The sequence below is a fragment of the Pseudomonas caspiana genome (genome assembly GCF_002158995.1).
Taxonomy (GTDB): Bacteria; Pseudomonadota; Gammaproteobacteria; order Pseudomonadales; family Pseudomonadaceae; genus Aquipseudomonas; species Aquipseudomonas caspiana.
Genome location: NZ_LOHF01000032.1, coordinates 1 through 50,209, shown reverse-complemented (window position 1 = coordinate 50,209; position 50,209 = coordinate 1). Strand labels below are relative to the sequence as shown.

Here is a 50,209-nt window from a genome sequence, read left to right as displayed (position 1 = left end):
ACAGAAAGCATTGCATCAGATACTTGTATTTTCTGATGAGCGATAGGGTGTGTCAGAAACACAAGACGATCTTCAATGGAGCAAATACCATGCAGCATCCGCATCCGGCGATTTCCAGCGCGGGTAAAGATGACTATCCGCAGTTGATCCAGGTCTGGGAGAGCGCTGTCCGCGCGAGCCATGATTTTTTGCCAGAAGCTTACATCGTGCAGCTCAGAGAACTGCTGCTGACCCGTTATCTGGATACTGTGAAACTGTTCTGCACCCGGGATTCGCACCTGAACATCACGGGCTTTGCTGGCATCAGCATCGGCAAGCTGGAGATGCTTTTCATTGATGCCGATCATCGCGGCCAAGGGCTGGGCAAACAGCTACTCGCTTACAGCATCAAACACTTCAGGATTCGCGAACTGGACGTCAACGAACAAAACCCGCAAGCACTGGGTTTCTACCTGAAGCAGGGTTTTGAAGTGATCAGCCGCTCGGAAGTGGACGGGCTTGGACAGCCGTATCCGATGTTGCGGATGAGGCTGGAGCAGCGGTTTTGATAATTGCGCCCTAACGTGCTGGAGTTGCCGAAGGCGGCGATTGCGGTGTGTCAGGCGGAATGCAATCGCAGCCTTCGGCAGCTCCTACAAGAGTGCATTCAGCATTTTGGTTGATAGAGGCGGCTTTAGCCGCGAGCACAACGACCGATTACAAGCCATTTGCAATGTTGCCGCGATTAACCGGGCGCGCACGGGTACAATGTCGGCCTTTCTCTCAAGTAACGGCTTTTTTGTCATGTCAGAACCCATCCGCCTCTCCAAACGCCTGATCGAACTGACCGGCTGCTCCCGGCGGGAGGCTGAGCTGTATATCGAAGGCGGCTGGGTCACCGTGGACGGTAAAGTCATTGATGAGCCGCAATACAAGGTCGACGCCGAAACCGTCGTCCTTGATCGCGAAGCCAAGGCCGACGCGCCGGAGCCTGTAACCATCATCTTCCACAAACCAGCCGCTCTCAGCGAAGCCGATGCGCTCGCGTTGATTACGCCTGCGACCCTCTCGGAAGAACACAGCTTTGGCAAACGACCACTCAAGGGTCATTTTCTGCGCCTTGAACCCATCTCGACACTGCAGGCCAATGCCAGCGGCCTGATGGTGTTCAGTCAGGACTGGAAAATCCTGCGCAAGCTCACCGATGACCGCAGCAAAATCGAGCAAGAGTACGTGGTGGAAATCTCCGGCGAGATGGTCGCCCACGGCCTTAACCGTCTCAATCACGGCATGACCTACAAAGGCACCGAACTGCCAAAGGTCAAAGCCAGCTGGCAGAGCGAGAACCGCCTGCGTTTCGCGATGAAAAACCCTCAGCCCGGTGTTATCGCCCAAATGTGTGAAGCCGTGGGGCTGAAGATCGTGTCAGTCCGCCGCATCCGCATCGGCGGCGTATCCATGGGCAAGCTGCCAGAAGGCCAATGGCGCTACATGACTTCCAAAGAGAAGTTCTAATTCAGTTCAATGCTGCATGACCCGATCATGCAGCGTGACCCCAGCCTTATCAGGATTTACGCATCATGATGAACAACGACGTATTGCGCAGCGTGCGCTACATGCTTGATATCAGCGACGGCAAAATTGTCGACATTACAAAGCTCGGCGGACTGGAGATTACCAAGGCCGAGGTCATTACCTTCACCAAGAAGGAAGATGAAGAAGGCTATCTGAACTGCAGCGATGAAATCATGGCGCACTTCCTGGATGGTCTGGTGATCTTCAAGCGCGGCAAGGACGACAGCCGTCCGCCGCAACCTGTCGAGCTGCCCGTCACCAACAACACCGTATTGAAGAAGCTGCGCGTTGCCTTCGAGCTTAAAGAAGAAGACATGCATGCCATCCTGAAGTCGGTGGAATTCCCGGTATCCAAACCTGAATTGAGCGCACTGTTCCGCAAATTCGGCCACAGCAACTACCGCACCTGTGGCGACCAGTTATTGCGCAACTTCCTCAAGGGCCTGACCCTGCGGGTTCGTCCTTGACCCCAGTGACTCTGAATCAATACGCACCCAGTAGAAGCGAACTTGTTCGCGAGGCAGTGTTTTGCGATACCGCGCCTCGCGAACAAGTTCGCTCCTACCGGATGCCTGATTACGCAAATCCATGACTGACTCCTACAACGTCTCCCCCATCGGCTTCGTCCGCTCCTGTTTCAAGGAGAAGTTCGCCATCCCGCGTCAACCACAACTGGCTCCTGCGGCCCGTGGCGTGCTGGAACTGGTCGCGCCGTTCGATCAGGGCGATGCTGTGCAGGGCCTCGAGCAGGTCAGCCATGTCTGGCTGCTGTTCCTCTTTCATCTGGCTCTGGAAGACAAGCCACGCCTGAAAGTGCGGCCACCACGACTAGGCGGCAACCAGTCGATGGGTGTATTCGCGACCCGCGCCACACACCGTCCTAATGGCATTGGCCAATCTGTGGTCAGACTGGACAAGGTCGAAGCCGGGCGTCTGTATTTGTCTGGCATCGACCTGCTGGACGGCACACCAGTGCTGGACATCAAACCTTACGTGCCTTATGCCGACAGCGTGCCGAGCGCCACCAACGCTATTGCGAGCGCCGCACCCGAGCTCATCCCGGTGAACTGGGATGAGTCAGCCTTGAAGCAAGCGCACCAACACGGCTTGCGTCTGGATGAGCCGCTGATTGAGTTGATCGAGCAATGCCTGGCACAGGACCCGCGCCCGGCCTATCAGACACCGCCCCCGGAACGCCGCTACGGAGCGCAGTTCTGGGACCTGGACGTGCGCTGGCACTACCCGGAGCCCGGCGTCATCAAGGTACTCGAAGTCGTGCTGGCGAACGCCTGATCAGGCCACTTATCTGCGCCCACAAAAAAACCGCCCGGTCCGTGACCCCCAGGCGGTTTGTTTGTCACATCAGCGGAATGTGCGAACACACCCCACTCCGTAATTTCAGCGCTTACTTCTCGACGAATGCACGCTCGATCAGATAATCGCCTGGCTCACGCATACGCGGAGAAACCGTCAGACCGAAGCTGTTGAGCACTTCGCTGGTTTCGTCGAGCATGCTCGGGCTACCGCACAACATGGCGCGGTCGTCCTGAGGATTGATCGGTGGCAGACCGATGTCGCTGAACAACTTGCCGCTACGCATCAGGTCAGTCAGACGACCTTCGTTCTCGAATGGCTCGCGAGTAACGGTTGGGTAGTAAATCAGCTTGTCGCGCAGCGCTTCGCCGAAGAATTCGTTCTGTGGAAGGTGCTCGGTGATGAATTCGCGATAAGCGACTTCGTTCACGTAACGCACGCCGTGACACAGGATGACTTTCTCGAAACGCTCGTAGGTTTCAGGATCCTGAATGACGCTCATGAACGGCGCCAGCCCGGTACCTGTGCTGAGCAGGTAAAGATGCTTGCCCGGCTTGAGGTCATCGAGTACCAGCGTGCCCGTAGGCTTTTTGCTGATGATGATCTCATCGCCTTCTTTCAGGTGCTGTAACTGAGAAGTCAGTGGACCATCAGGCACTTTAATGCTGAAAAATTCGAGATGCTCTTCCCAGTTCGGGCTGGCGATCGAATAGGCACGCATGAGCGGGCGCCCGTTTGGCTGCTGCAGACCGATCATGACGAACTGACCGTTCTCGAAACGCAGACCTGGATCGCGGGTGCACTTGAAACTGAAGAGTGTGTCGTTCCAGTGATGGACGCTTAGAACACGCTCGTGGTTCATGTTGCTCATTTACGTGAAAACTCCTGAGATTCGCTTGCGCCGGGTAGGAACGCTATTGCGCAGTATTCTAGTGGGAAGCACAATATCTGTTAAATGAATTATTAAGATATGGGTAATCGGTTATATAGATATGCGATTTACTTTACGTCAACTTCAGGTTTTTGTAGCCGTCGCCCAGCAGGAAAGCGTTTCCCGCGCTGCGATCCTCCTGTCGCTATCGCAATCGGCGGCCAGTACCTCCATCACTGAACTGGAGCGCCAGTCCAGCTGCCAACTGTTCGACCGGGCGGGTAAACGCCTGAGCCTGAATGCCACCGGGCGACAGTTGCTGCCCAAGGCGGTCGCCCTGCTGGACCAGGCCAAAGAGATCGAAGACCTGCTTAATGGCAAGTCCGGCTTCGGCTCGCTGGCGGTAGGCGCGACACTGACCATTGGCAACTATCTGGCGACCCTGCTGATCGGCAGCTTCATGCAGCGCCACCCGGAAAGCCAGGTGAAACTGCATGTGCAGAACACCGCGCATATCGTGCAGCAGGTCGCCCATTACGAAATTGACCTGGGTCTGATCGAAGGCGATTGCACACATCCCGACATTGAGGTGCAGCGCTGGGTCGAGGACGAGCTTGTGGTGTTCTGTTCGCCTCAGCATCCACTGGCCAAGCGCGGGCATGCCAGCCTGGAAGAGTTGACGCAGGAAGCATGGATCCTGCGCGAACAAGGTTCAGGAACCCGCCTGACTTTCGATCAGGCGATGCGTCACCATCGCAATGCGCTAAACGTGCGTCTGGAGCTGGAACACACAGAAGCCATCAAGCGTGCTGTGGAGTCGGGCCTGGGGATTGGCTGTATTTCGCGGCTCGCCCTAAGGGATGCGATTCGACGCGGTAGCCTGGTGGCAGTGGAAACGCCGGAGCTGGACCTGTCTCGAGAGTTCTACTTCATCTGGCACAAGCAGAAGTACCAGACCTCTGCCATGCGCGAGTTTCTCGACCTCTGCCGCTCATTGACGGAAGGCGTGCAACGTAGCGATGAAATTGTGCTGCCAAGCATGTACCCGGTGACTTAACCAAACAAAATCAATAACCAGACCGCAGCGATCATGGTCAGCGAGACCATCTGGGCAGCGCTGCCCATGTCCTTGGCATTCTTCGACAGTGGGTGCAGATCCAGCGAGATGCGGTCGATGGCCGCTTCCACCGCTGAATTAAGCAGCTCAACGATCAATGCCAGCAGGCACACAGCGATCAACAGCGCCCGCTCGCCCTTGCTCACGTCGACTATAAAAGCCAACGGCACGAGGATCACGTTGAGGAGCACTAATTGCCTGAATGCGGCCTCACCCTTGAAAGCCGCAGACAGGCCATCGAACGAATAACCGGCGGCATTCAGGATACGTTTCAGGCCCGTTTGGCCTTTGAAAGGAGACATAGATAAGCTGCTGTGCAAAAAGATGATGGAAGCTAATTCAGGACAGATCAAAAAAATGTGAACGCCTGCAGCGCCCTGGATTATCCGTTCGGAGAAATGGATTCCAGCTGTTGTAAAAGCAACGCGGCCTGGGTCCGGGTGCGAACTCCAAGCTTGCGGAAAATCGCCGTGACATGGGCCTTGATCGTTGCTTCAGAAACGGTCAGCTCATAGGCAATCTGTTTGTTCAGCAACCCTTCACAGACCATGGTCAGTACGCGGAACTGCTGAGGCGTCAGACTGGCCAGACCAGCGCTAGCAGCCTTGGCTTCATCAGAAACGCTGACGATTTCGTTGACCTGCGGCGGCCACCAGACATCTCCCTCAAGAACCGTACGCACGGCCTTTTGAATAGTCTCCAGCGGACTGGACTTGGGAATGAAACCACTGGCTCCAAACTCCCGGGATTTGACGACAATCGCCGCTTCTTCCTGCGCCGACACCATCACCACCGGAATCTGTGGATATTGCCCGCGCAACAGCACCAGACCGGAAAAACCATAGGCACCCGGCATGTTCAAATCCAGCAACACCAGATCCCAGTCAGCTTTCTCACCCAGCCGGGTTTCCAGCTGAGCGATGCTATCGGCTTCCACCAACCTCACATCCGGGCCAAGGCCAAGGCTCAACGCCTGATGCAACGCGCTGCGAAACAGCGGATGGTCATCGGCAATCAGGATTTCGTAAGTCATGGGGTGTTCCTGTACTCATAAGTGAGTGCCGATCCATTCAGCACCCAGCAAGGCATCGGCAGATGCCAGCAAACGCTTGTTGCTACTACACACAGCGCGAACCCGACGTTTCAAAAAACACGTGTCCGGCTCTTTATGCGGCGCCAGCATGCCCAGCGAAACCGGGGTGGTCAAGCATTAACCCGACCGCAAATAGCGGTTATTGTGCGCTTATCTGCGGGTAACTCGCAGCGCGAGATTATCCCTTCAAAGAAAAGCCTTTAGATGAGTGTGCGACACATCGTCCGAATCAATGGCTTTTTGATACTTCGCCCCGAGATAGTGAGCGGTAAATACATCCAGATAGGCATCCAGCACACCACTGGCCTGCGTATCTCCAGCCAGCTCGAGGCACAGCGCAGCCACTTCGGCCGTACAGAAATGATCGTCACGCTTGGAGCGCCGCAAGCGGTAGCGAGACATTTGTTCCGGCTCAAGGCTGAGCACCGGAAAACGTTCCAGGTAAGGACTCTTGCGAAACATCTTTCGCGCTTCGGTCCAGGTTGCGTCCAGCAAAATGAACAACGGGCGCTTGCCCTCCTCCTGGACGACTCGATTGACCACCCGTTCCGGAGCAACAAACTCGCCGGGAAAGACAATGTAAGGCTGCCATTGCGGATCATCCAGCAGCGCCAGCAATTGCTCGTCAACGTCTATACGTGACCAGCCAAAGGCATGGGTATCGTCGATCACATCCGCAATCAACCAGCCGGTGTTCGTTGGCTTCAGCGGCTCGGTGTCATACATCAGCAGGCACATGGCGGAGTTTGCAGCCACATAGGGCTTCCACCCGCACAGACAGTAATCGGGAATGACCCGGCACTGATTGCAACGAGGGGCGCGTGACCCGCGGGCAATAAACGGCTTGGTACTCTGCGCCAGTCGGCGGTCGCGCAGACGAGAAACAGCGTGGCTCATGAAGGCATGCGTCGGTGAAAGGAGAGCGTGAACACTGCGATAACTCGGAGGGCTGAAAAGTCCGCGCAGTTTATCAGAGCTGCGCCCCTCCCCGCCCGCACTGTCGATGGACGAATCGCTTTCACTGCCCGTCATCCTTATACTTCTCCCCCATTCACGCGCATCCAGCTCTGCTGCCTGCTGAACATACGTCCAAGTCACCGGTCCAACGGGCCAGTCACTGAATCAGGAGAAATTAATGCTGCGCCTTACCGTCCCCACCCTCACGCTGCTGCTCGCCGCCCCATTCTTCGCCCAAGCGGCGTCGAAGCAGGATTTCGAACTGAGCAAAATGCTCGAAAAAGTTGCGAAGGAAAGCAGCGTCGGCACGCCACGGGCCATCAATGAGGACATTCTTGATCAGGGCTATACGGTTGAAGGCAACCAGTTGATCAATCATTTGAGTGTTCGTGAAGGCCAGGCCCAGCAAATGCGCGCCAACCCCGATGCGGTCCGCAATCAATTAGGTAACAGTGTTTGCCACAACAACGGCTATCGCCAGTTGATGACCAAAGGTGCGGTACTGAAGTATCAATTCACCGAATACAAGACCAACCGCCCGGTGACCAGCCAGGTCTTCAAGGCCAGCGACTGCTCGGTCAAGAAGTAAGGACATAGCAAGATTTGTCATGTGGGCGCTGCCGCAGGCTGCGAAAGTGTTATTTCTTACACGCAGATATTCGCAGCCTTCGGCAGCTCCTACAGATTTTTAGTCACTGCCCGCCAGTCCTCTGTGTGCCCTCTCTTCCATCCGCCCACGTCCCTCAGTTTGCCCAGCTGAAATTTGATGCCATAAACAAACGTTGCCAGTTCCAGGCAGGCTAGGCACATTATCGAATTGGAATAAGCGTCACGCTTCAGACTACGGTGCGGGCTGGAGCGATGATTTCGCGCACGGAGAAGCCCTTAATGCCTTATGTACCCAATGACCTGTTAAGCAGCCACTTTGAAAAAAACGGCAATGACCTCACCAGCAAGATCGAGGAACAGATCAATCTGGTAGCCCCCAACAGCCCGAACCTTCCGCTCTATCGCGACATGATACTGACCGTGCTGCGCATGGCTCAGGATGACCGCAATCGCTGGAACGCAAAAATCACTCTGCAAGCCTTGCGCGAACTGGACAACGCCTTTCGAGTGCTTGAGCAATTCCGCGGACGTCGCAAGGTGACGGTATTTGGCTCGGCGCGCACGCCGGTTGAGCATCCACTGTATGCGCTGGCCAAAGAGCTTGGCGGACTGCTGGCCAAAGCAGATCTGATGGTCATTACCGGTGCCGGTGGCGGCATTATGGCTGCGGCCCACGAAGGCGCCGGGCTTGATCACAGCCTGGGCTTCAATATCACCCTGCCATTCGAGCAGCACGCCAACGCCACGGTCGAAGGGACCGGAAATTTACTGCCCTTCCACTTCTTCTTTACCCGCAAGCTGTTCTTCGTCAAGGAAGCCGATGCACTGGTGCTTTGCCCTGGTGGTTTCGGCACGCTGGATGAAGCGCTTGAAGTGCTGACGCTGATTCAGACGGGCAAAAGTCCACTAGTGCCTATCGTTCTACTGGATGTGCCGGGCGGAAGCTTTTGGCAGAGCGCACTGGATTTCATCAAAAACCAGTTGGAAGACAATCGCTACATCTTGCCCAACGACATGAAGCTAATGCGTCTGGTCTACAGCGCGGAAGAAGCCGTTGAGGAGATCCATCAGTTTTACAACAATTTCCATTCAAGCCGTTGGCTGAAGAATAAATTCATTATTCGCATGCATCACCCGCTTACCGAGCAGGCCATTGCACATATGCAGGAAGCCTTCGCCGATCTGCGTCTGGCTGAAGATTTCCAGCAACACGCCTATCAGGGTGAAGAGCACGAAGCGGATTTCAGCCATCTGACGCGCCTGGTGTTTACCTTCAGCGGACGCAACCAAGGGCGCTTACGGGAATTGGTAGATTATATAAACCTGCAAGAAAACTGGGTTCAGCCAACAGCAGAGTTGAAGACCCGGCAATCAGAGTCTTCAAAAGAGACCTGAGAATCAGTCATCCTCACCACGGCCGCTTAACAAGCGGCCGATCATATCCATTGGATAACCTCGGTAACTCAGAAACCGCCCTTGCTTGGCGCGCTCCCGCGCATCCACTGGCAACTGCCCGGCAAACTTGCGCTGCCAGGTTTCGTGCATTTTTTCCTGCCAATTGAAGCCGCACTCCCGAATCGCCTGCTCGACTTCCGCCCGTTGCAGCCCTCTCTGGTTCAGCTCCTCACGAATACGCGCAGGACCGTAGCCCGAACGTGCACGGTAAGAGACAAAACTTTCGAGATAGCGGGCTTCGGACAGCAGCCCTTCTTCCACGAGACGGTCGAGGGCAGGTTCGATGAGTTCAGGAGTTGCGCCGCGCTGACGCAGCTTGCGCGTCAGCTCGACACGACCGTGCTCGCGTCGTGCGAGCAGGTCCATTGCGGTGCGCCTTACGGCGACGGGTGTATCAAGTACCGCTGACATGTCTATCAGATATCAACGTCAGCTTCGGCCATGTCATCAGCTGGCGCTGGTGCACGAGAGGCTTCAGACTTGGTATCTACACCTGGGGTCAGCAGCTTCTCGCGAATCATCTTCTCGAGCGTGGCGCCGACTTCCGGGTTATCCGCCAGGAACTTGGCCGAGTTGGCTTTACCCTGACCGATCTTGCTGCCTTGATAGCTATACCAGGCACCGGATTTCTCTACGAAACCATGCAGCACGGCCAGATCAATGATCTCGCCATTGAGGTAGATACCCTTACCGTAAAGAATCTGGAACTCAGCCTGACGGAACGGCGGAGCCACCTTGTTCTTGACGACCTTGACACGGGTTTCGCTACCGACGACTTCGTCGCCCTCTTTCACTGCACCTGTACGACGAATATCCAGACGTACCGAAGCGTAGAACTTCAGTGCGTTACCACCGGTGGTGGTTTCCGGGCTACCGAACATCACACCGATCTTCATACGGATCTGGTTGATGAAGATAACGAGGCAGTTGGCGTTCTTGATGTTGCCGGTGATCTTGCGCAGCGCCTGAGACATCAGACGAGCCTGCAGACCCACGTGCATGTCACCCATTTCGCCTTCGATCTCGGCCTTTGGCACCAGAGCGGCAACGGAGTCGACGACGATCACGTCGATGGCGTTGGAGCGCACCAGCATGTCGGTGATTTCCAGTGCCTGCTCGCCGGTGTCTGGCTGCGAAACCAGCAGGTCGTCAACATTGACGCCCAGCTTGCCTGCGTATTCAGGATCGAGAGCGTGCTCGGCATCGACAAACGCACAAGTTGCACCCATTTTCTGGGCCTGGGCGATAACCGAAAGCGTCAGCGTCGTTTTACCGGAAGATTCCGGACCGTAGATTTCTACGATACGGCCTTTCGGCAAACCGCCAATACCCAGCGCGATGTCCAGGCCGAGCGAACCGGTGGAAATAGAAGGAATCGCCTGGCGGTCATGGTCACCCATGCGCATTACGGCACCTTTACCGAATTGACGCTCGATCTGACCCAAGGCCGCAGCCAAGGCTTTCTTCTTGTTGTCGTCCATTGAAGTCCTCACGTAATCAAATTCAATTAGGGGCCTGACGGCCACAACACCTGTATAAGTAGACAGTATTATTCCACAGGGTTGAGCGCGCGCCTACCCCTGAGTTGGTATTTCTGCATCAGCAAGCAGGATCAGCCCCTCTAGCGCGGCTTTCACCGTTTGTCGGCGCACCTCGTCACGGTCTCCGGCGAACTGCTCGCGCCGGGAAATCAACTTTTCACCTACCCCCCAACACAGCCAGACAGTGCCAACCGGTTTATCGGCCGACCCGCCATCCGGCCCGGCGACACCACTGACCGCCACGGCAAACCGTGCTCCGCTATGACGCTGGGAACCCGACACCATGGCGCGCACCACCTCTTCACTGACCGCCCCGACACGAGCAAAAAACTCAGCCGGGACTTGCAACTGAAGGGTTTTCTGGTGATTGGAGTACGTGACATAGCCGGCCTCAAACCAGGCAGAGCTACCGGGTATGCGGGTGATCGCCTCGGCAATTCCGCCGCCTGTGCAGGATTCGGCGGTAGTCACCTGAGCGTTGATTGATTGCAGTTGCTTGCCAAGGGTCGCGGCAAGCCGGGTGATTTCATCCAAAATGCTTTTCCTTGTAGAAAGGCAGTTAACAAGAAGCCAGACAAACCGTCACCGTACACGACCGCATTGATGCTGCAAGCAGGAGCGGTCGGATTGCGACCGCTCCTTTGATTAATCATTTGGCTGTGGATTTCGGGCAGTGCGGTTTTTTGATGGTTTCGACGGTCGTCTCCCTGGGGCGACGACGAGCCTCTTCGACGGGAATGAACCGCCCGGTTTCCGAATCCCTTCCACGTTTGTTAGCCATATAAAATTCCTTTTTTATAAATGCCTGCTCAGGATTGAGAGGCGACGCAGCAAAGTCTATACGCCGATTTCAAATCTGTGGGCGCATGGAAACGCGCCGTGACGAATAAGCCGTCTCGCAGCGGACCTGCGTCACGAAGCCTCGCGTGTTAATCTTGTGCCCATCGCAAAACGTACGGATTTACCGACCTGTTAGCCCCAAGGGGGTGGCAGGCACGCCTCCGAATTTGCCCCATCTTTCTCACGAACTTGCCTAACTACCTGATGAATAAAGCAATTTCCGATCTCTCTTCACACACTCCGATGATGCAACAGTACTGGCGGCTGAAGAATCAGCATCCTGACCAGTTGATGTTCTATCGCATGGGCGACTTCTACGAAATCTTTTACGAAGACGCGAAGAAAGCCGCCAAATTGCTGGACATCACCCTGACAGCTCGGGGCCAGTCCGCCGGTCAAAGCATTCCCATGTGCGGCATTCCGTATCACGCCGCTGAGGGCTATCTGGCCAAGCTGGTGAAGCTCGGTGAATCCGTTGTCATCTGCGAACAGGTCGGCGATCCGGCGACCAGCAAAGGCCCGGTAGACCGCCAGGTGGTGCGCATCATCACCCCCGGCACCGTCAGCGATGAAGCCTTGCTCGACGAGCGTCGCGACAATCTGATCGCAGCCGTTCTGGGTGACGAACGCCTGTTTGGCCTCGCGGTGATGGACATCACCAGTGGTAATTTCAGCGTGCTGGAAATCAAGGGCTGGGAAAACCTGCTGGCCGAACTTGAGCGCATCAATCCCGTGGAGCTGCTAATCCCGGATGACTGGCCACAGGGCCTTCCTGCGGAAAAACGCCGTGGCGCACGCCGCCGTGCACCGTGGGATTTCGAGCGTGACTCGGCCCTGAAAAGCCTTTGCCAGCAATTCTCCACGCAAGACCTGAAAGGTTTTGGCTGCGAGAACCTGACTCTGGCGATAGGCGCTGCCGGGTGCCTGCTGGGCTATGCCAAGGAAACCCAGCGCACTGCCCTGCCGCACCTGCGCAGCCTGCGACACGAACGTCTTGATGACACAGTCATCCTCGATGGCGCGACGCGACGCAATCTTGAACTGGACACCAATCTTGCCGGTGGCCGCGACAACACCCTGCAATCGGTCGTTGACCGCTGCCAGACCGCCATGGGCACGCGCCTGCTGACTCGCTGGCTGAATCGCCCCCTGCGCGACCTGTCGATTCTCAAGGCCCGCCAATCATCGATAACGTGCCTACTGGAACGTTATCGCTTCGAGAATCTGCAACCGCAACTGAAAGAAATCGGCGACATCGAACGAATTCTTGCCCGCATCGGCCTGCGCAACGCCCGACCACGGGATCTGGCCCGCTTGCGCGACGCATTGAGCGCATTGCCGGAACTGCAAGTGGCAATGACCGAGCTTGAAACGCCACATCTGCAACAGCTGGCGCAGACCACCGGTGTGTATCCCGAACTGGCCGACTTGCTGCAACGAGCTGTTATTGACAACCCGCCAGCGGTGATCCGCGATGGCGGCGTTTTGAAGACCGGTTACGACGCCGAGCTGGACGAACTGCAATCGCTGAGTGAAAACGCCGGGCAGTTCCTGATTGATCTTGAGGCCCGTGAAAAAGCGCGTACCGGATTGGCGCATCTGAAAGTCGGCTACAACCGTATTCACGGTTATTTCATCGAGCTGCCAAGCAAGCAGGCCGAGCAGGCTCCTGCGGATTACATCCGTCGCCAGACGCTGAAAGGCGCCGAGCGCTTTATCACTCCCGAACTGAAGGAATTCGAAGACAAGGCGCTGTCAGCAAAAAGCCGTGCGCTGGCTCGGGAAAAAATGTTGTACGAAGCGTTGCTTGAAGACCTGATTGGTCATCTCGCACCTTTGCAGGACACCGCTTCGGCACTGGCCGAGCTAGACGTATTGAGCAACCTGGCCGAACGCGCCCTGAATCTTGATCTGAATTGCCCCAAGTTCGTCGATGAACCTTGCATGCGTATCGATCAAGGCCGTCACCCGGTGGTGGAACAGGTCCTGACCTCGCCCTTCGTGGCCAACGATCTTGATCTGGATGACAAGACTCGCATGCTGGTCATTACCGGCCCGAACATGGGCGGTAAATCCACCTACATGCGCCAGACCGCGTTGATCGTGTTACTGGCTCATATCGGCAGTTTCGTGCCGGCGGCAAGTTGTGAGTTATCGCTGGTTGACCGGATTTTCACCCGTATCGGTTCCAGCGATGACCTGGCCGGGGGACGTTCGACCTTTATGGTGGAGATGAGCGAAACAGCCAATATCCTGCACAACGCCACCGATCGCAGTCTGGTGTTGATGGATGAGGTCGGACGCGGCACCAGCACTTTCGACGGTCTGTCACTGGCCTGGGCTGCGGCAGAATGTCTCGCCCAACTGCGCGCCTATACGCTGTTCGCTACGCACTATTTCGAGCTGACAGTGCTGCCCGAAAGCGAACCTCTGGTCGCCAACGTGCACCTCAATGCAACGGAGCACAACGAGCGAATCGTGTTCCTGCATCGGGTGCTGCCTGGCCCGGCCAGTCAGAGCTATGGCCTGGCCGTGGCCCAGTTGGCGGGGGTTCCAGCCAACGTCATCGCCCGGGCGAAAGAGCATCTACACCGGCTGGAGACCACCAGCCTGCCCCACGAACAGCCTCGTCCCAAGGCAGGTAAACCGGCTGCGCCCATGCAAAGCGACATGTTCGCCAGCCTGCCGCATCCGGTGCTTGAAGAGCTTTCCAGAGCAAAACTCGACGATGTCACGCCTCGTCAGGCATTAGAGTTGTTATATGCACTGCAAACTCGCATCTAACGAGAACCGTAACAAGCTGTTAGAATCCCGCGCGGTTTGAGACGCTGACAGCTTTTAGCCTGGCTGAGCAGCTGAACCGAGCCGCGTGAGACGTAGCGAACCCAGGGTCGAACGCCGTGCCGCGCAGTCGATCTGCATTCAGCGCCGTTTACCTAATGCATGTGTTTCACACGGCGCGGGGGAATCCCGAACCTGGCAACCCTAAACCGAAGGGCTCTGCTGTCGCCGCCTGAGGAGAGAATTAGAAATGACCTTCGTCGTCACCGACAACTGCATCAAGTGCAAATACACCGACTGTGTAGAAGTCTGTCCGGTGGACTGCTTCTACGAAGGCCCGAACTTCCTGGTGATTCACCCGGATGAGTGCATCGACTGTGCGCTTTGCGAGCCTGAGTGCCCCGCCCAGGCCATTTTCTCGGAAGATGAGATTCCTGCCGGAATGGAAAACTTCATCGAGCTCAACGCCGAGCTCGCGGATGTCTGGCCGAATATCACCGAGAAAAAAGACGCGCTGCCCGACGCAGCCGAGTGGGATGGTAAAACCGGTAAGATCGCAGACTTGGAACGCTAAGAATTCCCGGCTGTTGAAGAAAGCCCCTTCAGGGGGCTTTTTTTGTGCGCGGCATTTGGCGTGGACCGCACTTTTCTTCAGACGAAAAAAAGGGGCGGTATGACCCGCCCACATTTTTCCCTAATCCTTTTAATCCCTTTCATCATCCTGATGAATCGCGTCCTGCGATGTCCTTGACTGTCTTCCTTGACGGCCTGCGCCCATCCGTGGGCACAGTTCTGATAGTAGTGAGTTCTCGGATAAGGGCAAGTAAGCAAAACCTTTCAAGATTTTCCACGCCATAAAAAACAAATAATAAAAGCCTTTAAATTCATAAAGTTAGATCGTTACTACAACTCTTATGGTCAATGTTGTGCAATGTATTTCTCGAAATCTTACACACAGCGTAAGTAATGACTTACGTTGAAAGAATCCGAATAACTCACGTAAATGCCATGAGAATTTAATCGCGCTCCATTTATCCTCACCCATAAAAAACACCCCTGAGCGGAGTGTTTTTTATGAGCGAAGATAAACTCAGTGTTTATCTTTATGTCTATTCACATCATTGAAACAATGACTCGCTAGACAAGCCATTTTTCTCAAGGATTTCCCGCAGACGCTTGAGACCCTCGACCTGAATCTGCCTGACACGCTCACGCGTAAGGCCAATTTCCAGCCCTACGTCCTCCAGCGTGCTGCTCTCATGCCCGCGCAAGCCGAAACGCCGTATCACGACCTCTCTCTGCTTGTCGGTCAGCTCAGAGAGCCATTGGTCGATGCTCTGGGAAAGATCATCGTCCTGCAGCAACTCGCAAGGATCCGTCGGACGGTCATCAGTCAGTGTATCGAGCAAAGTCTTGTCAGAATCCGGACCGAGCGAAACATCGACAGAAGAAACCCGCTCATTCAGGCCCAGCATACGCTTGACCTCACCCACCGGCTTTTCAAGCAAGTTAGCGATTTCTTCAGGAGAGGGCTCGTGATCGAGTTTTTGTGTCAGTTCGCGGGCGGCCCGCAAATAGACATTGAGTTCTTTGACGACATGAATCGGCAACCGAATGGTACGGGTCTGATTCATGATCGCACGCTCGATGGTCTGACGAATCCACCATGTCGCGTAAGTTGAGAAACGGAACCCCCGTTCCGGATCGAATTTTTCGACTGCTCTGATAAGCCCGAGGTTGCCCTCTTCGATCAGGTCCAGCAATGACAACCCACGATTGACATAGCGCCTGGCAATTTTCACTACCAACCGCAAATTGCTTTCAATCATGCGCTTGCGACCAGCCGGATCACCTTTTTGCGAGAGTCTCGCAAAATGGACTTCTTCTTCCGGAGAAAGCAGCGGGGAAAATCCGATTTCATTGAGGTACAACTGGGTCGCATCAAGCGCCCGGGTGTAGTCGATATATTTGTGTTGCTTGAGCGTTGTGGAGTTTTTTGCTCTGGAACGGGGCGCAGTAGTAGCAAGGGTCTGCTTCTCGTCTGCTTCATGCTCCGATTCCAGAACGATGCCGGCTTCCATAAGGAGAACCTCATCGTCGATGTCAAACTCCGGCGCTTCTTTACTGAGAGCCATTGTTATAGTCCTTTGGTGAGTTCGACCTCAAGCTCCAGCGACGCCAATTCCATGGCAACGCTTGAGCCTGTCCCTCTACGCTAGGAACAGGCTGGCAACAATCAACGACGTGGCAGGAATTGCAGTGGATCTACAGGTTTACCTTGGCGGCGAATCTCAAAATGCAGCTTCACCCGGTCAGTTCCCGTTGACCCCATCTCGGCAATCGTCTGCCCTGCCTTGACCTGTTGCCCCTCCCGTACCAACAGCCTACGGTTGTGGCCGTAAGCACTGACGTAGGTATCGCTGTGTTTGATGATGACTAATTCGCCGTAGCCCCGCAACCCACTCCCGGCGTAGACAACTGACCCATCAGACGCAGCTAAAACAGGCTGTCCCAAATCCCCAGCGATATCAATGCCTTTATTCAAACTACCGTTTGAAGAAAATTTCCCGATCAAAACTCCATTAGACGGCCATGTCCAGCCCTTCGGAGAGGGCCCTGCAGGCCCCGTCGAGTCGCTCGCTGGAGGAGGAACAGCCGTGACAGGCTTGGAAATGACCGTGGTTTTGACCGAGCCGGAAGGACTGGTTGTCGTCGACGTCGTGGTAGATGCCACAGGTGGGCGAACCGCACCAGGTGCAGTTACAACAGCTGACGATGTTGAATTTGAACGCCCGTCAAAGCGAATCGTCTGACCCGGACGAATCGTGTAGGGTTCAGGAATCTGATTACGCGCCGCCAGCGCCTTGTAATCCCAGCCGTAACGAAAGGCAATAGAAAAAAGCGTATCGCCGCGACGGACGACATATTGCCCGGTGGTTACAGTCGGGCGTTGAGGCGCGGCATTATTGTTACGGTCGACGACACGCACGCCACCGGAGGGAGAGCTGGAGCACCCGACCAAGAGGACACTGAGTGCAATGCCAATCACCAGCCGCTGAAAACTTGTTGAAAAACTACGCTGCCGAATGACTGTGCGACTCACCCGCCACTCCCTTTACTGGTGACTGAATTAAAGATGCCTATTGTGCCGTAATAACGGCTGGCAGCTACTGCTTAACTGCGCTGAATCCAATTGTGCGGTCAGGTTAGCCACTTCACAGGGTCATTCCCCGTTATTGGCTCTTGATGCCATGAGATAGACAGATGGCTTCAACCAGAATTCAGTGGGTTATTCTCTCAAGCCAGCGGACCATTTAATAATGGTACAAAACGTACGGCACCCAGCACATGACGAGAGAACCCGTTTTCCTCGCGCACGATCAGCATTAACTGCTGCACTTCGCCGGAACCCACCGGGATCACTAAACGCCCCCCAGGTGCGAGCTGATCAAGCAAAGCCTGCGGCACGTCGGTTGCCACTGCGGTCACGATAATCCCGTTATAAGGAGCAAGCGCTGGCCAGCCTTCCCAACCATCGCCCCAGCGAAATACCACGTTGCGCAGATTGAGCTCGACCAGACGTTCCTTGGCGCGATCCTGCAGAACCTTGATGCGCTCTACCGAAAAAACACGCTCAACCAATTGAGCCAGTACCGCGGTCTGGTAACCGGAACCGGTACCGATTTCCAACACCTTGTCCAGCGGGCCTGCCGCCAGCAGCAGCTCGCTCATACGGGCGACCATGTAGGGCTGGGAAATCGTCTGGTTATGACCGATCGGCAGCGCGGTATCTTCATAGGCTCGATGAGCCAGGGCCTCATCGACAAACAGATGCCGCGGTGTCTTGCGAATGACTTCCAGCACTTGGGCGTTGGACAGCCCTTCATCGTAGAGACGTTGAATCAGACGCTCGCGAGTCCGCTGAGAAGTCATCCCGATTCCACGACGTAACAGATCATCTTGCTCGCGCGACATCAAAGAAGGCCCTCCAGCCATTTGTTCAGGCTAGCGAACCCGTCCTGGTAAGTACGATCAAGCTGCAAGGGGGTAACAGAAACATAACCCTGCATCACTGCATGAAAATCCGTGCCTGCACCGCCATCCTCTGCGTCACCGGCAGCTGCAATCCAGTAGCCGGCCCGACCTCGTGGATCCACGACCTTGATCGGCGCTGCAGCTCGTGCCCTATGACCAAGACGGGTCAATTGAATGCCCCGAATATGATCGAGGGGCAGATTGGGAATGTTTACGTTCAAGACGGTGCGCGGCGGCAAATCAAGCTGCTCATGAGCTTCCACCAACAGTCGCGCGTAATGCGCAGCAGTCGCCAGGTTATCCGGCTGACGTGACAGGAATGAGAAGGCAAATGAAGGCCTTTCCAGGAATCGTCCCTCAAGGGCTGCAGCCACAGTCCCGGAATACAGAACATCGTCTCCCAGGTTAGCGCCCAGATTAATACCCGACACGACCATGTCCGGTTGCACTTCCAGCAACCCGTTCAGGCCCAGATGTACACAGTCGGTTGGCGTACCGTTGACGCTGATGAAACCGTTCGCCAGAGCATGGGGATGCAAAGGCCGGTCGAGCGTCAGCGAGCTGCTGGCGCCGCTTTTGTCTTGGTCGGGGGCGATCACCACGCATTCGCTGTAATCGGCCAGCGCCGCATACAACGCAGCGAGACCGGGTGCGGCGACCCCATCATCGTTAGAAATCAGAATACGCATGAGCTGTCCGTCTGCCCAACCGGGGCCAGATCAACAAGTTCGCGCACCAGTACAGTGGCGAAGCATCCGGGCGGAAGGACGAATTCCAGTTGCAGAATGTCAGGCTCGGGATAATGCCACGTCAACCGGCCAATGGGCAGTCGCAGGATGCGTCGTTCGTGCTCCATTCCGGCTCTTGTGAGCCAGTCGCGCAATGCCGACTCGCGATTGGCCACGTCGTTTTCCAGTGTCGCCGTGGCTCCGGAGGCTGGCGATAGGCCTTCTCCCCATTGCGGGCCGGTCGGATGCAGATCGAGAATCGCCAGCCGAGGATCATTGCATTCATCGACGCCCGCCGGAAAAAAACTGCGGCTGTCGGTGAATGCCAGCAAGTCACCGACCTGCGCCACCTGCCAGGAACCATCAGCAACACGCGCCGCCAGGACCTGATTGAAGAGGTAGCTACGGGCCGTCGATAATAGCCGGGAACGCACTGCACGTTGCTCCGGTAATGCCTGACGCGCAGCGTAATCACGCGCCTCACCCAGATTTCCGCCTTGGTAGCCAAAGCGCTGGGCACCGAAGTAATTAGGAATACCGGCCTTGGCAATTGCCTCAAGCCGCGCATTGAGCGCGTCTTTGTCGACGCTCAACTGGGTCAGGCGCAACGTGAAACCATTTGCAGCATGGGCGCCGCGCTGAAGCTTGCGCTTGTGGCGAGAGCTTTGAAGGATTTTCAGGGTTTCGTTTTCAGCCGAACTCAGATCAGGATCGGCCTTGCCAGGCAACTGGATGCTAAACCACTGACGAGTCAGCGCCTGCCGATCCTTCAGGCCCGCGTAGCTGACAGTCCTGAGCTGAACGCCAGCGGCACGCGCCAGACGACGGGCGGCTTCTTCGGTGTTGAGGCCGCGTTTCTCGACCCATAACCATAAATGCTCGCCATCGCCGGAGAGCGGGATATCCAGCACTTCGTCGACCTGAAAATCCTCGGCAGTCGCCTTGAGCACCGCGCTACCCAGCGGCGGGCCATAAGCTTGCGGGCCCAGCAGTTCTGATTCGGTCATGCGGACAGCAACAGCGCAACGGCGTGAACGGCGATGCCTTCTTCACGGCCGGTGAAACCAAGCTTTTCAGTGGTGGTTGCCTTGACGTTCACTTGATCGAGCTCGACTTGAAGATCCTCGGCAATCAATGCGCGCATCGATTCGATATGAGGCGCCATTTTCGGTGCCTGAGCGACAATGGTTGCGTCCACATTGCCGACTTTCCAGCCCTTGCTCTGTACCAGAGTCAGGACGTGGCGCAGCAATGCGCGACTGTCAGCACCTTTGAATTGCGGATCGGTGTCCGGAAAATGTTTACCGATATCACCCAGTGCAGCAGCGCCAAGCAGTGCATCGCTCAAAGCGTGCAGCAACACATCCCCATCGGAGTGGGCGAGCAGGCCGAACCGGTGCGCAATGCGAACGCCACCCAAGGTGATGAAATCGCCTTCAGCGAAACGGTGCACATCGTAGCCATGGCCAATACGCATAAAAAACGCCCTGAAAAAAGTCAGGGCGTGATTCTACCTACTTTGTCGACGCTTAGCTGTTCAACGCGTCGCCATGATGCCGAAGGTGATCTTCTATGAAGCTGGCGATGAAGAAATAGCTGTGGTCGTAACCAGGCTGCATGCGCAGTGTAAGAGGATGACCTGCCGCCTTCGCCGCCTGAACCAGCGCCTCGGGCTTGAGCTGGTTGGCGAGGAAATCATCACGATCCCCCTGATCCACCAGGATCGGCAACTTCTCGCGTGCATCGGCAATCAGCACACTGGCATCCCATTCCCGCCAGCGTGAACGCTCTTCCCCCAGATAACGGGAAAAAGCTTTCTGACCCCAAGGGCAATCCATGGGATTAGTAATCGGCGAAAAAGCCGAAACGGATTTGTAGCGCCCCGGATTGCGCAAAGCGCAGACCAGCGCGCCGTGGCCGCCCATTGAGTGCCCGCTGATGCCACGTGCCTGCGAAGCCGGGAAATGCTCTTCGACCAAGGCAGGAAGCTCGTTGACCACGTAATCGTGCATGCGGTAATGCCTGGCCCAAGGCTCCTGGGTCGCATTGAGATAGAACCCGGCACCGAGGCCAAAATCCCACGCACCGTCGGGATCGCCCGCGACATCAGGGCCACGCGGGCTTGTGTCGGGCGCAACGATAATCAAACCCAACTCTGCCGCAACACGTTGAGCCGCAGCCTTCTGCATGAAGTTTTCATCAGTGCAGGTCAGGCCCGAGAGCCAGTACAACACTGGTAACTTAACGCCCTGCTCTGCCTGTGGCGGCAGGTAAACGGCAAACACCATGTGGCAACCAAGCACTTCGGAATGATGCTTGTAACGTTTGTGCCAGCCGCCAAAGCTTTTCTGGCAGGAAATGTTTTCAAGAGCCATGGGTCGTAGCCTCCCAGCAGCAAGCTACAAGTTACAAGGTACAAGAAAGGCTCTGAACGCCGTCTTGCAGCTTATGGCTTGCAGCTTGAAGCTGCTTCTCAAAAATGAATGACTGTGCGGATGCTTTTGCCTTCGTGCATCAGGTCGAACGCCTTGTTGATGTCTTCAAGACCCATGGTGTGGGTGATGAAGGTATCCAGAGGGATTTCGCCGGTCTGAGACTTCTCGACGTAGCTTGGCAACTCGGTACGACCACGAACGCCGCCAAATGCCGAACCGCGCCAGACGCGACCGGTCACCAACTGGAACGGACGGGTTGCGATTTCCTGACCCGATGGGGCAACACCGATAATCACCGACTCGCCCCAACCTTTGTGGCAGCACTCGAGCGCGGCACGCATCAGGTTGACGTTGCCGATACATTCGAAGCTGTAGTCGACACCACCGTCAGTCAATTCAACGATCACATCCTGAATCGGCTTTTCGTGATCTTTTGGATTGATGAAATCAGTCGCCCCTAGCTCACGGGCCACATCGAACTTCGCAGGGTTGATGTCGATAGCAATGATGCGCGAGGCCTTGGCCATTTTTGCGCCAATGATTGCAGCCAGACCGATACCACCCAGACCGAAGATAGCGACAGTGGCACCCTCCTCGACTTTAGCGGTATTAAGCACAGCACCGATGCCGGTGGTAACGCCACAGCCCAACAGGCAGACCTTTTCCAGCGGGGCTTCTTTAGGGATTTTTGCCAGAGAAATCTCCGGCACCACGGTGTACTCGGAGAACGTCGAGCAGCCCATGTAGTGATAAACCGGCTCGCCGTTGTAGCTGAAACGGGTCGTGCCGTCTGGCATCAAACCCTTGCCCTGCGTGGCACGCACTTTCTGACAGAGGTTGGTTTTGCCCGACAGGCAGAACTTGCACTCGCGGCATTCAGCGGTGTACAGCGGGATCACATGATCGCCCACTGCCAAGGACGTAACGCCTTCGCCAATTGCCTCAACTACACCACCACCTTCGTGACCCAGTATGCATGGGAAAACGCCTTCGGAGTCGGCGCCGGACAAGGTGTAGGCGTCGGTGTGGCAAACGCCGGAGGCGACTGTGCGGATCAATACCTCACCGGCTTTTGGTGCTTCAACGTCGACCTCAACGATTTGCAGCGGTTGGTTGGGGGCAAAGGCAACAGCAGCGCGTGACTTGATCATCAATCTTTCTCCAACGAAGTTAAAACGATGGATGCAGTGTAAAGCAGTGCCGATTGGTTAATAATCCAGTTAAAAGCAAAACATTATTGCTGGGCAGGGATAATCGATGTACACCAATCGCTGGGAAGGCCTGGATGAATTCGTCGCGGTAGCAGAGTGTGGCCAGTTCACAGCGGCAGCCGAACGAATGGGCGTTTCGTCATCGCACATCAGCCGACAAATCGCTCGCCTCGAAGAACGTTTGCAGACACGCCTGCTGTATCGCAGCACCCGGCGAGTAGCCCTGACAGAAGCGGGTCAGACGTTTCTCCACCATTGCCAGCGTTTGCAGGATGGGCGCGAGGAAGCACTGCGTGCCGTCGGTGATTTAACCAGCGAACCCAAAGGCCTCTTGCGTATGACCTGCGCCGTGGCTTACGGCGAGCGGTTTATCACACCGCTGGTGACGCGCTTCATGGATTTGTTTCCGCAGATCCGGGTGGAGATCCAGTTGAACAACGACACGCTGGACATGGTGCATGAGGGGCTGGATCTGGCGATCAGGCTGGGCCGGTTGCAGGATTCCCGTCTGGTCGCTACCCGCCTCGCGCCGCGCCGGATGTACTTATGCGCATCGCCGTCCTATCTGGAGCGATATGGCCGTCCCCACAGCCTGTCGGAGCTGAGCCGACATAATTGTCTGATCGGCAGCAGTGACACCTGGTTACTTCAACAAAACGGACGGGAGTTTTCCCAGCGTGTTCAGGGTAACTGGCGCTGCAACAGCGGGCAGGCGGTGCTGGATGCTGCATTGCATGGCGTGGGGCTCTGTCAGCTGCCGGATTATTACGTGTTAAGCCATCTGAACAGTGGCGCGCTGGTTTCCCTGCTGGAAGCTCATCAACCGCCGAATACAGCAGTCTGGGCGCTATACCCTCAACAACGACACCTTTCGCCAAAGGTGCGCAAGCTGGTGGATTATCTGAAGGAGGGGTTGGCGATGCGGGATGAGTATCGGTAGGTAGCACAGTTAATACCAACCCTGTAGGAGCTCACGAGCACCGCGAGGCAGCGATAGCGGCTTATCAGACAGACCGCTATCGCTGCCTCGCGGTGCTCGTGAGCTCCTACATTTTTCAAAGGTGTCAGCTCAGCGATTGAACTCGCTACGCCGCTGCCGCAACCATTCAAGATCCTCGGGACGAGTGACCTTGATGTTATCCGAGCGTCCTTCGATCAATCTGGGCGACTGCCCTGCCCATTCGATCGCAGAAGCTTCATCCGTAATGGCAACATCGGAAACCAGCCCGTCGGCCAGCGCTCGATGTAACGCCCCCAAGCGAAACATCTGCGGGGTATACGCTTGCCAAATCAGGCTGCGGTCTACCGTTTCGGTGACCCGGCCATCAGGCCCCGCGCGCTTGAGCGTATCGCGAGCAGGAACCGCCAACAGCCCACCGACCGGATCATCGGCCAGTTCACTCAGCAGGTTATCCAGGTCCGAACGCGCCAGATTAGGCCGCGCAGCGTCGTGGACCAGTACCCAGTCTTCATCACCGGCACCCTGCGCATGCAAATGCAGCAACGCATTCAGTACCGAATCTGCACGCTCCTTACCACCCGCAACCCGCGTGATGCGCGAATCCAGCGCACAAGGCAGGGCTGGCCAGTAAGGGTCATCCACAGCAAGACTGATCACCAGTCCCTTTAGACGGGGGTGATCGAGAAAGCAAAGCAGGCTGTGTTCAAGAATTGTCAGGCCGCCCAGTTGCAGATACTGCTTGGGACGATCTGCGGCCATACGGGACCCAACTCCCGCGGCAGGAATAACTGCCCAGAAGGCTGGGAGGATGCTCTTGTTCATAGGGTCAGTTTCATTGCGCCAACTGATAGAGCGTCTCGCCGTCCTTGACCATGCCCAGTTCATGACGGGCACGCTCTTCTACGGTCTCCATACCTTTTTTCAATTCAAGCACTTCAGCATCCATGACCCGATTACGCTCAAGCAGCGCTTCGTTCTCCGCATGCTGATCAGCGATCTGCTGATTAAGGCTCGCCACTTGCGCCAGACTCCCGTTACCAACCCACAGCCGATATTGCAGGCCCGCGAGTAACAGGATCAGGACGAGAAACAACCAGTTAGGACTGCGCATTGAATATCAGGTACCCAGTAAAAAAGACAGCAGAGCCGACAACATGAAGCCAACAATACAACAGGGGACTGAGGGCATAGAGCCTGGCGGGGCCAGGCTCTATAGCGGTGCAACCCGCATCAATGCTGATCAATCATCCGGGAAAGCAGGCGATTGTCACAGCACCGGCTGTCTTTTTACCATCTCGGTGTCAGCCGCGAAACTCGCCGCGACCACGGTATACCGCCTTGGCACCCAGTTGCTCTTCGATACGCAGCAGCTGGTTGTACTTGGAGATACGATCCGAACGGCTCAACGAACCGGTTTTGATCTGACCCGCCGAAGTGCCCACTGCCAGATCGGCAATGGTGGAATCCTCGGTTTCGCCTGAGCGATGCGAGATAACCGCAGTGTAACCGGCGGCCTTGGCCATCTGGATAGCTTCCAGAGTTTCGGTAAGGGTGCCGATCTGATTGAACTTGATCAGGATAGAGTTACCGATTTTCTTCTCGATGCCTTCCTTGAGGATCTTGGTGTTGGTCACGAACAGATCGTCACCGACCAGTTGCACCTTGTCACCGATCTTGTCGGTGAGGATCTTCCAGCCATCCCAGTCGGACTCGTCAAGACCATCTTCGATGGAGATGATCGGGTGCTTGCTGACCAGATCAGCCAGGTAGTCAGCGAAACCGGCGGAGTCATACTCGCCTTCTTCACTCAACACATACTTGCCGTTCTTGTAGAACTCGCTCGCCGCACAGTCCAGTGCCAGGGTCACATCGGTACCCAGCTTGTAGCCTGCATTGGCAACCGCTTCGGCGATGGCGTCCAGTGCGTCGGCATTGGAGTTTAGGTCAGGTGCGAAACCACCTTCGTCACCTACGGCAGTGTTCAGGCCACGCGCCTTCAGCACAGCTTTGAGGTGATGGAAAATCTCGGTGCCCCAGCGCAGGCCTTCGGAGAAGGTCTTGGCGCCGACAGGCTGAATCATGAATTCCTGGATGTCGATGTTGTTATCGGCATGCTCACCACCGTTGATGATGTTCATCATCGGAACCGGCATCGAGTAAACACCCGGCGTACCGTTCAGGTTGGCGATATGCGCATACAACGGCAGGTCCTGATCCTGAGCAGCAGCCTTGGCTGCAGCCAGAGATACAGCGAGGATCGCGTTGGCACCCAGGCTTGCTTTGTTTTCAGTCCCGTCCAGAGCAATCATGGCGCGGTCCAGCGCTTGCTGGTCGACAGGATCCTTGCCTAGCAACAGGTCACGAATCGGACCGTTGATGTTGGCTACAGCCTTGAGAACACCCTTGCCCAGGTAACGGCTCTTGTCGCCATCACGCAGCTCCAGCGCCTCGCGCGAGCCGGTTGAAGCACCGGACGGTGCGCATGCGCTACCGATGATGCCGTTGTCGAGGAGCACATCTGCTTCCACGGTGGGATTGCCACGGGAGTCGAGAACTTCACGACCTTTGATGTCGACGATTTTTGCCATTGTTGTAAACACTCCAAGATTGACGAAAACGACGCAGCTGGGAAATGCTTGCCGCTCCAGGACTCAATACAGGGCAGACCTTAGAGCGACAAACCCCGACCTGAGGTCGGGGGATGAAAACGTGCGGCACTTTACCGGAGGGCAACCCTGCGGAGAAGCAGCTTTAAGCGGTTTCTACTGCCGGGAAGCTTTTGACCAACTCATCCAGAGCCTTGAGTTGAGCCAGGAACGGCTCCAGCTTGTCCAGACGCAAGGCGCAAGGGCCGTCGCATTTGGCATTGTCAGGATCAGGATGAGCCTCAAGGAACAATCCAGCGAGGTTTTGACTCATGCCGGCCTTCGCCAGTTCCAATACCTGCGCACGACGACCGCCAGCAGAATCCGAACGACCGCCTGGCATTTGCAAGGCATGCGTCACATCGAAAAATACCGGGTAGTTGAACTGCTTCATGATGCCGAAGCCGAGCATGTCCACCACCAGGTTGTTGTAGCCAAAGCTGGTGCCGCGCTCGCAGAGGATCAACTGATCGTTACCCGCTTCTTCGCATTTGCTCAGGATGTGTTTCATCTCCTGAGGCGCGAGGAACTGGGCCTTCTTGATGTTGATCACAGCACCGCTACGGGCCATGGCAACCACAAGATCGGTCTGACGCGACAGGAAAGCGGGCAACTGGATGATATCGCAGACTTCAGCGACAACCTTGGCCTGCTCTGGCTCATGCACATCAGTGATCAGCGGTACATTGAAGGTCTTTTTGACTTCTTCAAAGATTCGCATGCCCTCTTCCAGGCCTGGACCACGATAAGAATGCATGGAAGAACGGTTGGCTTTATCAAAGCTGGCCTTGAATACGTAAGGGATACCGAGCTTTTCGGTGACCCGTACGTATTCTTCGCAGATCTGCATGGCCATGTCCCGGGACTCAAGGACGTTCATGCCACCGAAAAGCACCATTGGCTTGTCATTGGCAATTTCGATCGAGCCGACGCGGATAGTTTTCTGAGCCATGTTCTGGGTTTCCCGAATCAAGAATTTTTCTCGTGCTGAGTCAGTGCTGCCTTGACGAAACCACTGAACAGCGGATGGCCATCGCGAGGTGTCGAGGTGAACTCAGGGTGGAATTGGCAAGCAACAAACCATGGATGATCCGGTGCTTCAACAACTTCTACCAACGCGCCATCACCGGAACGACCCGAGACTTTCAGGCCCGCTTCCAGTAACTGCGGCAGCAAGTTGTTGTTAACTTCGTAGCGATGACGATGACGCTCGATGATCACATCGCTGGCGTAACAGTCATGTACCAGCGAACCAGGCTCAAGCTGGCACTCTTGCGCCCCCAGACGCATGGTGCCGCCCAGATCCGAGCTTTCAGTACGGGTTTCAACAGCACCGGTAGCGTCCGCCCACTCGGTGATCAGACCTACAACAGCGTGTGCGCCATTGCGATCGAATTCGGTGGAGTTGGCGTCTTTCCAGCCCAGCACGTTACGAGCGTACTCGATGACCGCCACTTGCATGCCCAGGCAGATCCCCAGGTAAGGAACCTTGTTCTCGCGAGCGAACTGAACAGCGGTGATCTTGCCTTCAACGCCGCGCAGACCGAAACCACCCGGGACCAGAATCGCATCAACGCCTTCCAGCAGCGCCGTGCCTTGATTCTCGATGTCTTCGGAGTCGATGTAGCGCAGGTTGACCTTGGTACGGTTGGTGATGCCAGCGTGACTCATCGCTTCGATCAGCGACTTGTAAGCGTCCAGCAACTCCATGTATTTACCGACCATGGCGATGGTGACTTCATGCTCAGGGTTGAGCTTGGCGTCTACCACAGCGTCCCACTCGGACAGGTCTGCGCTGTTGCATTGCAGACCGAAGCGCTCGACGACGAAATCGTCGAGGCCCTGGGAGTGCAGGATGCCCGGAATCTTGTAGATGGTATCGGCGTCTTCCAGCGCGATAACGGCACGCTCTTCCACGTTGGTGAACTGAGCGATCTTGCGACGCGAGGAGATATCAATCGGGTGATCGGAACGGCATACCAGAACGTCAGGCTGCAGGCCGATGGAACGCAACTCCTTCACCGAATGCTGAGTCGGCTTGGTTTTGGTTTCGCCAGCGGTCGCGATGTAAGGAACCAGTGTCAGGTGCATCAGCATGGCGCGCTTGGCGCCCACTTCGAAGCGCAACTGACGGATCGCTTCCAGGAACGGTTGCGATTCGATGTCACCCACAGTGCCGCCAATCTCGACCAGAGCGACGTCAGCATCGCCTGCGCCCTTGATGATCCGGCGTTTGATTTCGTCGGTGATGTGAGGAATGACCTGAATGGTCGCGCCCAGATAATCACCACGGCGCTCTTTGCGCAGGACGTGTTCGTACACACGGCCAGTGGTGAAGTTGTTGTTCTGGGTCATGGTCGTGCGGATGAACCGCTCGTAGTGGCCAAGGTCCAGGTCGGTTTCGGCGCCGTCATGGGTGACGAACACTTCACCGTGCTGGAACGGGCTCATGGTACCCGGATCGACGTTGATATAGGGGTCAAGCTTGAGCATGGTGACCTTAAGTCCCCGCGCCTCCAGGATGGCCGCCAATGAAGCCGAGGCAATGCCTTTCCCCAATGAAGAAACAACACCGCCCGTGACGAAGATGTAGCGCGTCATGAAAAACCCTAGAAGTCTGCGTTAAAGCGGTCAGAGCCGCCGGGGAAAGCGAAGGAAGGCCGAAGCCCCCGATTACCGACAAAATTCACGGTGAACTCCCGAACTGCTGCGTTGAAACGGACTGACTGAAGAAGCCTGTCAATTGCGCGCCACATGTTAAGAATCATCCAGCAAAGACTGGTTGGTAACCGGCAACTCATGTCGATCCAAAAGGATCCACAGAAGCTGTATCAAGAAGGGAGCGTAGTCTACCGGAATTGGGCTTTCAGCTCAAACTTTGGTCATTCGTCGGCGGCACCCAGTGCAACAACCCGCTTTCGGGGCCGCAAACATTGAGCGCGGGCAGGTTAGCCACCGCCAGAAACTCACCGTTGCGGTACAGCAGCGGCAATCGGCCGCGGACGAATAGCGGTATTTCATTCTCACTGAGCAGACGCTTGAGGTCGCGATGTCCGCGTCCAGGCAGGCTGAGAACTTCTCCTCCCTGGCGATAACGCACCTCCAGCAGTCCAGAAGGAATTTCACCTTCAATGAAAAGCTGACCATTACAGGGCAGTTCCAGCACTCGCCGCGCATCCGCCCAGGGCTGAGCAGACTGCGTCAGCGGCTGCAACCAGTTGTCGGAAAGCCACCAGATGCGCCCCTGATCACGATGCAACTCGCCATCAGCCAAGCGCCATACAGGGCGCCCGCCCTGCCCTGCGTCTCGCAGCGTTTCCCAGCCAACCCAATGATCGCTATCCGGCAGGCGAGTCAGTGCTGCCAGCCAGTGGCGCAGCGCATTGCGTTGCCGCGCGGGCGATAGATCCATCAGTGGAGACAAGGCCAGCGAGGGGAGCTTGAGCCAGTCGAAGACACTTGAGGATTCGGCAGATGCCAGATCAGCCTGCGCCAACTCCTCCAGCAGTTGTTGCGCTTCACTCAGATGAGCAGCGGTGCGTGCCATGCTCGCGGTCGCCTGCGGCCAGCGGGACTTCAAGACGGGCAGCGCCCTATTGCGCAGATAATTGCGCGAATAGTGAGAGTCCCCGTTGCTAGGGTCCTCCACCCAGCGCAAGTGATGCTCGAGGGCGTACGCCTCCAGCTCTTCCCGGGAAATACTCAATAAAGGCCTGACTAAATGCCCTTGCCCCAGGCTGCGGCTTGCCGGCATCCCCGCCAGCCCCCGCACCCCTGCACCTCGCAACAGGCGGAACAGTAAGGTTTCAGCCTGATCGTCCTGATGCTGACCGGTCAGCAGAACCTCATCTTCAGCAAGGCAATCACTGAGCGCGGCATAACGCGCATCACGCGCTGCCTGCTCAAGACTGGCGCCAGGCTCCACCCGCACACTGATCACTTGCAAAGGAACGCCCAGCGCGTTGCAAACCTGCAGGCAATGCAGCGGCCAGGCGTCAGCTAGAGCCTGCAGGCCGTGGTGAACATGGATAGCGTTTAACGGCGGGAGATTTTCGCGTTTTGCGATTTCGGCCACAAGGTGCAGCAAGACAGTGGAATCAAGGCCACCGGAGAAACCGATGTGCCAGGCTGGCGCGTTGCGCCAAGGGGCCAGGACCTTGAGGAGTCTGGCAGGGAGATCATGACCGGAGGATGTAAGTGTGGTCATAGATTTCTGTCGCTCGGAGCATTGATGCAGGAGCTGCCAAAGGCTGCGATGGCGGCATGCCCGGGACTGCGCAATTCGCAACCTTCGGCAGCTCCTACAAGATCAAAGGCTCTGAATCAGAGGCCGTAGCTCATCAAGCGCTCATAACGACGAGCCAGCAGCGCATCGTTGTCGAACTTCTTGAGCATCGCCAACTGGCTGCTCAATTCCTGACGGATTTCCAGCGCAGCGGCGGCCGGGTCGCGATGTGCGCCGCCCAGAGGCTCGGCGATGACCTTATCAACAATACCCAGACCTTTCAGACGATCAGCCGTGATGCCCATGGCTTCAGCAGCATCAGGTGCTTTTTCCGCGGTTTTCCACAGAATCGATGCGCAGCCTTCCGGCGAGATCACCGCGTAGGTGGAGTACTGCAGCATGTTCAACTGATCGCAGACACCGATAGCCAATGCGCCGCCAGAACCGCCTTCACCAATAACAGTGGCGATGATTGGCGTTTTCAGGCGCGCCATGACGCGCAGGTTCCAGGCGATCGCTTCGCTCTGGTTACGCTCTTCAGCGTCGATACCCGGGTATGCGCCCGGCGTGTCGATGAAGGTCAGGATCGGCATTTTGAAACGCTCGGCCATTTCCATCAGACGACAGGCTTTGCGATAGCCTTCAGGACGCGGCATGCCGAAGTTACGACGAACCTTCTCACGCACTTCACGGCCTTTCTGATGACCGATCACCATCACTGGCTGGCCTTCCAGACGTGCAATACCGCCGACGATTGCAGCGTCGTCGGAGAAGTGACGGTCGCCGTGCAGCTCATCGAACTCGGTGAAGATGTGCTGAATGTAGTCCAGGGTGTACGGACGACGCGGGTGACGCGCCATGCGTGCAATCTGCCAACTCGTCAGGTTGCCGAAAATGCTTTCGGTCAGCGTGTTGCTCTTGTCTTGCAGTCGCGAGATTTCGTCGCCGATGTTCAGCGAGTTGTCATTACCCACCAAGCGCAATTCTTCAATCTTGGCTTGCAGGTCAGCGATCGGCTGTTCGAAATCAAGAAAATTCGGGTTCATAGGCATCCGTCTTGGGTCGACGGCCAAGAGGCCGGCCGGTTGATCCGTTAGCGCCTTACCTTACGGGAACAGGCGCATTCAGGTCGAGTTTAAAAATTCTGGGCTGATGCTTTCAGCGATACTGCAGGAAGACGTTCTCACGCCCGAACTGGTCACGCAGAGCTTGAATCAAGCTGTCTGCGGGATCAATTCGCCACGCTTCGCCAAACTGCAGCAATGCCTTGGCATCAAGCCCGGTGTAATCCAGGGTAATCGGACAAGCTCCACGATGGCGCTTGCACAAGTCACCCAGCCAGCGTAGCCGATCGCCTTTGAGCGCTTCGGCACGCACAGTCAGACGCAAGCTTTCGGCCAGATTGGTACGCGCATCTTCGATGCTCATCACCCGTTTGGCGCGCAAGCGCAGACCGCCAGAGAAATCGTCGTTGCTGACCTCGCCTTCGACCACCACCATCGCGTCGGTTTGCAGCAAGGCCTGCGCAGAGTGGAAGGCTTCGGCAAACAGCGAGGCTTCTATTCGTCCAGAGCGGTCATCAAGGGTAATGAACCCCATCTTGTCGCCCTTTTTGTTCTTCATGACCCGCAACGCGATAATCAGACCGGCTACGGTCTGGGTATCACGCGCTGGCTTGAGATCGATAATTCGTTGGCGTGCAAAACGGCGAATCTCGCCTTCATATTCGTCAATCGGGTGGCCGGTCAGATAAAGCCCGAGAGTTTCCTTTTCACCACGCAAACGGTCTTTGAGACTACCTTCCTTGGCCTTGCGGTGGTTGGCATAAACGTCGGTGTCTTCCTCGACGAACAATCCGCCAAACAGGTCGGAGTGTCCGCTGTCATGACTGCGTGCTGTTTGCTCGGCGGCCTGAATGGCTTCGACTAGCGATGCCAGCAACACCGCACGGTTACGGTCGATGTTGGCTTGATACGCTTTGGGTTCTGCTTCGAAGTAAGGCCCGAGACGATCAAGCGCGCCACTGCGAATCAGACCATCGAGGGTTCGCTTGTTGACTCGCTTGAGGTCTACACGCGCACAGAAGTCGAACAAATCCTTGAACGGACCCGCCTCGCGAGCTTCGGTGATCGCCTCAACCGGCCCTTCACCTACCCCCTTGATCGCACCAAGGCCATAAATGATACGTCCGTCTTCGCTCACCGTGAACTTGTACTCGGACGTGTTCACATCCGGCGCGTCCAGGCGCAACTTCATGATTCGCACTTCTTCGATCAAGGTCACGACCTTGTCGGTGTTGTGCATATCCGCCGAAAGTACCGCAGCCATGAACGGTGCCGGGTAATGCGCTTTCAGCCAGGCAGTCTGGTACGACACCAGGCCATAAGCAGCCGAGTGGGATTTATTGAAGCCGTAACCCGCGAACTTTTCTACCAGGTCAAAAATGTTACCGGCAAGGTCCGGGTCGATATTGTTGGTCTTGCAACCTTCAATAAAGCCGCCGCGCTGCTTGGCCATTTCCTCGGGCTTTTTCTTACCCATTGCGCGACGCAGCATGTCCGCCCCGCCGAGGGTATACCCGGCCATGACCTGGGCAATCTGCATGACCTGTTCCTGATACAGGATGATGCCGTAGGTCGGCGCCAGAACCGGCTTGAGTCCGTCGTACTGGTAATCGACGTGCGGGTAGGACAACTCCGCGCGACCGTGCTTACGGTTGATGAAGTCGTCCACCATGCCGGATTGCAGCGGGCCCGGACGGAACAAGGCCACCAGTGCGATCAAGTCTTCCAGGCAGTCAGGCTTGAGCTTTTTGATCAGCTCCTTCATGCCACGCGATTCAAGCTGGAACACCGCGGTGGTTTCAGCCTTTTGCAGCAACTGATAAGTCGGTGCGTCATCCAGCGGGATGAAAGCGATATCCAGCGGCTCTTCGTTGACCTTGGCGCGGTCGCGGTTAATCGTTTTGAGCGCCCAGTCGATGATGGTAAGAGTCCGCAGACCAAGGAAGTCGAACTTCACCAGACCCGCCGCCTCGACGTCATCCTTGTCGAACTGGGTCACCAGACCACTGCCTTCTTCGTCGCAATAAATAGCCGAGAAGTCCGTCAGTTTGGTCGGTGCGATAACCACACCACCGGCGTGTTTGCCGACGTTACGCACAATGCCTTCGAGCTTGCGCGCCATTTCCCAGATTTCGGCAGCCTCTTCATCGACCTTGAGGAAGTCCCTCAGAATTTCCTCTTGTTCGTAGGCCTTCTCGAGGGTCATGCCGACTTCGAACGGGATCATTTTCGACAGACGATCAGCCAGCCCGTAAGACTTGCCCTGTACCCGGGCCACGTCTCGCACCACCGCCTTGGCAGCCATGGAACCGAAGGTGATGATCTGGCTCACCGCATTACGGCCGTATTTCTCGGCCACATAATCGATCACCCGGTCCCGGCCATCCATGCAGAAGTCGACGTCGAAGTCGGGCATGGATACCCGTTCCGGGTTCAGGAACCGTTCGAACAGCAGATCGTATTCGAGCGGATCAAGGTCAGTAATCTTCTGTACATAGGCCACCAGCGACCCGGCACCCGACCCCCGGCCCGGACCTACCGGAACGCCGTTGTTCTTGGCCCACTGGATAAAGTCCATAACGATCAGGAAGTAGCCGGGGAAGCCCATCTGGATAATGATATCCAGCTCGAAATTCAACCGGTCGACATAGACCTGGCGCTTGGCTTCATAGTCCGGCGTCGTCTCTTTAGGCCAAAGTACCGCGAGGCGCTCTTCAAGCCCTTCGAACGAAACCTTGCGGAAATACTCGTCGATGGTCATGCCATCAGGAATCGGGTAGTCAGGCAGGAAGTGAGTACCCAGCTTCACATCGATGTTGCAGCGCTTGGCGATTTCCACCGAGTTTTCCAGCGCTTCGGGCAGGTCGCTGAACAGCTCGGCCATTTCCTCGGCGCTTTTCAGGTACTGCTGATCGCTGTAATTGTGCGAGCGACGCGGGTCATCCAGCGCACGCCCCTCACCAATGCAAACACGGGTTTCGTGCGCTTCGAAATCCTCTTGCTTGATGAAGCGCACATCGTTGGTCGCCACCAGCGGCGCACCGTGGCGCTCGGCCAGGGCTACTGCGGCGTGCAGATGTTCCTCGTCATTGGGGCGATTGGTGCGCTGCACTTCGACATAGAAACGATCAGGAAAAACCGCCATCCATTCGCTCAACAACTGGTCAGCATCGGCCGGGTTATTACCCAGCAATGCCATGCCAATCTCACCTTCTTTTGCCGCCGACAGTGCGATCAGGCCTTCGTTGGCCTCCGCCACCCACTCACGCTCAATGATGATCTGGCCATTACGCTGGCCATCAATGAAGCCGCGGGAAATCAGTTCGGTGAGGTTGCGATAGCCCTTGGCGTTCATGACCAACAGGCTGATGCGACTCAACGCGGCATCTTCATCCTTGTTCGACAGCCACAGGTCTGCGCCACAGATGGGCTTGATCCCCGCGCCCATGGCCGCCTTGTAGAACTTGACCAGCGAGCACAGGTTGTTCTGATCTGTCACCGCCACAGCAGGCATATTCATGGCCGCGAGGGTTTTGACCAGCGGTTTGACCCGAACCAGGCCATCGACCAGCGAATATTCGGTGTGCAGGCGTAGATGAACGAAAGAAGCCGGCATGGAGATCCTATAGCGCTAGAACAAAAACGAAGGCCCGGATTGTACCGGGCCTTTGGCAAAACATCAGCCCACTGTCAGCTCAATGGGAAAATCGACGTCGAAGACATCGTTGACTGGATCATTGCATCCCGCGCTGCATAGGCAGCACGCACCGGCCCGAATGAGCGCCTGTGAATCGGCGTAGGCCCAAGACGCGCAAGGGCTTCGAGATGCACCGGTGTCGGATAGCCCTTGTGTCCGCCGATCCCGTAGCCGGGATATTTCAGCTCCATGGCGGCCATCTCACGGTCACGACTGACCTTGGCCAGAATGGAAGCAGCGGCAATTGCCGGAACCTTGGAATCGCCCTGGACTACCGGCGCGCTAGGAACCGACAACTGCGGGCAACGATTGCCGTCGATCAAGGCCAGTTTCGGCGTGATCATCAGGCCTTCCACTGCACGTTTCATGGCGAGCATGGTGGCATGCAGGATGTTCAACTCATCAATCTCTTCGACTTCCGCCCGGGCAATATGCCAGGACAGCGCTTTCTCGCAAATCTCATCGAAAAGCAGTTCGCGCTTGGCTTCTGTCAGCTTCTTCGAGTCATTGAGGCCCAGAATCGGGCGGCGCGGATCGAGAATCACCGCCGCAGTCACCACAGCACCACAAAGCGGACCACGGCCCACTTCGTCAACACCGGCAACCAGCTCTTCAACGAGATTGAAATCCAGACCTATTTGCATTGAACGTGAACTCACAATGAAGGCGAACGGCCAATCAGGTCTAACACCGCTTCGGCGGCCTGATTGGAGGCATCGCGACGCAAGGTCCGGTGTATTTCGTCAAAACCCTCAGTCTGCACCAGGCCATCATCCAGAAGCGGCAGCAATTGCTGCACCAATGCATCAGCAGTGGCGTCATCCTGCAATAACTCCGGCACCAACAGCCGCTGAGCTAGAAGATTGGGCAACGAGACGTAAGGACTTTTCACCAGACGCTTGAGTATCCAAAAGGTAAGCGGTGCCATGCGATAGGCAACCACCATGGGGCGTTTGTACAGCAGCGCTTCCAGAGTCGCCGTTCCCGATGCAATCAGTACCGCATCACAAGCGGCAAGCGCTACATGAGAGCGACCGTCGAGCAGTAACACCTGCAGATCACGCCCTTGCAACAATTGTTCGATCTGCGCACGACGCTGGGGGCTTGCACAGGGCAAGACGAATCTAACCTCTGGACGCACAGCCTGCAAACGCTCGGCAGCGTCGAAGAACAAGCTGCCCAGACGTCCGACTTCACCACCACGACTGCCCGGCATCAGCGCAACGACCGGCCCCTCACCGATGCCTAGTTCGGCACGAGCAGCAGCACGATCGGCCTGCAACGGGATGGTATCGGCCAAAGGATGCCCGACAAACCTGACCGGCACGCCCTTCTCTTCATAGAAACGAGCTTCAAAGGGCAGCAACGTCAACATCAGGTCGCAGCCTTCACGGATCTTCAGGACGCGCTTCTGACGCCACGCCCAGACCGACGGGCTGACGTAATGAACCGTCTTGATACCGGCACGACGCAATTGAAGTTCGATGTTGAGGGTGAAATCAGGAGCATCAATGCCAATAAAGACATCTGGCTTTTGCTCGATAAGGGTCTGGATGAGTGCTTTACGTTTGGCCAGCAACTCACGCAAACGACCCAACACCTCAACCAGGCCCATGACCGAAAGGCGCTCCATCGGGAACAAGGACGCCATACCTTCGGCTTCCATCAGCGGACCGCCGACTCCAATGAACTCAACCTGAGGGTGACGCGCCTTGATGGCACGCATAAGACCGGATCCGAGAATATCCCCGGACGCTTCGCCCGCGACCAAAGCGACACGCAATACGCTGGGCATGACTAGCGGGTGATGCCGCGGGTCGAGGTCTGGATAGACTCAAGAAACACAGCGACCTCCGGGAACTGGGCAGCAGGCTCAGCCAACTCGGCAATGGCCTGGTCAACCGTCAGCCCTTGGCGATAAACCACCTTGTAGGCACGGCGCAACGCGTGAATGGCTTCTTCGCTGAAGCCACGACGGCGCATGCCCTCGAAGTTCATGCTCCGGGCTTCGGCCGGGTTGCCGAACACGGTAACAAACGCAGGAACATCCTTACCAATCGCGGTACCCATGCCGGAAAAGCTATGAGCGCCGATGTGACAGTACTGATGGACCAAAGTGAAACCGGAAAGGATCGCCCAATCTGCGACGTGCACATGACCCGCCAACGCAGTGTTGTTGACCAGAATGCAGTTATTGCCGATGACGCTGTCATGACCGATGTGTGCATAGGCCATGATCAGGTTGTGGTCACCAATCGTGGTTTCGGCGCGGTCCTGAACGGTGCCGCGATGTATCGTCACGCCTTCACGAATTACATTGTGATCGCCAATGACCAGACGCGTCGCTTCACCTTTGTACTTGAGATCAGGCGTGTCCTCGCCCACCGATGAAAACTGGTAGATACGATTGTGCTTACCGATCCGGGTCGGGCCACGCAAAATCACGTGAGGACCAACCACTGTACCCTCGCCAATTTCCACACCGGCTCCGATGATCGACCACGGGCCGACCTCCACATTGTCAGCCAGAACGGCTGTCGGATCGATGATTGCGCGAGGGTCAATTAAACTCATAGTTTACGTTCCGCACAGATGATTTCCGCGGAGCAAACCGGCTTGCCGTCGACCGAGGCGCTGCACTCAAACTTCCAGATCTGACGCTTGCAGCTCAAGAACTTCGCTTCAAGAATCAGTTGGTCGCCCGGCAGCACTGGCTGGCGGAAACGCAGTTTGTCCGAGCCTACGAAATAATACAGCGTGCCATCAGCAGGCTTTGCGCCCAGCATCTTGAAACCAAGGATACCAGCAGCCTGAGCCATCGCTTCAATGATCAGCACGCCCGGCATGATTGGATGCGCTGGAAAGTGACCGTTGAAAAACGGCTCATTGATGCTGACGTTTTTATAAGCGCGAATGCTTTTGTTCTCGACGTCGAGTTCCACTACGCGGTCTACCAGCAGGAACGGGTAGCGGTGCGGCAGGTATTCGCGAATTTCGTTGATGTCCATCATTTCGAGGGGAAGCCTGTAGTCAAGATTAGGAGTGCGCGGCAGTTGCGCTGCACTCCTCTGCAAATCAAGGAAGCAATTTATCGGCAGTGCACGCTTGATATGAAAAAAGTATCAGCCATCTGATGAAGCATTAACGCCTGAGGTCACTCCCTCAACAATCTTTTCCAGCTTTTGCAGTCGACGTGCCATCTCGTCGAGCTTGCGAATACGTGCCGCGCTCTTGCGCCACTCGCCTGCTGGCTGCATCGCCGTTCCTGAAGAATAGGAACCTGGCTCAGTGATGGAGTGGGTCACCATCGTCATGCCGGTGATAAACACACCGTCACAGATATCGATATGCCCAACCAGTCCTACGCCACCGGCCAGCATGCAATGCTTACCGATTTTGGTACTTCCGGAAATGCCGACACATGCTGCCATGGCCGTGTGATCACCAACCTGTACGTTGTGAGCGATCTGGATCTGGTTATCCAGCTTCACACCGTTACCGATTCGTGTATCAGCCAATGCACCGCGGTCGATGGCTGTGTTTACGCCAATTTCCACGTCATCGCCGATCAATACGCCGCCTATCTGCGCGATTTTCTGCCAGACCCCCTTCTCATTGGCAAAGCCGAAGCCCTCACCACCAAGAACAGCACCCGACTGAATGACCACACGCTTGCCGATGCGCACATCGTGATAGAGCGTGACCCGCGGAGCCAGCCAGCCACCTTCGCCGATTTCGCACCGGGCACCGATGAAGCACTGGGCACCGACGGTAACGCCCGCAGCGATTTTCGCCCCGCTCTCGACAACGGCAAAAGCGCCGATGCTGGCAGCAGGATCAATCTGTGCATCGTCAGCAACGACGGCTGTCGGATGAATTCCGGCAACGGCCTTGGGCTTGGGATCGAACAGATGGGAAATGCGCGCGTAGGCCAGATAGGGATCCGGTACCAGCAACGCGTTGCCAGTATACGAATCCGCATCAGTAGGCTTCAAAAGCACCGCAGAGGCTTGGGTATCAACGAGGAATTTACGGTATTGCGGATTTGCCAGGAAGCTGACCTGACCTGGACCGGCCTCTTGCAAAGTGGCCAGCCCGGTAATTTCTTTATCCTCGGCGCCACGTAGCGTGGCGCCCAGGAACTCGGCCAACTGACCGAGCTTGATAGTAGCGGTCATAGGTTACTTCAGCTGGTTCATGCGCTCGATGACCTGGCGAGTAACGTCATACTGTGGCTTGACGTCAATCACTGCACCGCGCTCGAAGACCAGGTCAAATGCACCCTTCTTGATCACTTCTTCCACTGCCTGATCCAGCTTAGGCTTGAGTTGCTTGAGCATTTCACGGTCAGCAACAGCTTTGGCTTCGTTCAGTTCCTTGGACTGGAACTGGAAGTCACGTGCTTTTTGCTTGAACTCAAGTTCAAGACGTTCGCGTTCAGGCTGGGCCATTTTGTCGCCACCACTAACCAGACGGTCCTGGATACCTTTGGCGCTGCTTTCCAGAGTTTTCAGTTTGGTCAGTTGCGGACCGAACTTCTTCTCGGCATCAACGGCATATTTCTTGGCCGCATCAGATTCAAGCAAGGCCATTTGATAGTTCAAAACGGCAATTTTCATGTCGGCAAAAGCCGGGCCTGCTGCGAGAACGGTTGCCAGCAGTACCAATTGGGTCAACTTACGCACGATGCACTCCTACAAAATTCGCTGTCGTTATCCAAAGTCAGACGCTTAGAAAGTCTGACCAAGGGAAAATTGGAAAACCTGGGTTTCGGTATCGTCATCCGGTTTCTTGATCGGCATCGCCAGGGCGAAGCTCAGAGGACCGAGAGCGGTAATCCAGGTAACACCTACACCAACGGAACTGGCCATGCCGGAAAAGTCGATGTCGTTACATTCAACTTTCTCGCCATTGCGTGTCCGGTTGGAATCGCAGTTGGTGTCAAACACGTTACCCACGTCCCAGAACAGGGAGGTACGCAGGGAACGCTGGTCCTTAATGAATGGCAGAGGGAACATCACCTCTACGCCACCTTGAACGAGAACGTTGCCGCCGAACGGAAGCGGATCCTGATCCGGGTCAACTCGCGTGCCTGGACGAGTACCACTGCTAGGCGTACTGCGCGGACCAAGAGTGCTGTCCTTGAAACCACGAACCGAGTTGAAGCCACCGGCGTAGTAGTTCTCGTAGAACGGCAGACCGGAGGTCGAACCGTAGCCGTCGCCATAACCCAGTTCTGTGTGCAGACGCAGGGTGTAGTTGTCGGTGATCGGGTGGAAGTACTGGGCGCGGTAGTCGAGCTTGTAGAACGACAGGTCGCTACCCGGCAGCGTGGTTTCCAGCGTCAGGCTCTGTGAGTGACCGCGAGTTGCCAGTACACCTTTGTTCAGAGTCGACTCGGACCAGCCGATCGAACCCTTGAAGTTCAGGTACTTGTCGCCTTCCTTGTCGACAAAGTCAAAGATTTCGTCGACGGTATAGGTACCGGTCTTGATTTCGTCCTGCTGCACGGTCAGGCCGTAAGTCAGGCGCGAGGTTTCGTTGATCGGGTAACCCATGCTGATGCCAGCACCGAGACTGTCTACTGCGTAGCTCGCAACATCGACGTCCAGATCGTCATAGTCGGTGGTGCGATAGAACGCGTTGTAGCCCAGGCTCACGCCATCAGCAGTCCAGTACGGATCGACATAGCTGAAGTTGTAACGGCTCTGGTATTCGCTACGAGTCAAACCGATGCTGACCCTGTTACCTGTACCGAGGAAGTTGTTCTGGCTGATCGAACCACCAAGGATCAGACCGGCGCTCTGGGCGAAACCGACGCTGGCGGTAATCGAACCGGATGCCTGCTCTTCTACGGCATAGTTAACGTCGACCTGATCGTCAGTACCCGGTACTGGCGGTGTCTCGACGTTCACTTCCTTAAAGAAGCCCAGACGATCCAGACGAGTCTTGGACTGGTCGATCAGATAGGTCGAAGCCCAGCCGCCTTCCATTTGACGCATTTCACGGCGCAGTACTTCGTCGGCAGACTTGGTGTTGCCGCGGAAGTTGATCCGGTTCACATAAGCACGCTTGCCTGGATCAACCACGAAGGTGATGTCGACAGTGTGATCTTCGTCATTTGGAGTCGGAACGCCGTTCACGTTGGCGAAGGTATAGCCTTCGTTACCCAGACGACGGGTGATCAGCTCGGAGGTAGTGGTCATCACTTTACGCGAGAACACCTGACCTGGCTTGACCAGCAACAGGGACTTGACCTGATCTTCCGGCACCTTGAGGTCGCCGCTCAACTTGACCGACTTGACGCTGTACTTCTGGCCTTCGTTGACGTTGACCGTGATGTAAACGTTTTTCTTGTCAGGCGTGATCGATACCTGAGTCGAGGCGATATCCATATTGATATAGCCGCGATCAAGATAGTAGGAACGCAGACGTTCGAGGTCGCCGGAAAGTTTTTCCCGGGCGTACTTGTCGTCGTTCTTGAAGAAAGAAAGCCAGTTGGTGGTCTTCAATTCGAAAAGGTCGATCAGGTCTTCATCAGGGAAAACGCTGTTACCCACCACATTGATGTGCTGGATCGAGGCGACCGTGCCTTCGTTGATGTTGATCTTCAGGCCAACCCGGTTGCGTGGCTGGGCGACGACTTCCGTCGCGACTTCAGCCGAGTAACGACCCTGAGCAACATACTGGCGCTGCAGTTCGTTACGCACACCTTCAAGTGTTGCCCGCTGGAAGATTTCGCCTTCAGCCAGACCCGACTGTTTCAGACCTTTCATCAGGTCTTCAGTGGAGATGGCCTTGTTACCTTCGATTTCGATACTGGCGACAGATGGACGCTCGACGACGGTGATGACCAGCACATTACCATCACGACCCAACTGGATATCCTGGAAGAATCCGGTTTTAAACAGTGCGCGAGTGGCATCCACCAGACGACCATCATCCGCTTGCTCGCCCACGTTCAGCGGCAACGCACCAAATACACTGCCCGCGGATACCCGCTGCAGGCCATTGACACGGATATCGGAGATAGTGAAGGACTCGGCGTGAACTTCGGCAATCATCAGTACGGCAAGAACCGCAGTTAGCAGCAGACGTTTCATGAAGTCCTTTCTTATTCCAACTGGCAATAAACAAACTGCCGCAAAATGCGGCAGATTCGCAACTCAGCAAAGCTAAGCTTTACAGTCGACCCAGATCGTTGACCAGCGCGAGCAACATAACGCCCACCACCAGACTGATACCAATCTGAACCCCCCAACCTTGAACCCTTTCCGAAAGGGGGCGACCACGTGCCCACTCGATCAGATAGAACAACAAATGCCCCCCGTCCAGCACTGGAATAGGCAGTAAATTCAGGACTCCCAGGCTTATGCTCAGATAAGCGAGGAAATTCAGGAAATCACCTATGCCCGACTGGGCCGAAGCGCCCGCCACTTTAGCAATGGTTATCGGTCCACTCAAGTTTTTTACCGAGAGCTCACCGAACAACATTTTCCTGAGCGAATCGAGGGTCAGTACGCTCATGGTCCATGTGCGGCTGGCGCCCTCGGCCACAGCGGCCAACGGACCATAACTGACTTCGCGCAGCATCTCGGGAGGCCAGTCGATACCTTTGACGCCGGCCCCCAGATAACCACTTGCAGCCTTGCCTTCGCCACGCGCCGCAAGAGTCAGCGGCACATCGAGTCGTGCACCATCGCGCTCTACGCCGAGAGAAATTTTTGCATCGGGACGCTCACGCACCCAGTCAACCACTTGCTGCCATTCGTCTACAGGACGCCCATCCAGAGCCACCAGCTTGTCGCCGGTTTTCAACCCTGCTGCCTGCGCAGGACCTTTAGGGTCCAGCTCGGCCAGCACCGGCGGCAATGCCGGACGCCACGGACGAATGCCCAACGACTTGATCGGATCTGGCTCTTCAGCGCCCTTCAGCCAGTTATCCAGCGCCAGACTGTGAGCAGTATCAACCGTTGCGCCAGGCTCGCGGACCTTCAGTGCGACGTTGCCACTTTCACCCAGGCGACGAACCAACTGCAGATTGACCGCTGACCAGCCCGATGTTGCCTCACCATCGACGGAGACAATTTCCTGCCCGGCACTCAATCCGGCTACTTGCGCAATACTGCCGGGCTCAACCGCGCCAATGACCGGACGCACCTGCTGGCTACCCAGCATGGCCAGGATCCAGAAGAAAAAGATAGCCAGCAGGAAGTTCGCAATAGGACCGGCGCTGACAATGGCAATACGCTGATAGACAGTCTTACGATTGAAAGACTGATCGGCCAGCTCGGGAGGGACGTTACCCTCGCGCTCATCGAGCATTTTTACGTAGCCGCCCAGAGGGATGGCAGCAATCACATACTCGGTACCCTGGCGGTCATGCCAGCGAAAAAGCGGCGTACCAAAGCCAACCGAAAAACGTAAAACCTTGACGCCACAACGCCGCGCCACCCAGAAGTGGCCGTATTCGTGAAAGGTAACCAGCACGCCCAGCGCTACCAGGGTGCCAACAATCATATAGAGCGCGCTCATCAACTTTCTCCAGGTACCGGCTTGGACCAAGCCTTGCGCCAGTACCTTCTAGCGTCTGCGATTATCGCCCGTTGCGGCTGAGCCATTGCTCTGCCAGAACGCGCGCTTTTGAATCCACGTCGAATACAGTTTCCAGATCAGCGACCGGAACAACGGGTTCAAGATTCAAAACATCGTCGATCATACTCGCGATTTCCGGATAGCGGATGCGCCGATCAAGAAATGCAGCCACAGCTACTTCATTTGCCGCATTCAACATGGCTGGCGCACTGTTGCCAGCCTCGGCAGCTTGCCGCGCCAGACGCAGACACGGGAAGCGCTGCTCGTCAGGGGCCTGGAAGTCCAGGCGCGCGATACTGAACAGGTCCAGCGGCGCAACGCCCGAATCGATACGTTGCGGCCAGGCCAGCGCATGAGCGATCGGCGTACGCATATCCGGATTGCCCAACTGAGCGAGTACCGACCCGTCTACGTAGTCGACCATAGAGTGAATAACGCTCTGCGGATGAATAACCACTTCAACCTGTTCAGGTCTGGCATCAAAGAGCCAACACGCCTCAATAAGCTCAAGCCCCTTGTTCATCATGCTGGCTGAGTCGACCGAAATCTTGCGCCCCATCGACCAGTTGGGATGGGCACAGGCTTGTTCAGGAGACACATTGTGCAACTCGCTTAGCGGCGTCTCGCGGAACGGACCACCGGACGCGGTCAACAAAATGCGCCGTACACCAACCGGCCCCAGGCCTCGGGCGTAATCAAGCGGCAAGCACTGGAAAATCGCATTGTGCTCACTATCAATAGGCAGAAGAGCAGAACCACTTTGACGAACGGCTTGCATGAACAAGGTGCCGGACATGACCAGCGCTTCCTTATTCGCCAGCAAGATTTTCTTGCCTGCCTCGACAGCCGCCAACGTAGGCCGCAGGCCGGCAGCACCGACAATCGCCGCCAGCACGGTATCGACCTGAGGGTGAGCGGCAACCTCACAAAGACCGCCCTCCCCCACCAGCACTCGAGTATCGAGACCAGCGGCAGCCAGATCATCCTGCAACTTGCGCGCAGACTCCTGAGTCGGCATCACAGCGAAGCGAGGGGTGTGCCTGATACACAACGCCAGCAACTCGCTCTGGCGAGTAAAGCCAGTCAGAGCAAAAACCTGATAGAGATCAGGATGACGAGCAATGACGTCAAGAGTACTCAGGCCAACCGAGCCGGTAGCGCCTAAAACGGTAACCAGTTGAGGACGACTCACAGCACGCCCCAATCAGCAGCAGCCCAAAGCAAAACGGCAAAAACCGGAATAGCGGCAGTCAGACTATCGATGCGATCAAGGACACCGCCATGACCGGGCAACAGATTACTACTGTCCTTGATGCCGGACTGGCGCTTGAACATGCTTTCAGTCAAATCCCCTATCACGGAGATGAACACAACAATTGCGGTGCCCAACAAGCCGAACAGGAATTGTGACGCGGACCACTCACGAACAATCCCGACCACGACGGTGATCAGAAGGCAGCCCAGCAAACCACCGTACACACCCTCCCAGCTTTTGCCGGGACTGACTTTCGGGGCCAGCTTGCGCTTGCCAAAAGCCTTACCGGAGAAGTACGCACCAATATCTGCGCCCCACACCAGAACCATCACCGAGAGAATCAACCAGTTACCCAGCGGAGCCTGCTTGATCAGCACCAGCCCTTGCCAGGCTGGGAGCAAAATCAACAAACCAATGGCCAGCTTGCAGATTGCGCTGGACCAGTGTCGACTGGACTCTGGGTAAGTCAGCACCAGCCAGGTCGCTACCGCCCACCAGATAACCGCCGCAACCAGAATCCACGGTGCAAGCCCCGGCATCAGGTACAACAGGAACAACAGTGCGGCAACCATCACCGCATAAGCGACACGCGCCGACTGAGCGGGGAACCCGGCAAGACGCGCCCACTCCCAGGCTCCCAGGGTGACTACTACGCCGATGAACAGGGCGAAGCTGGCCCCGGACAGCAGGAAGAAACCGCAAAGTGCGATCGGTAGCAGAATGAGTGCCGTGATGATCCGTTGTTTCAACATTAAACCCGGGCTCCAGCTTCGATCTGCTCACTCGTTTTACCGAAGCGACGCTGACGCGAAGCGAAATCGGCCAGCGCAGCGCGCATGGCATCGTGTTTGAAGTCCGGCCAGAACAGGTCGGAGAAGTACAGCTCGGCATAGGCCAGCTGCCAAAGCAGGAAGTTACTGATGCGGTGCTCGCCACCCGTGCGAATGCACAGATCCGGCAACGGCAGGTCTCCGGTTGCCAGACAGGTCTGCAGTAACTCAGGCGTAATGTCGTCCGGACGCAAATGCCCGGCTTGAACTTCACGCGCGAGTCGCTGGGCAGCCTGCGCGATGTCCCACTGACCGCCGTAGTTGGCAGCAATCTGTAAGACGAAGCGATCATTGCCAGCGGTACGGCTTTCAGCTTCTCGCATGGCGGCCTGAAGCTCCGGATGGAAACGAGAGCGGTCGCCGATAATGCGCAGACTGATCTCGTTCTCGTTCAGGCGCTTGGTTTCACGACGCAGCGCCGTGAAAAAAAGCTCCATCAACGCTCCAACCTCCTCGGCTGGCCGCTGCCAGTTTTCACTGGAAAATGCGAACAGCGTGAGCACCTCGACCTTGGCCTCGGCGCACACTTCGATAACCGCCCGAACTGCATCGACACCCGCTTTATGCCCTGCGACACCAGGCAACAGGCGCTTTTTCGCCCAGCGGTTATTACCATCCATGATGATCGCGACATGACGCGGCACCGATGACGGCGCGGTCGATTTTGTCTTTTCCATGAAAGCGCCCCGAACCTTATACGGCCATCAGGTCTGCTTCTTTTGCCTTGGTGGCCGAATCGATGTCAGCCTCTGCCTTGTCGGTCAGTTTCTGGATATCGGCAGCAGCACGACGCTCTTCGTCTTCGCTGATTTCCTTGTCCTTGACCAGTTTCTTCAAGTCACCCAACGCATCGCGGCGAATGTTGCGCACAGCAACACGAGCATCTTCAGCGGCACTGCGCGCCTGCTTGGTGAAGCCCTTGCGGGTTTCTTCGGTCAAGGCTGGCATGGAGATCAGCAACAGCTCACCGAGGTTGGTCGGATTAAGGTTCAGACCAGCGCTCTGGATCGCCTTGTCGACAGCAGCCAGCATATTGCGCTCGAAAGCTACGACCTGCAGGGTGCGCGAGTCTTTTACCGTAACGTTGGCAACACCACTCAAAGGCGTATCAGCGCCGTAGTAAGGCACCATTACGCTGCCCAGAATGCTCGGGTGAGCCTTGCCAGTACGAATCTGACCAAATGCATGGTTCAGGGATTCGAGTGATTTCTGCATGCGCTCTTGAGCGTCTTTTTTGATTTCGTTGATCATTGTGCGCCTTCCTCGATCAGGGTTCCTTCAGCGCCGCCATGTACGATATTCAGCAGGGCGCCGGGCTTGTTCATATTAAAAACACGGAGTGGCATCTTGTGATCGCGGCACAGACAGATTGCCGTCAGATCCATTACGCCCAGCTTGCGATCCAGAACTTCATCGTAAGTCAGATGATCGAACTTCTCTGCATGCGGGTCTTTGAACGGGTCTGCGGTGTACACACCGTCGACCTTGGTTGCCTTCAGGACAACATCGGCATCAATTTCGATTGCTCGCAAGCAAGCGGCCGAGTCGGTTGTGAAGAATGGATTGCCAGTACCAGCCGCGAAAATCACGACTTCTTTGGAATTCAGGTGACGCATCGCTTTACGGCGATCGTAGTGATCCGTCACACCCACCATGGAAATGGCAGACATAACGATGGCAGAGATGTTGGCACGCTCCAGAGCATCGCGCATTGCCAAGGCGTTCATCACAGTGGCCAGCATGCCCATGTGATCACCCGTGACACGATCCATACCGGCAGCACTCAATGCTGCGCCACGGAACAGGTTGCCACCACCAATCACCAAACCGACCTGGACGCCTATGCCAACCAGTTGGCCGACTTCCAGCGCCATGCGATCCAGCACCTTTGGATCGATTCCGAACTCTTCGGAGCCCATCAAGGCCTCGCCGCTAAGCTTGAGTAGAATGCGTTTATAGCGAGCCTGATAACCACTGCCCTGCTGAGCCATTGCGAATCTCTCCTGCGGCGTTTTCTGAAAAAAAATCTGTGCGGGCACTTTAAGCCTGCGCTTACTCTAGCTTGACGCTGCGACAGCGTCAGAAGAATGCAGCCTTGTAAGCCACTTCTCCAAGGAAAACAATTAGCTTTTCCTTTTTGACAAAGAGGCTGCGCGCGTAAGCGGGCAGCCTCTTGGGTACGACAGTCGGTGAACCGTCTTACTTCTTGCTTGCAGCTACTTGCGCAGCGACTTCTTCAGCGAAGTTGTCGACTGGCTTATCGATGCCTTCGCCCACTTTGAAGTAGGTGAAGGAAACGATTTCAGCACCGGCTTTCTTGGCCAGCTCGCCGACCTTGATTTCCGGGTTCTTGACGAAAGCTTGCTCAACAAGGCTGGCCTCAGCCAGGAACTTGGTGATACGACCGGCAACCATTTTCTCAACGATTTCGGCTGGCTTGCCTTTGATCTTGTCTTCGTTCAGTTGCAGGAAGACGCCCTTCTCACGCTCGATCGCTTCGGCAGAAACTTCCGAAGGCAGCAGGAACTCAGGGTTGCTTGCAGCTACGTGCATAGCGATATCTTTGGCCAGCTCAGCGTCGCCGCCTTTCAGGACAACGACAACACCAATCTTGTTGCCGTGCAGGTAAGCGTTGACCACGTCACCTTCGATGCTCGCCAGACGACGGATGTTCACGTTCTCGCCAACTTTGGCAACCAGAGCAGTACGCTCGACTTCCTGAGCTTCGATCAGCGGAGCTGCGTCGGTCAGTTTGTCTGCGAATGCTTTTTCCAGGCTGCTGGTGACGAAGTTCTTGAAATCGTCTTGCAGGGCCAGGAAGTCAGTCTGAGAGTTGACTTCGATGATGGTAGCGCGCTTGCCATCTTCAGCAACTTTAACAGCGATAGCGCCTTCAGCAGCAACGTTGCCTGCTTTCTTGGCAGCCTTGATGGCGCCCGAAGCACGCATGTCATCAATGGCTTTTTCGATGTCGCCGCCAGCCTTGGTCAAGGCCTTTTTGCAATCCATCATGCCTTCGCCGGTACGCTCGCGCAGTTCTTTAACCAACGCTGCAGTAATCTCTGCCATTTCAAAATCCTCTTGGATAGGTCTTAAACCATTCCACCCGCATTAACGGGCGTTCAAATTCTTGAAAACGCATGGTGACAGCCGTAAATGACAACAACGTCATGACAACGCCAACACATGGTTCTCGAGGTGGCAAAAAGGGGGCCAAGCCCCCTTTTTGCGTACTGAGTAAACGCTAGGCGTTAACTACTCAGCCTTCAACTGCAGCTGCTGGAGCTTCTTCGACGAAAACGTCGGTGCCGCCAGCAACGTTGTTGCGACCACGGATTACAGCGTCAGCCATCGAACCCATGTACAGCTGGATAGCGCGGATTGCGTCATCGTTGCCTGGGATGATGTAGTCAACGCCTTCCGGGCTGCTGTTGGTATCGACTACGCCGATAACCGGGATACCCAGCTTGTTAGCTTCGGTGATCGCGATGCGCTCGTGATCAACGTCGATAACGAACAGTGCGTCTGGCAGACCGCCCATGTCCTTGATACCACCCAGGCTACGATCCAGCTTTTCCAGATCGCGAGTGCGCATCAGCGCCTCTTTCTTGGTCAGCTTGGCGAAAGTACCGTCTTCAGCCTGTACTTCAAGCTCACGCAGACGCTTGATGGACTGACGGATGGTTTTGAAGTTGGTCAGCATGCCGCCCAACCAGCGGTGATCGACGTACGGCGAACCGCAACGTGCTGCTTCTTCAGCAACGATCTTGCCAGCGGAACGCTTGGTGCCGACGAACAGAATCTTGTTTTTGCCCGAAGCCAGTTTTTCAACGAAAGTCAGAGCTTCGTTGAACATAGGCAGGGTTTTTTCAAGGTTGATAATGTGAATCTTGTTACGCGCGCCGAAAATGTATTTACCCATTTTCGGGTTCCAGTAACGGGTCTGGTGGCCGAAGTGCACACCGGCCTTCAGCATATCGCGCATGTTGACTTGGGACATGATAGTTCCTTGATAAGTCGGGTTAGGCCTCCACGTATCCCAATGACCAACCAGCGGCTTCGAGCCGAGGGCACCCAGGTCATCGTGTCGACACGTGTGTGGGTTAGTGCTTGCGGGGCTTACCCCGGAAAGCGGCGCATTTTATACCATAGAAGTCCGAATAACGGAAACCCAATTACGTGCAGGTTGCACGATGCTTTACTGCCCCACTCATTAGCCCTGTGTAAGCACGAATAATGCGGAGGCGATTTTTTGCGTACATATCCATTACCGGGGTAACGGCTGATATTGGTTGCGCCCTTACGGCGCCTCACTTTTGTTCCGGAAGCCGGCCCAGCCAAAAGTAAGCAAAAGGCTCTTGCCCCACCACTGGGTGCCTCGCTGTCGCTCGGCATA

General features: G+C 56.1%; 49 protein-coding genes. 10 read left to right on the top strand and 39 right to left on the bottom strand.

Annotated elements, in window-relative coordinates; all coding sequences use genetic code 11:
* Positions 1–89 precede the first annotated feature (89 nt).
* From AUC60_RS25240 to tsaA, 4 genes are all read left to right on the top strand, one after another.
* A complete protein-coding gene (locus tag AUC60_RS25240; RefSeq protein ID WP_087273980.1) occupies positions 90–548 on the top strand; it encodes a GNAT family N-acetyltransferase in 459 nt (152 codons plus the stop codon).
* Positions 549–783: 235 nt separating this feature from the next.
* Entirely contained in the window at positions 784–1,494 is a 711-nt protein-coding gene (locus tag AUC60_RS25235; protein WP_087273978.1) for an rRNA pseudouridine synthase, read from the top strand.
* A gap of 65 nt (positions 1,495–1,559) precedes the next feature.
* Positions 1,560–2,021, top strand: coding sequence for a YehS family protein (locus AUC60_RS25230; RefSeq protein ID WP_087273977.1), 462 nt, complete (start codon positions 1,560–1,562; stop codon positions 2,019–2,021).
* 121 nt (positions 2,022–2,142) lie between these two features.
* Entirely contained in the window at positions 2,143–2,847 is a 705-nt protein-coding gene (gene tsaA, locus AUC60_RS25225; RefSeq protein WP_087273975.1) for a tRNA (N6-threonylcarbamoyladenosine(37)-N6)-methyltransferase TrmO, read from the top strand.
* 112 nt (positions 2,848–2,959) lie between these two features.
* Here the strand turns inward: tsaA and fpr are convergent, their stop codons facing one another.
* Complete coding sequence (gene fpr, locus AUC60_RS25220; protein ID WP_002554680.1) at positions 2,960–3,739, bottom strand: ferredoxin-NADP reductase; 780 nt, start codon at positions 3,737–3,739, stop codon at positions 2,960–2,962.
* A 121-nt stretch (positions 3,740–3,860) separates the two neighbouring features.
* On the opposite strand from fpr, the gene AUC60_RS25215 reads away from it, so the two are divergent.
* The gene (locus AUC60_RS25215) at positions 3,861–4,796 is read left to right on the top strand and encodes a LysR family transcriptional regulator (protein ID WP_087273973.1); all 936 of its coding nucleotides are present in this window, start codon (positions 3,861–3,863) and stop codon (positions 4,794–4,796) included.
* Here the strand turns inward: AUC60_RS25215 and AUC60_RS25210 are convergent.
* The 3 genes from AUC60_RS25210 to AUC60_RS25200 form a co-directional block, all read right to left on the bottom strand.
* Positions 4,793–5,158 (bottom strand): diacylglycerol kinase, encoded by a 366-nt coding sequence (locus AUC60_RS25210; protein WP_087273971.1) that lies wholly within the window; start codon positions 5,156–5,158, stop codon positions 4,793–4,795. The genes AUC60_RS25215 and AUC60_RS25210 overlap by 4 nt on opposite strands.
* A gap of 80 nt (positions 5,159–5,238) precedes the next feature.
* Complete coding sequence (gene erdR / locus AUC60_RS25205) at positions 5,239–5,889, bottom strand: response regulator transcription factor ErdR (RefSeq protein ID WP_087273969.1); 651 nt, start codon at positions 5,887–5,889, stop codon at positions 5,239–5,241.
* A 246-nt stretch (positions 5,890–6,135) separates the two neighbouring features.
* Positions 6,136–6,846: a tRNA-uridine aminocarboxypropyltransferase gene (locus AUC60_RS25200; RefSeq protein ID WP_087273985.1), complete on the bottom strand. Its 711-nt coding sequence runs from the start codon at positions 6,844–6,846 to the stop codon at positions 6,136–6,138.
* A 238-nt stretch (positions 6,847–7,084) separates the two neighbouring features.
* Here AUC60_RS25200 and AUC60_RS25195 point away from each other — a divergent pair, with 238 nt between their 5' ends.
* Positions 7,085–7,495: a quorum-sensing-regulated virulence factor family protein gene (locus tag AUC60_RS25195; RefSeq protein WP_087273967.1), complete on the top strand. Its 411-nt coding sequence runs from the start codon at positions 7,085–7,087 to the stop codon at positions 7,493–7,495.
* Positions 7,496–7,794: 299 nt separating this feature from the next.
* Positions 7,795–8,910 carry an LOG family protein gene (locus AUC60_RS25190; protein ID WP_087273964.1) on the top strand — a complete coding sequence of 372 codons (1,116 nt, stop codon included), beginning with the start codon at positions 7,795–7,797 and terminating at the stop codon, positions 8,908–8,910.
* Between the two features lie 3 nt (positions 8,911–8,913).
* On the opposite strand, the gene recX is transcribed toward AUC60_RS25190, so the two are convergent.
* The 4 genes from recX to AUC60_RS28305 all read right to left on the bottom strand — a co-directional run bounded on the left by recX (position 8,914) and on the right by AUC60_RS28305 (position 11,292).
* Positions 8,914–9,381, bottom strand: coding sequence for a recombination regulator RecX (recX, locus tag AUC60_RS25185; protein WP_087273962.1), 468 nt, complete (start codon positions 9,379–9,381; stop codon positions 8,914–8,916).
* Positions 9,382–9,386: 5 nt separating this feature from the next.
* Positions 9,387–10,451 (bottom strand): recombinase RecA, encoded by a 1,065-nt coding sequence (gene recA, locus AUC60_RS25180; protein ID WP_027901813.1) that lies wholly within the window; start codon positions 10,449–10,451, stop codon positions 9,387–9,389.
* Between the two features lie 93 nt (positions 10,452–10,544).
* The gene (locus tag AUC60_RS25175) at positions 10,545–11,045 is read right to left on the bottom strand and encodes a CinA family protein (protein WP_087273960.1); all 501 of its coding nucleotides are present in this window, start codon (positions 11,043–11,045) and stop codon (positions 10,545–10,547) included.
* Positions 11,046–11,160: 115 nt separating this feature from the next.
* On the bottom strand, positions 11,161–11,292 hold the full coding sequence (locus tag AUC60_RS28305; RefSeq protein ID WP_274521405.1) for a hypothetical protein: 132 nt from the start codon (positions 11,290–11,292) through the stop codon (positions 11,161–11,163).
* Between the two features lie 275 nt (positions 11,293–11,567).
* Between AUC60_RS28305 and mutS the strand changes: the two genes are divergently transcribed.
* Both mutS and fdxA read left to right on the top strand, forming a co-directional pair.
* Complete coding sequence (mutS, locus tag AUC60_RS25170; RefSeq protein ID WP_167384397.1) at positions 11,568–14,135, top strand: DNA mismatch repair protein MutS; 2,568 nt, start codon at positions 11,568–11,570, stop codon at positions 14,133–14,135.
* A gap of 247 nt (positions 14,136–14,382) precedes the next feature.
* Entirely contained in the window at positions 14,383–14,706 is a 324-nt protein-coding gene (fdxA, locus tag AUC60_RS25165) for a ferredoxin FdxA (protein ID WP_087273956.1), read from the top strand.
* A 544-nt stretch (positions 14,707–15,250) separates the two neighbouring features.
* Here fdxA and rpoS read toward each other — a convergent pair.
* The 8 genes from rpoS to AUC60_RS25125 all read right to left on the bottom strand — a co-directional run bounded on the left by rpoS (position 15,251) and on the right by AUC60_RS25125 (position 22,481).
* Positions 15,251–16,267 carry an RNA polymerase sigma factor RpoS gene (gene rpoS / locus AUC60_RS25160; protein ID WP_087273954.1) on the bottom strand — a complete coding sequence of 339 codons (1,017 nt, stop codon included), beginning with the start codon at positions 16,265–16,267 and terminating at the stop codon, positions 15,251–15,253.
* 101 nt (positions 16,268–16,368) lie between these two features.
* Entirely contained in the window at positions 16,369–17,235 is an 867-nt protein-coding gene (locus AUC60_RS25155; RefSeq protein ID WP_087273953.1) for a peptidoglycan DD-metalloendopeptidase family protein, read from the bottom strand.
* A 194-nt stretch (positions 17,236–17,429) separates the two neighbouring features.
* A complete protein-coding gene (locus AUC60_RS25150) occupies positions 17,430–18,065 on the bottom strand; it encodes a protein-L-isoaspartate(D-aspartate) O-methyltransferase (protein WP_176469811.1) in 636 nt (211 codons plus the stop codon).
* A gap of 41 nt (positions 18,066–18,106) precedes the next feature.
* Complete coding sequence (gene surE / locus AUC60_RS25145) at positions 18,107–18,856, bottom strand: 5'/3'-nucleotidase SurE (RefSeq protein WP_087273948.1); 750 nt, start codon at positions 18,854–18,856, stop codon at positions 18,107–18,109.
* Positions 18,844–19,902, bottom strand: a complete 1,059-nt coding sequence (truD, locus tag AUC60_RS25140) for a tRNA pseudouridine(13) synthase TruD (RefSeq protein WP_087273947.1) — start codon at positions 19,900–19,902, stop codon at positions 18,844–18,846. The genes surE and truD overlap by 13 nt, the downstream gene beginning before the upstream one ends.
* Positions 19,899–20,372, bottom strand: a complete 474-nt coding sequence (gene ispF, locus AUC60_RS25135) for a 2-C-methyl-D-erythritol 2,4-cyclodiphosphate synthase (RefSeq protein ID WP_087273945.1) — start codon at positions 20,370–20,372, stop codon at positions 19,899–19,901. The genes truD and ispF overlap by 4 nt, the downstream gene beginning before the upstream one ends.
* 52 nt (positions 20,373–20,424) lie before the next feature.
* Positions 20,425–21,270 (bottom strand): S-formylglutathione hydrolase, encoded by an 846-nt coding sequence (fghA, locus tag AUC60_RS25130; RefSeq protein WP_087273942.1) that lies wholly within the window; start codon positions 21,268–21,270, stop codon positions 20,425–20,427.
* 98 nt (positions 21,271–21,368) lie between these two features.
* Positions 21,369–22,481, bottom strand: coding sequence for an S-(hydroxymethyl)glutathione dehydrogenase/class III alcohol dehydrogenase (locus AUC60_RS25125; protein WP_087273940.1), 1,113 nt, complete (start codon positions 22,479–22,481; stop codon positions 21,369–21,371).
* A 106-nt stretch (positions 22,482–22,587) separates the two neighbouring features.
* Here AUC60_RS25125 and AUC60_RS25120 point away from each other — a divergent pair, with 106 nt between their 5' ends.
* Entirely contained in the window at positions 22,588–23,481 is an 894-nt protein-coding gene (locus AUC60_RS25120) for a LysR substrate-binding domain-containing protein (RefSeq protein ID WP_087273938.1), read from the top strand.
* A gap of 129 nt (positions 23,482–23,610) precedes the next feature.
* Here the strand turns inward: AUC60_RS25120 and ispD are convergent, their stop codons facing one another.
* From ispD to rpsB, 23 genes are all read right to left on the bottom strand, one after another.
* A complete protein-coding gene (gene ispD / locus AUC60_RS25115; RefSeq protein WP_087273936.1) occupies positions 23,611–24,324 on the bottom strand; it encodes a 2-C-methyl-D-erythritol 4-phosphate cytidylyltransferase in 714 nt (237 codons plus the stop codon).
* 10 nt (positions 24,325–24,334) lie between these two features.
* Positions 24,335–24,613, bottom strand: coding sequence for a cell division protein FtsB (gene ftsB, locus AUC60_RS25110; RefSeq protein WP_087273934.1), 279 nt, complete (start codon positions 24,611–24,613; stop codon positions 24,335–24,337).
* Positions 24,614–24,803: 190 nt separating this feature from the next.
* Complete coding sequence (eno, locus tag AUC60_RS25105) at positions 24,804–26,090, bottom strand: phosphopyruvate hydratase (protein WP_087273932.1); 1,287 nt, start codon at positions 26,088–26,090, stop codon at positions 24,804–24,806.
* 163 nt (positions 26,091–26,253) lie between these two features.
* Complete coding sequence (gene kdsA / locus AUC60_RS25100; RefSeq protein WP_087273982.1) at positions 26,254–27,099, bottom strand: 3-deoxy-8-phosphooctulonate synthase; 846 nt, start codon at positions 27,097–27,099, stop codon at positions 26,254–26,256.
* 17 nt (positions 27,100–27,116) lie between these two features.
* Positions 27,117–28,748, bottom strand: a complete 1,632-nt coding sequence (locus AUC60_RS25095; protein WP_087273930.1) for a CTP synthase — start codon at positions 28,746–28,748, stop codon at positions 27,117–27,119.
* Between the two features lie 265 nt (positions 28,749–29,013).
* Positions 29,014–30,354, bottom strand: coding sequence for a tRNA lysidine(34) synthetase TilS (tilS, locus tag AUC60_RS25090; protein ID WP_087273928.1), 1,341 nt, complete (start codon positions 30,352–30,354; stop codon positions 29,014–29,016).
* 116 nt (positions 30,355–30,470) lie between these two features.
* Positions 30,471–31,418: an acetyl-CoA carboxylase carboxyltransferase subunit alpha gene (locus AUC60_RS25085; protein ID WP_087273926.1), complete on the bottom strand. Its 948-nt coding sequence runs from the start codon at positions 31,416–31,418 to the stop codon at positions 30,471–30,473.
* Between the two features lie 112 nt (positions 31,419–31,530).
* On the bottom strand, positions 31,531–35,052 hold the full coding sequence (gene dnaE / locus AUC60_RS25080; RefSeq protein WP_087273925.1) for a DNA polymerase III subunit alpha: 3,522 nt from the start codon (positions 35,050–35,052) through the stop codon (positions 31,531–31,533).
* A 74-nt stretch (positions 35,053–35,126) separates the two neighbouring features.
* Positions 35,127–35,777, bottom strand: coding sequence for a ribonuclease HII (rnhB, locus tag AUC60_RS25075; RefSeq protein ID WP_087273923.1), 651 nt, complete (start codon positions 35,775–35,777; stop codon positions 35,127–35,129).
* A gap of 11 nt (positions 35,778–35,788) precedes the next feature.
* Positions 35,789–36,928 carry a lipid-A-disaccharide synthase gene (gene lpxB / locus AUC60_RS25070; RefSeq protein WP_087273921.1) on the bottom strand — a complete coding sequence of 380 codons (1,140 nt, stop codon included), beginning with the start codon at positions 36,926–36,928 and terminating at the stop codon, positions 35,789–35,791.
* 2 nt (positions 36,929–36,930) lie between these two features.
* Positions 36,931–37,707, bottom strand: a complete 777-nt coding sequence (gene lpxA, locus AUC60_RS25065; RefSeq protein ID WP_087273920.1) for an acyl-ACP--UDP-N-acetylglucosamine O-acyltransferase — start codon at positions 37,705–37,707, stop codon at positions 36,931–36,933.
* Complete coding sequence (gene fabZ / locus AUC60_RS25060) at positions 37,704–38,144, bottom strand: 3-hydroxyacyl-ACP dehydratase FabZ (RefSeq protein WP_087273918.1); 441 nt, start codon at positions 38,142–38,144, stop codon at positions 37,704–37,706. Before fabZ ends, lpxA begins: the two co-directional genes overlap by 4 nt.
* 111 nt (positions 38,145–38,255) lie before the next feature.
* Positions 38,256–39,311 carry a UDP-3-O-(3-hydroxymyristoyl)glucosamine N-acyltransferase gene (lpxD, locus tag AUC60_RS25055; RefSeq protein WP_087273917.1) on the bottom strand — a complete coding sequence of 352 codons (1,056 nt, stop codon included), beginning with the start codon at positions 39,309–39,311 and terminating at the stop codon, positions 38,256–38,258.
* 3 nt (positions 39,312–39,314) lie between these two features.
* Positions 39,315–39,818 (bottom strand): OmpH/Skp family outer membrane protein, encoded by a 504-nt coding sequence (locus AUC60_RS25050; protein ID WP_027898803.1) that lies wholly within the window; start codon positions 39,816–39,818, stop codon positions 39,315–39,317.
* Between the two features lie 45 nt (positions 39,819–39,863).
* The gene (bamA, locus tag AUC60_RS25045) at positions 39,864–42,236 is read right to left on the bottom strand and encodes an outer membrane protein assembly factor BamA (protein WP_087273915.1); all 2,373 of its coding nucleotides are present in this window, start codon (positions 42,234–42,236) and stop codon (positions 39,864–39,866) included.
* A gap of 79 nt (positions 42,237–42,315) precedes the next feature.
* Positions 42,316–43,668, bottom strand: coding sequence for a sigma E protease regulator RseP (rseP, locus tag AUC60_RS25040; RefSeq protein WP_087273913.1), 1,353 nt, complete (start codon positions 43,666–43,668; stop codon positions 42,316–42,318).
* 61 nt (positions 43,669–43,729) lie between these two features.
* Complete coding sequence (gene ispC, locus AUC60_RS25035) at positions 43,730–44,920, bottom strand: 1-deoxy-D-xylulose-5-phosphate reductoisomerase (RefSeq protein WP_087273912.1); 1,191 nt, start codon at positions 44,918–44,920, stop codon at positions 43,730–43,732.
* Positions 44,917–45,735, bottom strand: coding sequence for a phosphatidate cytidylyltransferase (locus AUC60_RS25030; protein ID WP_087273910.1), 819 nt, complete (start codon positions 45,733–45,735; stop codon positions 44,917–44,919). Before AUC60_RS25030 ends, ispC begins: the two co-directional genes overlap by 4 nt.
* On the bottom strand, positions 45,735–46,490 hold the full coding sequence (gene uppS, locus AUC60_RS25025) for a polyprenyl diphosphate synthase (protein ID WP_087273908.1): 756 nt from the start codon (positions 46,488–46,490) through the stop codon (positions 45,735–45,737). Before uppS ends, AUC60_RS25030 begins: the two co-directional genes overlap by 1 nt.
* A 16-nt stretch (positions 46,491–46,506) precedes the next feature.
* Entirely contained in the window at positions 46,507–47,064 is a 558-nt protein-coding gene (frr, locus tag AUC60_RS25020; RefSeq protein ID WP_087273906.1) for a ribosome recycling factor, read from the bottom strand.
* A complete protein-coding gene (pyrH, locus tag AUC60_RS25015) occupies positions 47,061–47,804 on the bottom strand; it encodes a UMP kinase (protein ID WP_032630773.1) in 744 nt (247 codons plus the stop codon). Before pyrH ends, frr begins: the two co-directional genes overlap by 4 nt.
* Before the next feature lie 208 nt (positions 47,805–48,012).
* The gene (gene tsf, locus AUC60_RS25010; RefSeq protein ID WP_087273904.1) at positions 48,013–48,882 is read right to left on the bottom strand and encodes a translation elongation factor Ts; all 870 of its coding nucleotides are present in this window, start codon (positions 48,880–48,882) and stop codon (positions 48,013–48,015) included.
* A 190-nt stretch (positions 48,883–49,072) separates the two neighbouring features.
* Positions 49,073–49,813: a 30S ribosomal protein S2 gene (gene rpsB, locus AUC60_RS25005; RefSeq protein WP_087273903.1), complete on the bottom strand. Its 741-nt coding sequence runs from the start codon at positions 49,811–49,813 to the stop codon at positions 49,073–49,075.
* Positions 49,814–50,209 lie beyond the last annotated feature (396 nt).

Bases quoted from the DNA above. Each gene is read 5' to 3' on its own strand.
- AUC60_RS25240 (WP_087273980.1), top strand. From the start codon at position 90: ATGCAGCATCCGCATCCGGCGATTTCCAGCGCGGGTAAAGATGACTAT.
- AUC60_RS25235 (WP_087273978.1), top strand. From the start codon at position 784: ATGTCAGAACCCATCCGCCTCTCCAAACGCCTGATCGAACTGACCGGC.
- AUC60_RS25230 (WP_087273977.1), top strand. From the start codon at position 1,560: ATGATGAACAACGACGTATTGCGCAGCGTGCGCTACATGCTTGATATC.
- tsaA (WP_087273975.1), top strand. From the start codon at position 2,143: ATGACTGACTCCTACAACGTCTCCCCCATCGGCTTCGTCCGCTCCTGT.
- fpr (WP_002554680.1), bottom strand. From the start codon at position 3,739: ATGAGCAACATGAACCACGAGCGTGTTCTAAGCGTCCATCACTGGAAC.
- AUC60_RS25215 (WP_087273973.1), top strand. From the start codon at position 3,861: ATGCGATTTACTTTACGTCAACTTCAGGTTTTTGTAGCCGTCGCCCAG.
- AUC60_RS25210 (WP_087273971.1), bottom strand. From the start codon at position 5,158: ATGTCTCCTTTCAAAGGCCAAACGGGCCTGAAACGTATCCTGAATGCC.
- erdR (WP_087273969.1), bottom strand. From the start codon at position 5,889: ATGACTTACGAAATCCTGATTGCCGATGACCATCCGCTGTTTCGCAGC.
- AUC60_RS25200 (WP_087273985.1), bottom strand. From the start codon at position 6,846: ATGAGCCACGCTGTTTCTCGTCTGCGCGACCGCCGACTGGCGCAGAGT.
- AUC60_RS25195 (WP_087273967.1), top strand. From the start codon at position 7,085: ATGCTGCGCCTTACCGTCCCCACCCTCACGCTGCTGCTCGCCGCCCCA.
- AUC60_RS25190 (WP_087273964.1), top strand. From the start codon at position 7,795: ATGCCTTATGTACCCAATGACCTGTTAAGCAGCCACTTTGAAAAAAAC.
- recX (WP_087273962.1), bottom strand. From the start codon at position 9,381: ATGTCAGCGGTACTTGATACACCCGTCGCCGTAAGGCGCACCGCAATG.
- recA (WP_027901813.1), bottom strand. From the start codon at position 10,451: ATGGACGACAACAAGAAGAAAGCCTTGGCTGCGGCCTTGGGTCAGATC.
- AUC60_RS28305 (WP_274521405.1), bottom strand. From the start codon at position 11,292: ATGGCTAACAAACGTGGAAGGGATTCGGAAACCGGGCGGTTCATTCCC.
- fdxA (WP_087273956.1), top strand. From the start codon at position 14,383: ATGACCTTCGTCGTCACCGACAACTGCATCAAGTGCAAATACACCGAC.
- rpoS (WP_087273954.1), bottom strand. From the start codon at position 16,267: ATGGCTCTCAGTAAAGAAGCGCCGGAGTTTGACATCGACGATGAGGTT.
- AUC60_RS25150 (WP_176469811.1), bottom strand. From the start codon at position 18,065: ATGACTTCTCAGCGGACTCGCGAGCGTCTGATTCAACGTCTCTACGAT.
- surE (WP_087273948.1), bottom strand. From the start codon at position 18,856: ATGCGTATTCTGATTTCTAACGATGATGGGGTCGCCGCACCCGGTCTC.
- truD (WP_087273947.1), bottom strand. From the start codon at position 19,902: ATGACCGAATCAGAACTGCTGGGCCCGCAAGCTTATGGCCCGCCGCTG.
- ispF (WP_087273945.1), bottom strand. From the start codon at position 20,372: ATGCGTATTGGCCATGGCTACGATGTGCACCGTTTCGCTGAAGGCGAT.
- fghA (WP_087273942.1), bottom strand. From the start codon at position 21,270: ATGGCTCTTGAAAACATTTCCTGCCAGAAAAGCTTTGGCGGCTGGCAC.
- AUC60_RS25125 (WP_087273940.1), bottom strand. From the start codon at position 22,481: ATGATCAAGTCACGCGCTGCTGTTGCCTTTGCCCCCAACCAACCGCTG.
- AUC60_RS25120 (WP_087273938.1), top strand. From the start codon at position 22,588: ATGTACACCAATCGCTGGGAAGGCCTGGATGAATTCGTCGCGGTAGCA.
- ispD (WP_087273936.1), bottom strand. From the start codon at position 24,324: ATGAACAAGAGCATCCTCCCAGCCTTCTGGGCAGTTATTCCTGCCGCG.
- ftsB (WP_087273934.1), bottom strand. From the start codon at position 24,613: ATGCGCAGTCCTAACTGGTTGTTTCTCGTCCTGATCCTGTTACTCGCG.
- eno (WP_087273932.1), bottom strand. From the start codon at position 26,090: ATGGCAAAAATCGTCGACATCAAAGGTCGTGAAGTTCTCGACTCCCGT.
- kdsA (WP_087273982.1), bottom strand. From the start codon at position 27,099: ATGGCTCAGAAAACTATCCGCGTCGGCTCGATCGAAATTGCCAATGAC.
- AUC60_RS25095 (WP_087273930.1), bottom strand. From the start codon at position 28,748: ATGACGCGCTACATCTTCGTCACGGGCGGTGTTGTTTCTTCATTGGGG.
- tilS (WP_087273928.1), bottom strand. From the start codon at position 30,354: ATGACCACACTTACATCCTCCGGTCATGATCTCCCTGCCAGACTCCTC.
- AUC60_RS25085 (WP_087273926.1), bottom strand. From the start codon at position 31,418: ATGAACCCGAATTTTCTTGATTTCGAACAGCCGATCGCTGACCTGCAA.
- dnaE (WP_087273925.1), bottom strand. From the start codon at position 35,052: ATGCCGGCTTCTTTCGTTCATCTACGCCTGCACACCGAATATTCGCTG.
- rnhB (WP_087273923.1), bottom strand. From the start codon at position 35,777: ATGCAAATAGGTCTGGATTTCAATCTCGTTGAAGAGCTGGTTGCCGGT.
- lpxB (WP_087273921.1), bottom strand. From the start codon at position 36,928: ATGCCCAGCGTATTGCGTGTCGCTTTGGTCGCGGGCGAAGCGTCCGGG.
- lpxA (WP_087273920.1), bottom strand. From the start codon at position 37,707: ATGAGTTTAATTGACCCTCGCGCAATCATCGATCCGACAGCCGTTCTG.
- fabZ (WP_087273918.1), bottom strand. From the start codon at position 38,144: ATGATGGACATCAACGAAATTCGCGAATACCTGCCGCACCGCTACCCG.
- lpxD (WP_087273917.1), bottom strand. From the start codon at position 39,311: ATGACCGCTACTATCAAGCTCGGTCAGTTGGCCGAGTTCCTGGGCGCC.
- bamA (WP_087273915.1), bottom strand. From the start codon at position 42,236: ATGAAACGTCTGCTGCTAACTGCGGTTCTTGCCGTACTGATGATTGCC.
- rseP (WP_087273913.1), bottom strand. From the start codon at position 43,668: ATGAGCGCGCTCTATATGATTGTTGGCACCCTGGTAGCGCTGGGCGTG.
- AUC60_RS25030 (WP_087273910.1), bottom strand. From the start codon at position 45,735: ATGTTGAAACAACGGATCATCACGGCACTCATTCTGCTACCGATCGCA.
- uppS (WP_087273908.1), bottom strand. From the start codon at position 46,490: ATGGAAAAGACAAAATCGACCGCGCCGTCATCGGTGCCGCGTCATGTC.
- frr (WP_087273906.1), bottom strand. From the start codon at position 47,064: ATGATCAACGAAATCAAAAAAGACGCTCAAGAGCGCATGCAGAAATCA.
- pyrH (WP_032630773.1), bottom strand. From the start codon at position 47,804: ATGGCTCAGCAGGGCAGTGGTTATCAGGCTCGCTATAAACGCATTCTA.
- tsf (WP_087273904.1), bottom strand. From the start codon at position 48,882: ATGGCAGAGATTACTGCAGCGTTGGTTAAAGAACTGCGCGAGCGTACC.
- rpsB (WP_087273903.1), bottom strand. From the start codon at position 49,813: ATGTCCCAAGTCAACATGCGCGATATGCTGAAGGCCGGTGTGCACTTC.